This window comes from Pseudomonas sp. TH04 (genome assembly GCF_016651355.1).
GTDB classification, from domain to species: domain Bacteria; phylum Pseudomonadota; class Gammaproteobacteria; order Pseudomonadales; family Pseudomonadaceae; genus Aquipseudomonas; species Aquipseudomonas fluorescens.
The window spans coordinates 1,841,401-1,898,750 of sequence record NZ_JAEKEA010000001.1; the positions used below are offsets into that span (position 1 = coordinate 1,841,401).

Here is a 57,350-nt window from a genome sequence, read left to right on the forward strand (position 1 = left end):
GCCGAACGGCCCTGGTCATGCGCGGCACTGGCCAGGCTTGGCCAGCCGATCACGTCACCGGCGCCATAGATGTTGGTCACGCAGGTGCGGTAGTTCTCGTCCACTTCGATCTGGCCACGGCTGTTGACCTTGACCCCGATGTTTTCCATGCCCAGCTTGTCGGTATTGCCGGTACGGCCGTTGCACCACAGCAAGGCGTCGGCCTTGATCTTCTTGCCGGACTTGAGGTGCAGGATCACACCGTTGTCCAGGCCTTCGACCCGCTCGTACTCTTCGTTGTGGCGCACGGTGATGTTGTTGTTGCTGAAGTGGTAGCTCAACGCCTGGGAAATTTCCGAGTCGAGGAAGCTCAGCAACTGATCACGGTTATCGACCAGCTCGACCAGCACCCCCAGGCCGCTGAAGATCGAGGCGTATTCACAGCCGATCACGCCGGCGCCGTAGATGATCAGTTTGCGCGGGGTGTGGCCCAGGCTCAGGATGGTGTCGCTATCGTAGATACGCGGGTGGTGGAAATCGATATCGGCCGGGCGATACGGGCGCGAACCGGTGGCGATGATGATGTGCTTGGCCACCAGCTTCTCGACCACGCCATTGGCGCAGACCACTTCAACGGTCTGCTCATCGGCGAAGCTGCCGGTGCCGAAGAACAGGTCGACACGGTTACGGGCGTAGTAGCCGGTGCGCGACGCGACTTGTTTGGAGATGACTTTCTCGGCGCTTTTCAACACGTCCGGGAACGAGAACCAACGCGGCTCACCAATGGCCCGGAACATCGGGTTGGTGTTGAACTGCATGATCTGGCGCACCGAGTGACGCAAGGCCTTGGACGGGATGGTACCCAGGTGGGTGCAGTTACCGCCGACCTGGCGACGGCTATCGACCATCGCCACCTTGCGCCCAGCTTTGGCGGCGTTCATCGCCGCACCTTCTCCAGCCGGGCCGGAACCCAGTACCACCACGTCGTAGTTGTAGACAGCCATGCGTACTCCTCAGAACAGGCCAGGCGTACGGTTGGACGCCTGGCTAAATCATGCCGCGGCCAGCGGGCATGAAGGACAATTTGGCTCAAGTGTGTGAGCCGGGGCACAGTCTATATAAGGCTCAACGCCGCGAACATTAACCCTTGGTCGCGTCGTAGGCCAGTCTTGCCTTTACTACAGAACACGGAATTTGGAATTTGGAATTAGACTACTGACACTCACTTTCGCGGGACGAACCATTATGCGGTATGTCGTTTTCTGTTTAATGATGATTTTTTCGCTTGCAGTGCAGGCCAGTGAGGCGGATCGGCTCAAGCAAGCCGATTTTCCCAGGCAATCGCATGCGCTGGTCCTGAAAAACCAGGCAGTGCTGGTCTATCTGTGGGCCGATGTCTACGCGGCCGCGTTGTACGCCCCAGCCAACCTCGGCGCCAAACAGGCCCTCGACCAACAGCAGGACCTGCGCCTGGTGCTGTACTACTTTCGCGACATCGACCGCAACGATGTGATCAAGGCCGCCCTCACCACCCTCAAGCGCCAGCAAAGCAGCGCCACCCTCGCCCGCTTGAAGCCCGAACTGGATCAACTGCACGCCAGCTTTCGCAACATCCACAGCGGTGATCGTTACGCCCTGGATTTTCGCCCTGGCCGTGGGTTGAACCTGGAGATCAACGAGCAGGTGGTGTTCAGCAGTCGCGATGAAGAGCTGGCAAAAGCCTATCTGGGCATTTGGCTGGCACCGAAAGGCCTGTCGGACAGCCTGCGCAACAGCCTCCTCAACTGAACGCAACCCTCGAAAACAACGCAAAACCAATGTGGGAGCTGGCTTGCCTGCGATGGCGGTGGGTCGGCAACTCATTTGCTACCTGACACACCGCTATCGCAGGCAAGCCAGCTCCCACAGGGGTTTCCCACATTGACCTCTATTCGCCCTCGGCTCTTGCGGCAAGTCGTCAGCTTGCTATCAGTTTTTATTGCCTGTAATGGCCAATACACATATTGTTACAAAACTACAGCAGGGACGAATGATGACCAGGGATCACTAATAAGACAGCCAAAATGAGTGCATGACATGTCCACCACCACGGGCAAAGGCAAAGCGATTTTTCGCGTTGTCAGCGGCAACTTCCTAGAGATGTTCGACTTCATGGTCTATGGCTTCTATGCCACAGCCATTGCCAAAACCTTCTTTCCCAGCGACAGCGCGTTTGCCTCGTTGATGCTGTCCCTGGCGACCTTCGGCGCCGGGTTCCTGATGCGGCCACTGGGCGCAATCTTCCTCGGTGCCTACATCGACCGCCACGGCCGCAAGAAAGGCCTGGTGATCACCTTGGCCTTGATGGCCGCCGGCACCATCCTCATCGCCTGCGTGCCCGGCTATGCCACCCTGGGTGTGGCCGCGCCGCTGATCGTGCTGTTCGGTCGACTGCTTCAGGGTTTCTCTGCCGGCGTCGAGCTGGGCGGTGTGTCGGTGTACCTGGCAGAAATCGCCACACCCGGCCGCAAGGGCTTTTTCGTCAGTTGGCAGTCCGCCAGCCAGCAAGCCGCTGTGGTGTTCGCCGGCTTGCTGGGTGTGGGCCTCAACCACTGGCTCAGCCCGGAAGAGATGGGTGATTGGGGCTGGCGCGTGCCGTTCCTGATCGGCTGCCTGATCGTGCCGGTGATTTTCGTGATTCGCCGCTCGCTGGAAGAAACCCCTGAGTTCCAGGCGCGTAAACACCGCCCTACCCTGCAGGAAATCGTTCGTTCGATCGGTCAGAACTTTGGCATCGTCATCGCGGGTATGGCCCTGGTGGTAATGACCACCGTGTCGTTCTACCTGATCACCGCCTACACCCCGACCTTCGGCAAGGCCGAATTGCACCTCTCGGATTTCGATGCGCTGCTGGTGACGGTATGCGTGGGCATTTCCAACTTCATCTGGCTGCCGGTGATGGGCGCGGTGTCGGACAAGATCGGGCGCAAACCGCTGCTGCTGGGTGCGACGATTCTGGCGATCCTCACGGCTTACCCGGCGCTGTCCTGGCTGGTGGCCAACCCGAGCTTCAACCACTTGCTGATTGTGTTGTTGTGGTTGTCGTTCCTGTACGGCTCGTACAACGGTGCGATGGTGGTGGCGCTGACCGAGATCATGCCGGTGGAAGTGCGTACCACCGGCTTCTCCCTGGCCTACAGCCTGGCAACGGCGACCTTTGGTGGGTTTACGCCGGCGGCCTGCACCTACCTGATCCATGTGCTGGATAACAAGGCGGCGCCAGGGATCTGGCTCAGTGGGGCGGCGGTGCTGGGGTTGATTGCGACGTTGATCCTGTTCAAGGGCAATCGGCATGAGCTGCGCACGGCGCAGGCCTCAGTGGTTGGCGGCGCCTGATGGGTCGCCTTCGCGAGCAAGCCCGCTCCCACACTTAAGCGCGTATAGCCTGAAGAAACGCGGGGGGAATGTGGGAGCGGGCGTGCTCACGAAGAAGCCCTTCCAGCCACTACAAAACCCGCAGGCATAAAAAAGCCCCGAACCAGTCGGGGCTTTTTCATTGACCGCAAAGGCTTAGCGTGGGAACGCAGGCGGGTTAACCCCGGCCATGTCTTCCATCACACGAACCACCTGGCAGCTGTAGCCGAACTCGTTGTCGTACCAGACGTACAGTACAACGCGGTTGTCCTGGGTGATGGTCGCTTCAGCGTCCACCACACCGGCGTGGCGCGAGCCAACGAAGTCGGTGGAAACCACTTCCTGCGAATTAACGAAGTCGATCTGCTTATGCAGGTCGGAGTGCAGCGCCATGTAGCGCAGGTACTCGTTCATTTCTTCGCGGGTGGCGGCTTTCTCAAGGTTCAGGTTGAGAATGGCCATCGACACGTTTGGCGTCGGAACGCGGATCGCGTTACCGGTCAGCTTGCCGGCCAGCTCAGGCAGGGCCTTGGCAGCAGCGGTGGCAGCACCGGTCTCGGTGATCACCATGTTCAGCGCGGCGCTACGGCCACGGCGATCGCCTTTGTGGAAGTTGTCGATCAGGTTCTGGTCGTTGGTGTACGAGTGGACCGTTTCAACGTGACCGTTAACGATACCGAACTTGTCATTCACGGCCTTCAACACCGGCACGATGGCGTTGGTGGTGCAGGACGCAGCGGACACGATCTTGTCGTCGGCGGTGATTTCACCGTGGTTGATGCCGTGAACGATGTTCTTCAGCTTGCCTTTGCCAGGCGCCGTCAGCACCACGCGATCGATACCCGGGCAAGCCAGGTGCTGGCCCAGGCCTTCCGCGTCACGCCATACGCCGGTGTTGTCCACCAGCAGAGCGTCCTTGATGCCGTACTGGGTGTAATCCACCTCGGACGGGTTCTTCGCGTAGATGACCTGGATCAGGTTACCGTTGGCGGTGATGGTGTTGTTTTCTTCGTCGATGACGATGGTGCCGTTGAACGGACCGTGTACCGAGTCGCGACGCAGCAGGCTGGCGCGCTTGGTCAGGTCGTTCTCGGCGCCTTTACGCACCACGATGGCACGCAGGCGCAGGCCGTCGCCGCCACCGGTTTTTTCGATCAGGATGCGCGCCAGCAGGCGGCCGATACGGCCGAAGCCGTACAGCACGACGTCGGTGCCTTTGCGAGCAGTCGCGTTTTGCTGGCCAACCACATCGGCCATTTCTTCACGCACGAACTGCTCGGCGCTGCGGCCAGCACCTTCTTTGCGGAATTTGTAAGCCAACTTGCCCAGGTCTACCGAGGCCGCGCCGAGCTTGAGCTCGCTCATGGCTTTAAGCAGAGGGAATGTTTCGTGGACGGAGAGTTCGCTGTCGTCGGCAGAACGATGGCGAGCAAAGCGATGGGCTTTGAGAATCGCGATGACTGACTGGTTGATCAGGCTGCGGCCATAGATCGAGCTCACCACATTGTTATTGCGGTACAGCTGACCGATAAGCGGAATCATCGCTTCAGCGAGTGCTTCACGGTCGATCCATTCACCAAGACACTGGTCGGGCTTCTGAGTCACGGGAACCTTCCACATGTAGGGGCAGAAAAAAGGGGCTACATTATGCCGCCCGACCGGCCTCGGAGCAATGCGCGTCAGGCAACAAAAAGTGCTTGCGAAAAAATCACACCCCGCTGCAGCCCAGTAAATACGCGGGTTCCAGAAGGCCGCTGATTGAGCGCCAACCCCGACTTGTCCGTAACCCTCCGAAACATCCGCATAAAATGGCACTACATATTGAGTCAAAACCCGCCTTTGTTTGTCTTAGCCACTACATTTCCTACAAACCGTAATAGGCTCAGTCAGCAACTGACAGGCGGCACCTCGGGCCGTTACAATTACCGACTTTGTCGCAACGCTTGGAGCTCAACCTTCCGTGCCCGTTCTGCGTCTACCGCTTCTCCCTGCCGCGGCAGGTAAACAGCACTGGGGCAACCTGCCCGGTGCCGCCCTGAGCCTGGCCATTGCCGAGGCTGCCAGCGCAGCCAAGCGCTTTACCCTGCTGCTCACCGCCGACAGCCAAAGCGCCGAGCGGCTGGAGCAGGAGCTGAGCTTCTTCGCCCCCGATTTGCCGGTGCTGCACTTTCCCGACTGGGAAACCCTGCCCTACGATCTGTTCTCGCCGCACCAGGACATCATCTCCCAGCGCATCGCCAGCCTGTACCGCTTGCCGGAACTGGCCCACGGCGTGCTGGTAGTGCCGATCACCACGGCCCTGCACCGCCTGGCACCGACCAAGTTCCTGCTCGGCAGCAGCCTGGTGCTGGATGTCGGCCAGAAGCTCGATGTGGAGCAGATGCGCACGCGCCTTGAGGCCAGCGGCTACCGCTGTGTCGACACGGTGTACGAACACGGCGAGTTCGCCGTGCGCGGCGCGTTGATCGACCTGTTTCCGATGGGCAGCAAGTTGCCGTACCGCATCGACTTGTTCGATGACGAAATCGAAACCTTGCGCACCTTCGACCCGGACAACCAACGCTCCATTGATAAAGTCGACTCGATCAAGTTGCTGCCGGCGCGGGAATTCCCGCTGCAAAAAGACGCGGTCACGCGCTTCAAGGCACGCTTTCGTGAACGCTTCGACGTCGACTTCCGCCGCTGCCCGATTTTCCAGGACTTGAGCAGCGGGATTACACCGGCCGGTATCGAGTACTACCTGCCGCTGTTCTTTGACGAAACCTCCACCCTGTTCGATTACCTGCCCCAGGACACCCAGGTGTTCTCGCTGCCGGGCATCGAGCAGGCCGCAGAAAACTTCTGGAACGACGTGCGCAATCGCTATGAAGAGCGCCGCGTCGATCCGTCGCGTCCTTTGTTGCCGCCCGCCGAGCTGTTCCTGCCGGTGGAAGATTGCTTCGCCCGCCTGAAAAACTGGCCGCGCGTGGTTGCCAGTCAACAAGACGTGGACGCCGGCAGCGGCCGCGAACGCTTCCCGGCCGGAACACTGCCGGACCTGGCGATCCAGGCCAAAGCCACACAGCCGCTGGAGGCGCTGTCCAACTTCATCGGTGACTTCCCCGGCCGCGTGCTGTTTACCGCCGAATCCGCCGGCCGCCGCGAAGTGCTGCTGGAATTGCTCGAACGCCTGAAGCTGCGCCCGAAAACCGTCGACAGCTGGCCGGATTTTGTCGCGAGCAAAGAACGCCTGGCGATCACCATCGCGCCGCTGGATGAAGGTTTGTTGCTGGACGACCCGGCCCTGGCGCTGATCGCCGAAAGCCCACTGTTCGGCCAACGCGTGATGCAGCGCCGCCGGCGTGAAAAACGCGCGGACGCCAACAACGACGCGGTCATCAAAAACCTGACCGAGCTGCGCGAAGGTGCGCCGGTGGTGCATATCGACCACGGCGTGGGCCGCTACCTGGGCCTGCAGACCCTGGAGATCGACAACCAGGCCGCCGAATTCCTCACCATGGAATACGCCGAAGGCGCCAAGCTCTATGTGCCGGTGGCCAGCCTGCACCTGATCGCCCGCTACACCGGCAGCGACGATGCCCTGGCGCCGTTGCACCGCCTGGGCTCCGAGACCTGGCAGAAAGCCAAGCGCAAAGCCGCCGAACAAGTGCGCGATGTGGCCGCCGAATTGCTCGACATCTACGCCCGCCGTGCGGCCCGCGAAGGTTACGCCTTCGCCGACCCGAAAGCCGACTACGCCACCTTCAGCGCCGGCTTTGCCTTCGAAGAAACCCCGGACCAGCAAACCACCATCGAAGCCGTGCGCGCCGACATGCTCGCGCCCAAGCCGATGGACCGCCTGGTGTGTGGCGACGTGGGCTTCGGCAAGACCGAAGTGGCCATGCGCGCCGCCTTTATTGCCGTACACGGCGGTAAGCAGGTGGCGATTCTGGTGCCGACCACCCTGCTCGCCCAGCAGCACTACAACAGCTTCCGCGACCGCTTTGCCGACTGGCCGGTGACGGTGGAAGTGATGAGCCGCTTCAAGTCCGCCAAGGAAGTGAACGCGGCTATCGCCGATTTGGCGGAAGGCAAGATCGACATAGTGATCGGCACGCACAAGCTGCTGTCGGACGACGTGAAGATCAAGAACCTGGGCCTGGTGATCATCGACGAAGAACACCGCTTTGGTGTGCGCCAGAAAGAACAGCTCAAAGCCCTGCGCAGTGAAGTCGACATCCTTACGCTCACCGCCACGCCGATTCCGCGCACGCTGAACATGGCCGTGTCGGGCATGCGTGACCTGTCGATCATTGCTACGCCGCCGGCACGCCGCTTGTCGGTGCGCACGTTCGTGATGGAGCAGAACAAAAGCACGGTCAAGGAAGCGCTGCTGCGAGAGCTGTTGCGCGGCGGCCAGGTGTATTACCTGCACAACGACGTGAAGACCATCGAGAAGTGCGCCGCCGACCTCGCCGAGCTGGTGCCGGAAGCCCGCATCGCCATCGGCCACGGGCAGATGCGCGAACGCGAACTCGAACAGGTGATGAGCGACTTCTACCACAAGCGCTTCAACGTGCTGATCGCCTCGACCATCATCGAAACCGGCATCGACGTGCCGAGCGCCAACACCATCATCATCGAGCGCGCCGACAAGTTCGGCCTGGCGCAGCTGCATCAACTGCGCGGCCGCGTCGGGCGTAGCCACCACCAAGCGTATGCCTACTTGCTGACGCCACCGCGCCAGCAAATTACCGGCGACGCCGAAAAGCGTTTGGAAGCCATCGCCAACACCCAGGACCTCGGCGCCGGGTTTGTACTGGCCACCAACGACCTGGAAATCCGTGGCGCCGGCGAACTGTTGGGCGACGGCCAGAGCGGGCAGATCCAGGCCGTGGGCTTCACCCTGTATATGGAGATGCTCGAACGCGCGGTGAAAGCGATTCGCAAGGGCGAGCAACCGAACCTCGATCAACCCTTGGGCGGCGGCCCGGAAATCAACCTGCGCTTGCCGGCATTGATTCCGGAAGACTACCTGCCGGACGTACACGCGCGGCTGATCCTGTACAAGCGCATCGCCTCGGCCACTGACGAAGAAGGCCTCAAGGACCTGCAAGTGGAGATGATCGACCGCTTTGGACTGTTGCCCGAGCCGACCAAGAACCTGGTACGCCTGACCCTGCTCAAATTGCAGGCCGAGCAACTTGGAATCAAGAAGGTCGATGCCGGGCCACAAGGCGGGCGCATCGAGTTCGAAGCGCAAACGCCGGTGGACCCGCTGGTGCTGATCAAGCTGATTCAGGGCCAGCCCAACCGCTACAAGTTCGAAGGGGCTACGCTGTTCAAGTTCATGGTGCCGATGGAACGTGCAGAAGAACGCTTTAATACATTAGAGGCGCTGTTTGAGCGCCTCATCCCGAAATCTGCTTGAAGGACGCCCCAATGCGCCTGTTCCGCATTTTGAGCTTGTTGTTGGTGGTCGTTGCCCCTTCGGCGTTTGCCGACAGCCCGTACCTGGTGGAAATGATCCTGGTCCGCCAGAACGCCGAGCCGGCTATCAACAGCCGCGCGGCGCCGGAAAACTGGGACGCCGGCGCTGCTCGCCTGCCGGCGGACAACATCAGCCCGCCGCGGCTGAGCAACATCGTCGACAAACTCCGTGCCGACAGTCACTACACCGTGCTGCTCCATCGGGCCTGGGACCAGAACCTGGGCGAACAACCGGTGAAACTGGCCATCAGCGATGGCCAGGAGCAGTTCGGCCAGTTTCCCATCGAGGGCACGCTGAACCTGCAACTGGGGCGTTTTACCGACATCGACGCCGACTTCTGGATCAACCAGTTCGACGCCAACGGGAGTGTCATCGCCAGCGAACACCTGAGCCAGCAAGACGTGCGCACCAAAAACAACCAGCTCAACTACCTCGACGGCGGCCACCTCGCCCTGCTGATCAAGATCACTTCGCTGACCGCCAAACCACCCAGCGCACCACCGCCCGACATTCAGGACTGATCCAGCGCCATGCCCCTGACGTCGTCGTTGACCAAACCCCTGGCCCCTTCGTGGGCCAATCGCTTTAAAGAGCAAAGCCTTGAGCGCGGGCGGCGCTACGCCCTGGAGAACCGCGTGCGCATCGTCGAGTCCGGCGACAGCACCATCGTGGCCAGTTGCGAAGGCTCGGGCGGCAACGTTTATCGGCAGACCATTTCGCTGCGCGAATCGGCCAAAGGCACGTTGATCCTGGTGGACAGCCGCTGCACGTGCCCGGTGCACACCAACTGCAAACACATCGCGGCGGTGTTGCTCAAGGTCCAGGAAACCCTGGCCTACCCGGCGGCGGCGCAGGATGCCGAGCTGCTGGAAAAGCTCCAGGCCGTGCTGGATAACCGCGTGGTGTTGCCGCAAGTGGTGATGGAAGAGGTGCGCCCCGTGCCGCGCCTGTGGCTGGCCAGTGTTGAGTTCAGCGCGTTTGAACCGCGCAACGGCAAGATGCAGCGCTATATCCAGCACCGCGCCGCGTTGTCGTTCAATTACCTGGGTAACTATGTCAGCGGGCAGAAGAACGCCGATATCGTCGTGCGCCAGGACACCCAAAGCCTGCGCATCAAACGCCACCCGGAGCTGGAGCAGCCGTATCGCGAGCAACTGCGCGTGCTGGGTTTCAAGATCGCCACGCGCCAGAGCAAGGCGTTGCCGGAGAGTGCCGGTGAATTGTTTGAGATGGTCAACGACAGCGCCTGGCTGAACTTTACCCTTAACGCGTCGCCCGCCCTACGCGCCGAGGGTTGGGAACTGCAGATCGACGAGGATTTCGGCTTCGACCTGAGTGCCGTCGACGACTGGTACGCGACGGTCGACGAGGGCCCGGAGCGCGACTGGTTCGACCTGGAACTGGGCATCATCGTCAACGGTGAGCGGCTGAGCCTGTTGCCGATCCTGCTCAACCTGATGCGCTCCCACACCGAGATCCTCAACCCGGAAAAACTCGCGCGGCGCCGCGACGACGAACTGATCCTGGTGAATATTCCCGGCCTGCCCAACGGCCACGGCCCGCTGCAAGTGGCACTGCCCTACGGCCGATTGAAACCGGTGCTGGCCACCCTCGGCGAGTTTTACCTGCAAGAACCCGGCAACACCACGCTGCGCCTGGCCAAGGCCGATGCGATTCGCCTCAACCCGCTGGAAGACCTGCCGTTGCAATGGGAGGGCGGCGAGAAGATCCGCAATTTCGCCCAGCGCCTGCGCGACATCAAGGATTTCAGCTGTGTGGCGCCCGAGGGGTTGAACGCAACCTTGCGCCCTTATCAGTTGGAAGGCTTGAGCTGGATGCAGTCGCTGCGCCAACTTGAGGTGGGCGGGATTCTCGCGGACGACATGGGCCTGGGTAAAACCCTGCAGACCCTGGCGCATATTCTTACCGAGAAAGCCGCCGGGCGCCTCGACCGGCCGTGCATGGTGGTGATGCCCACCAGCCTGATCCCGAACTGGCTCGACGAAGCGGCGCATTTCACGCCGCAGCTCAAGGTACTGGCACTCTATGGCGCGACGCGCAAAAAGCACTTCGCCAACCTGCAGGACTATGACCTGCTGCTGACCACGTATGCCTTGCTGCCCAAGGACATCGAACCGCTCGCCGCCCTGCCCTTGCACATACTGATCCTTGATGAAGCCCAGTACATCAAGAACCCCACGAGCAAGGCCGCGCAGGCGGCGCGCGAACTGAATGCGCGCCAGCGCCTGTGCCTGAGTGGCACACCGCTGGAAAACCACCTGGGCGAGCTGTGGTCGCTGTTTCACTTCCTGCTGCCGGGCTGGCTGGGTGACGTCAAAAGCTTCAACCGCGATTACCGCGTGCCGATCGAAAAACGCGCCAGTGACGTGCGCTTGCAGCACCTCAACGGTCGGATAAAACCCTTCCTGCTGCGCCGTACCAAGGAACAGGTGGCAACGGAGTTGCCGCCCAAGACCGAGATCATCCATTGGGTTGACCTCAATGAGGCCCAGCGCGATGTGTACGAGACCATGCGTCTGGCCATGGATAAAAAAGTCCGCGATGAAATCACCCGTAAAGGCGTCGCGCGCAGCCAGATCATCATTCTTGAAGCGCTGCTCAAGCTGCGCCAGGTGTGCTGTGACCTGCGTCTGGTCAACGACGCCACCCTGCCCGCCCGAGGCAGTAGCTCGGGCAAGCTGGACAGCCTGATGGAAATGCTCGAAGAACTGTTTGCCGAAGGGCGCCGGATTCTGCTGTTCTCCCAGTTCACCTCGATGCTGAGCCTGATCGAGGCCGAACTGAAAAAGCGCGGCGTGGCCTACGCCCTGCTGACCGGCCAGACCCGCGACCGGCGCACGCCGGTGAAGGATTTCCAGAGCGGCAAGCTACAGATTTTTCTGATCAGCTTGAAGGCTGGCGGTGTGGGCTTGAACCTGACCGAAGCCGACACGGTCATTCACTACGACCCATGGTGGAACCCGGCCACGGAAAACCAGGCCACCGACCGCGCGTATCGCATCGGGCAGGAGAAGCCGGTGTTCGTCTACAAGATGATTGCCCGGGGCACGGTGGAGGAGAAAATCCAACACCTGCAGAAGGAAAAATCCGACCTGGCGGCAGGTGTGCTGGACGGACGCAAGACAGGCGATTGGCAGTTGGGCAACGAGGATATCGAGGCGTTGTTTGCGCCGTTGCCCCACAAGCAAGAGAAGCGCTGACTGACAGACCGCCTTCGCGAGCAAGCCCGCGCCCACATTTAATCGCGTACATCCTTTTGGAATGCGCTCGAATGCGGGCGCGGGCTTGCTCGCGAAGGGCGCTCCACGGTTATCAGTCGATCAACTGAGCATCCCGCAACGCTGTGAGCGCCACCAACCAACGCGGGTCCTGCTTATAGTCCGTAGAGGCAATCGCCTGCCCACGCATCCGCGCGATGCGGGCAGATGGGGTGACCTTCATGCGTTGCGCAGCGGTCAGCGCAAGCTCGGCAGCCGCGCGGTCATTACACACCAGGCCCATATCACAGCCGGCCGTCAGCGCCGCCTCAATTCGACTGGCCGCATCACCGACCACGTGCGCCCCCGCCATAGACAGGTCGTCGCTGAAAATAACCCCATCGAACTGCAACTCGCCACGCAAAATATCCTGCAACCAGCGACGCGAGAAACCGGCAGGCTGGGCGTCAACCTGTGGGTAGATGACGTGGGCAGGCATCACGGCCGCCAACTGCGTGCTCAGGCGCGCGAAAGGCACCAGGTCATTTGCGCGAATCTGTTCCAGGCTGCGTTCATCATTGGGGATGGCGACGTGGGAATCGGCCTCAGCCCAACCGTGGCCCGGGAAGTGTTTGCCGGTGGCGGCCATGCCGGCACTGTTCATGCCACGAATGAAGGCGCCTGCCAGCACAGCGGCGCGCTCAGGGTCGCCTTCGAACGAACGCGTGCCGACTACGGCGCTGCGTTGGTAGTCCAGGTCCAGCACCGGGGCGAAGCTCAGGTCGAGGCCGACCGCCAGCACTTCAGTTGCCATGATCCAGCCGCACTGTTCAGCCAAGTACTCGGCATTCGGCTTATCCGCCAGTAGCCGCATGGCCGGCAGGCGCACAAAGCCCTGGCGCAGGCGCTGCACACGCCCGCCTTCCTGGTCGACAGCCAGCAGCAGGTCCGGGCGCACCGCTCGGATCGCCGCGCTCAGCTCGCGCACCTGGCGTGGGTGCTCGATATTGCGCGCAAAAATGATCAGCCCGCCCACTTCAGGCTGGCGCAACAGGTGGCGATCCTCGGCCGTCAGCCAAGTACCGGCCACATCGACCATTAACGAACCTTGCAGGACAGCAGTCATAAACCTTCCTTAAATAACGCACACAACCCGTTGCCCTCACGTGGCGCCGTTAATGACGGGCGCGCGGTGAAAACAACGGGTTGCGAGTACATAGCTGAAATCGGCATGGCGGCTAGCTTAGCGGATGCAAGCGGCCGCGCACACCCAGGCCGGTCACGCCTTGGCGACGGCCGGGGTCGATTTGCTGCGTGGGCGCAATTGCGCGGCCGCCATGGCCTGGTCGGTCACGCCGGTTTCGGCGCGCATGCCGGCCGCGAGGAACGGCACCATCAGGCGCATCACTTGCTCGATGGACGTGTTCACACCGAAGTCGGTCTCGGCAATCGCGCGCAACGCCTTGATCCCGGACATGCTGAACGCGGCAGCGCCGAGCATGAAGTGCACGCGCCAGAACAGCTCAATCGGCGGAATACGCGGGGCAGCTTCGTTAACCAGCAACATATAGCGGCGGAAAACCTTGCCGTACATGTCTTCCAGGTAACGCCGCAGGTGACCCTGGCTCTGGCTGAACGCCAGGCCCAACAGACGCATGAAGATCGACAGGTCGTTGCCGCTGCGTGGTTGAACCACCAGCGCCTGCTCGACGAGGATTTCCAGCAGGTCTTCCAGGCTTGGCTTGTTTTCAGGCTTGGTCTGGCGGCGCTCCAGCTCACGGTCGAGGCTGGCGCAGAACGGCCCCAGGAAGCGTGAGAACACGGCCTGGATCAGGGCTTTTTTCGAGCCGAAATGGTAATTCACTGCGGCAAGGTTGACCCCAGCCTTGCTGGTGATCAGCCGCAATGAAGTTTCAGCAAATCCTTTCTCCGCGAACAATTGCTCGGCAGCATCGAGAATGCGTTCAACGGTTTCCGACTGGGCCATGGCTACTCCGCCTGACAAACACTTGTTTGAAACATACGTTTCAGTGTGTGTCTTGTCAAGCCTGTGAGTCCGTTTTCCGGCCGGGCAGTCATCTAATTCGCCGCTATTTAATCACATCCTTTCCGGTCTGTAGGCAGCGCTGTCTGTGCCTTGTAAGACGGATGACGAATGACCGTCCAGCGGAGTGCCAAAAAAGGATGATTGCCAAGCGCAGTTCACTGTATATAATCCCAGTCACTGTATAAAAAGACAGAGCGATCAACATGCTAAAACTGACGCCACGCCAAGCTGAGATTCTGGCTTTTATCAAGCGCTGCCTCGATGACAACGGCTACCCGCCGACACGAGCGGAAATTGCGCTGGAACTGGGGTTCAAATCCCCCAACGCTGCCGAAGAACACCTCAAGGCCCTCGCTCGCAAAGGCGCGATCGAGATGACCCCAGGGGCTTCCCGCGGCATTCGCATCCCTGGCTTCGAAGCCAAGGCCGACGAGTCGACGCTGCCGATTATCGGTCGCGTCGCCGCCGGTGCGCCGATCCTGGCGCAACAGCACGTCGAGGAATCCTGCAACATCAACCCGACCTTTTTCCATCCGCGTGCCGACTACCTGTTGCGTGTACACGGCATGAGCATGAAGGACGTGGGGATTTTCGACGGCGACCTGCTGGCCGTCCACACCACCCGCGAAGCCCGTAATGGCCAGATCGTCGTCGCGCGTATCGGCGATGAAGTTACCGTCAAACGCTTCAAGCGCGAAGGCAGCAAGGTCTGGCTGATGGCCGAGAACCCTGAGTTCGCCCCGATTGAAGTGAACCTGAAAGATCAGGACCTGGTGATCGAAGGCTTGAGCGTCGGCGTCATTCGCCGCTAAAGGAGGCACCATGCAGCTCGTGCACACCCCACAACACACACAACTGTCGCTGTTCGAGGCCTTTATGGCCCAACCCCTTGCGCCCATCCTCAAGGAAACGGTCGAGGCCCCGTGGGGCTCCGAACCCGAGGCGTTCAGTGAGCTGTCGTTGCGCGGTGCTGCCGGGAGCTGCCTGAGCCTGCTGGCGCCGATCCTTCGCGAATTGAGCGAAGAGCAGGACGCGCGCTGGCTGACGCTGATCGCCCCGCCCGCCAGCCTGACCCAGGCCTGGTTGCGCGACGCCGGCCTCAACCGTGAGCGCATCCTGCTGCTGCAACCGCGCGGCGCGCAAAGTGCCCAGCAGTTGACGTGTGAAGCTTTGCGCCTGGGCCGCAGCCACACGGTGGTGAGCTGGCTGAACCCGCTCAACGCTACCGCCAGGCAGCAGTTGATCAGCGCCGCGCGTACGGGCGAGGCACAGAGCTTGAATATTCGATTGGGGTAATCAGGCTAGTTGCTTGCCTATCTGGCAGGAGTACTTCTGTCGCAATGGAGCTTGCCTTGGCAAGCCAGCTCACAAAAACTCAGTGAAGCACTCGCGGGCCGTCATCTTTCTCCGGTTCGCCTTCTGCCAGGCGACCTGCCATCTGCACACCCACGCTCAACATGGCTTTCGCTACTTCCACGTGCTGGCCTTGCAGGAACGCTTTTGCGTCCTCGGAAAAATCCAAAATAACCAGAGAACCCTCGTCCTCAGCCCGGCGCAGCTCAATTCGGCCGTCAGGCAATTCAACAATTTCCAGAAAGGACGTTGGCATAAAAGTCTGTTCTCCACGAAAGGCCGGGATTATATCAGTCATCCACCCCGCCCCGCAGAGGATCTCAACAGGTTTCTTTACGGCTTGATGAATGGTGCTTTTTGAACGCTGCGAGCCCCGTGCAGGATTTTCTGCCTGACTCGGTTCAAATGTGTGAGCGGGCTTGCTCGCGAATGCGGCGGGTCAGTAATGCCGCTTTCACGAGCAAGCCCGCTCCCACAGCGGTGAGTGCACCTCAGCGAAAACCCTTCAGCACTCGTTCAAGCCTTCACGAAACCTGAGCGCCATCTTCTTCAGCGCTTGGCGCCAGCTTTCCAGCTCCTCACGGCTCAGCGGCTTGGGCTCATCTTCTTCCAGCGCCAGTGCCACGATCAGCGGCTGTGTCACATCGCCTTTGGGCACATGGGGAACACGTGGCGGCTGGAACATATCGGCGTGCGCTTTGAGCAAGCGAGCTACCCAGCTGTCGGGGCTCTGGGCCATTTCTACCAATTCGGCCAGCTCAGGGATCGCCATGCTCGCCAGCACGTCGTGGTTCATGATCATTTCTGCACGCGGCGAACCGGCCTGGGGCAGACGGTAGAACCCGGCAATCTCATGACACAACCCCAGCAGCGCGCCGTACAGGTGGAACAATGCTGCTTCACGCCCGGCCTGGACGAGCGCGATGGCATTCATCTCCTTCCCTTCCTCGGCGCGGCCAAGGGCTTCCAGGGACAAACCCGCGAAGTAAATTTTCTGATTGGTACGGGTATAGAGTTCGTTGGCCATGACGGCAATCTCCACAACGAATAAGCGTGATGCTGGCTGAACAGTGTCACGGATCAGCCGAACGGACTGCAAGCGCAAAAAAAGGCCGCCTTTACAGGCGGCCTTTGTCATTCCAAGCGGAGTCGATCAAGCGCCCTGGCGCTTGTCCTCGACCTTCCACTTGCCACCGTCATAGAACGCTTTCCAGCCAGTAGGCTTACCGTCCACTTCGGTCTGCACGTACTGCTCCTTGGTTTTACGGCTGTAACGGATCACAGCCGGGCGACCGTCGGGGTCCTTCTTCGGCGCTTCACACAGGAAGTGGTACTTCGGATCAATCTCGTCCTTGTGTGGCACGATTTCCAGTACCAACGGCGCACGGGTCTCGCGGTTTTTCGGGAACTGGCTGGCAGCCAGGAACAAGCCCGATGCGCCGTCACGCAGGATGTAGGTGTCGTTGACCTTCTCGCACTTGAGTTCGGGCATCTTCACCGGGTCCATCTTCGGCGGCGCCGCGTCACCACTTTTCAGCAGTTTGCGGGTGTTCTTGCAAGTCGGGTTGGTGCAACCGAAGAACTTGCCGAAACGGCCGGTCTTGAGCTGCATCTCGCTGCCGCACTTGTCGCACTCCAGGCTCGGGCCTTCGTAGCCCTTGATGCGGTAGCTGCCTTCTTCGATTTCGTAGCCGTCGCAATCCGGGTTGTTACCGCAGATGTGCAACTTGTGCTTCTCGTCGAGCAGGTAGGCATCCATGGCTGTGCTGCAGATCGGGCAACGGTGCTTGCCACGCAGGACCAGCGACTCGGATTCACCCTCGTCGTCTGCGGCGATTTCGTCACCCGGCACCAGATTCACGGTGGCCTTGCAGCGCTCTTTCGGCGGCAGGCTGTAGCCCGAGCAACCGAGGAACACACCGGTGGACGCCGTACGAATCTGCATTGGGCGGCCACAGGTCAGGCACGGAATGTCCGTCATTACCGGCTGGTTGGCACGCATGCCGCTCTCAGGGCTTTCGGCCACTTCGAGTTTCTTTTTGAAGTCGCCGTAGAACTCGTCGAGCACGTTTTTCCAGTCGCGCTCGCCCTGGGCCACGTCATCGAGGTTCTCTTCCATGCCGGCGGTGAAGCCGTAGTCCATCAGGTTGGAGAAACTCTCGGACAGACGCTCAGTGACGATGTCGCCCATCTTTTCCGAGTAGAAACGACGGTTGTGCAGGGCCACGTAGCCACGGTCCTGGATGGTCGAGATGATCGCCGCATAGGTCGAAGGACGACCGATACCGCGTTTTTCCATCTCTTTGACCAGGCTGGCTTCGGAGTAACGTGCCGGCGGCTTGGTGAAGTGCTGGGACGGGTCGAGCTTGATCAGCTTGAGCGTATCGCCCTGGGCCATGTCAGGCAGCACATCATCGTCGCCTGGCTTGGCAATTTGCGGCATCACGCGGGTGTAGCCGTCGAACTTGAGGATACGGCCCTTGGCACGCAGCTCGAAGTCGCCTGCGCCCACGCTGACGGTAGTAGACAGGTATTGCGCCGGCAGCATCTGGCACGCCAGGAATTGACGCCAGATCAGCTCGTAGAGGCGCTCAGCGTCGCGCTCCATGCCACTCAGCTTGCTTGGCTCGGTGTTGGCGTCGGAAGGACGAATCGCTTCGTGAGCCTCCTGGGCGCCTTCTTTGCTGCTGTAGACGTTCGGCTTCTCCGGCAGGTATTTCTTGCCGAATTCGCTTTCAATATAAGTACGCGCCATGGCCACCGCGTCTTGCGACAGGTTGGTGGAGTCGGTACGCATATACGTGATGTAGCCGGCTTCGTACAAACGCTGGGCCATCATCATGGTTTTCTTCACACCGAAACCCAGGCGGTTGCTCGCGGCCTGTTGCAGGGTGGAGGTGATGAACGGCGCCGACGGCTTGCTGCTGGTCGGTTTGTCTTCACGCTTGACGATGCTGTAGCTGGAAGCCTTGAGCTTCTCCAGCGCGGCCATGGCCTGGGCTTCGTTCAGCGGCTTGAACGCCTCGCCTTTCTCGCGGGCCACTTCAAAGCGCACGTTGGCGCCCTTGGCGGTGCCGAGGTCAGCGTGCACTTCCCAGTACTCTTCAGGGTTGAACGCACGAATCTCACGCTCACGCTCCACCACCAGCTTGACCGCGACCGATTGCACACGGCCGGCGGACAGGCCACGGGCGATCTTGGCCCACAGCAATGGCGAGACCATGTAGCCCACGACGCGGTCGAGGAAACGACGGGCCTGCTGGGCGTTCACACGGTCAATGTCCAGTTCGCCTGGCTTGGAGAAGGCTTCCTGGATGGCTTTCTTGGTGATTTCGTTGAACACGACACGCTTGTAGCGGCTGTCGTCACCGCCGATGGCTTCCCGCAGGTGCCAGGCAATGGCTTCCCCTTCGCGGTCCAAGTCCGTCGCGAGATAGATGGTGTCAGCATCTTTGGCGAGCCGGCGCAGCTCTTCGATGACCTTTTCCTTGCCGGGAAGGATTTCGTACTTGGCCTTCCAGCCATGTTCCGGGTCCACCCCCATGCGTGAGACCAGCTGCTTGCGCGCTTTCTCTTTGGGGGTGAGCACCGGACCTTCGCCCGCAGCCGCCTTGCCGCGCTTGGCGGCCGGCTCCTTGCTGGCGCTAGCCGAACCGCTGGTGGGCAGGTCTCGGATATGGCCGATACTCGACTTCACCACGTACTCGTTACCCAAGTACTTGTTGATGGTCTTGGCCTTAGCCGGGGATTCCACAATGACCAGCGATTTGCCCATGGATCGGAAAATTCCTGAATTCGAGAAGTGAAAGGCAGTTGGCGCCTGTCGCGGCAACGCTATATATAGTGGCAACAAGGTGAGGTCAAGCGCAGCATTCTGCGCGGCCTGCCGTTATTGCCCTGAAAAAAGACTGGGTTCGGCCTGGACCAAAGCAAAGCGCGGGACCTGCTCGCCGTCAACTTCGACGGTCTCGAGGAACATGCTCAAAGGGCGCACCCAAAAGCCGTAATCGCCATACAGTGCTTGGTAAAACACCACTTCCTCTTCGGTCTCGGAGTGCCGCGCCACATTAAAAACGCGGTACTGCGGCCCCTTATAATGTTGGTAGAGCCCGGGTTCTACTTTCATGCTCTGGCCCTCTGACAAAATTTATTGAAAAAAAATATTAAAAATTCCAAAAAACAAAAACCGGGGCACTGGGCCCCGGCTTCCGTCAACCCAACGCTTAGAGGCGTTCGAAGACGGTGGAAATGCCTTGGCCGAGACCAATGCACATGGTTGCAACCCCAAGGTTGCCGCCATTTTGCTTCATCACGTTAAGCAAAGTGCCGGAGATACGCGCACCGGAGCAACCGAATGGGTGGCCCAGGGCGATTGCACCGCCGTGCAGGTTAACCTTCTCGTTCATCTTGTCGAGTACTTTCAAATCTTTCAGCACTGGCAGGGCCTGTGCGGCGAAAGCTTCGTTGAGCTCGAAGAAGTCGATATCGGAGATGGTCAGGCCCGCGCGCTTCAAGGCTTTTTGTGTGGCCGGTACTGGACCATAGCCCATGATTGCCGGATCCACACCCGCCACGGCCATCGAACGAATCACGGCCATCGGCTGGATACCCAGGTCCTGGGCACGCTGCGCCGACATCACGATCATGCACGAAGCACCGTCGGTGATTTGCGACGAACTACCGGCTGTCACGGTGCCGCCCTTTGGATTGAAGGCCGGCTTGAGGGCCGCCAGGCTTTCCAGGGTGGTGTCCGGACGAATGGTTTCGTCGTAGTCGAACAGTTTCAGGAAGCCATTTTCGTCGTAGCCGTTCATCGGGATGATTTCATCCTTGAACTTGCCTTCCACGGTCGCCTTTTGGGCGAGTTGGTGGGAACGCAGGGCGAACGCGTCCTGGGCTTCGCGGGTAATGCCGTGCATTTTGCCGAGCATTTCTGCGGTGAGGCCCATCATGCCCGACGCTTTTGCCGCGTACAGCGACATGTGCGGGTTAGGGTCGACGCCGTGCATCATGCTGACGTGGCCCATGTGCTCCACGCCGCCGACGACGAAGACATCACCGTTACCGGTCATGATCGCTTGCGCAGCGGTGTGCAGCGCGCTCATCGACGAACCGCACAGGCGGCTCACGGTCTGACCGGCCGCTGTGTGCGGGATCTGCGTCATCAAGGAAGCCATGCGCGCGATGTTCCAGCCCTGTTCCAGGGTCTGGTTGACGCAGCCCCAGATCACGTCTTCGACTTCGTTCGGGTCGACCTTGACGTTGCGTTCCAGCAACTTGCTGATCAGGTGCGCCGACATGTCTTCGGCGCGGGTGTTGCGGTGCATGCCGCCCTTGGAGCGGCCCATTGGCGTGCGACCGAAGTCGACAATCACCACGTCTCTTGGATTCAAGCTCATAAATATTCTCGCTCTAGTCGTCTGGGCGCTTAACCGAAGAAGCTCTGGCCATTTTTGGCCATTTCACGCAGCTTCGCGGTCGGGTGGTACAGCGGGCCCAAATCAGCGTATTTGTCAGCCAGGGCAACGAACTCGGCCACACCGATCGAGTCGATGTAACGCAGCGCACCACCACGGAATGGAGGGAAACCAATACCGTACACCAGGCCCATATCGGCTTCGGCGGCGGTTTCAACGATGCCGTCTTCCAGGCAACGCACGGTTTCCAGGCACAGGGCGATCATCATCCAGTTGATGATGTCCTCGTCGGACACCTCACGCTGCTCGTAGATAACCGGCGCGAGCACTTCGTGAACCGACGGGTCGGCCACTTTCTTCTGCTTGCCCTTCTTGTCGGCCTCGTAGGCGTAGAAACCTTTGCCATTCTTCTGGCCCAGGCGCTTGGCCTCGTAGAGCGCGTCGATCGCCGAACGGCGGTCGTCTTTCATGCGGTCCGGGAAGCCTTCAGCCATTACGTCGCGACCGTGGTGGCCGGTGTCGATGCCGACCACGTCCATCAGGTACGCCGGGCCCATTGGCCAGCCGAATTTTTCCATGACCTTGTCGATGCGCACGAAATCCACACCGGCGCTGACCAGCTTGGCGAAACCGCCGAAGTACGGGAACAGTACGCGGTTGACCAGGAAGCCCGGGCAGTCGTTGACCACGATCGGGTTCTTGCCCATTTTCTTGGCGTAGGCAACGGTCGTAGCAACCGCCAGCTCGCTGGACTTCTCGCCACGGATCACTTCCACCAGCGGCATCATGTGCACCGGGTTGAAGAAGTGCATGCCGACGAAGTTTTCCGGACGCTTGAGGGCCTTGGCCAGCAAGCTGATGGAAATTGTCGAGGTGTTCGAAGCCAGGATGGTGTCGTCTTTAACCTGGGCTTCCACTTCGGCCAATACAGCCTGCTTGACCTTAGGGTTCTCGACAACGGCTTCGACCACCAGGTCGACGTGACCGAAATCACCATAGGACAGCGTAGGACGAATGCCGTTAAGCACTTCGGCCATTTTCGCAGCCGTCATACGGCCCTTGTCAACGCGGCCCACCAGCAGCTTGGCGGCTTCCGCCAGGCCCTGCTCGATACCGTGTTCGTTGATGTCTTTCATCAGGATCGGCGTGCCTTTGGACGCCGACTGATAGGCGATACCGCCGCCCATGATACCGGCGCCGAGTACGGCAGCCTGTTTCACGTCTTTGGCGATTTCGTCGTAGGCCTTGGCCTTTTTCTTCAGCTCCTGATCGTTCAGGAACAGACCGATCAGGCTCTGGGCAGCCGAGGTTTTCGCCAGTTTGACGAAGCCTGCCGCTTCCACTTCCAGGGCTTTGTCGCGACCGAAGTTCGCAGCTTTCTGGATGGTCTTGATCGCTTCAACCGGCGCCGGGTAGTTCGGGCCAGCCTGGCCAGCCACGAAACCTTTAGCGGTTTCGAACGACATCATTTGTTCGATGGCGTTGAGCTTGAGTTTTTCTAGTTTCGGCTGACGCTTGGCCTTGTAGTCAAATTCGCCGCTGATGGCGCCTTTGATCAGGTTCAGTGCGGCTTCGGCCAGTTTGTCCGGAGCAACCACGGCATCGACGGCGCCGACTTTCAGCGCGTCTTCAGCACGGTTTTCCTTGCCGGCGGCAATCCACTCGATGGCGTTGTCGGCACCGATCAGGCGCGGCAGGCGTACGGTGCCGCCAAAACCTGGGTAAATACCCAGTTTGACTTCAGGCAAGCCGATTTTGGCGGTAGCCGACATGACGCGGAAGTCTGCGGCCAGGCACATTTCCAGGCCGCCGCCCAACGCGATGCCATTGATCGCGGCAACGGTCGGCACGTTGAGGTCTTCAAAATCGCTGAAAATCTTGTTGGCTTCGAGGTTGCCAGCCACCAGCTCGGCATCGGGCAGCTTGAAGTTGTCGACGAATTCGGTGATGTCAGCGCCGACGATAAACACGTCCTTGCCGCTGGAGACGATCACGCCCTTGACCGAAGCATCTGCTTTGATGGTGTCTACGGCCTGACGCAATTCATTCAGGGTTAGACGGTTGAACTTGTTGACGGACTCACCCTTGAGGTCGAACTTCAATTCGACGATGCCACTTTCAAGAGCCTTAACCGTGATGGCTTTACCTTCGTAAATCATCAACTGATCTCCACGATATGGAAGCTGAACAGTACACATTGGACGCTGGCCTATGGTTGGACATTGATGATGACGTCAATGCTCACGCCCATCCGCCAGGCACACCCGCCAATGCGATAGTCGGGGTTATGTATGAGCCGTCTGACAGACAAACGCTCAATTCATACGCCCGTTTGATTTGGGTACGCCACCTTCATCCAATTCCGAGCAATTGTCAATCGCTCGAAAGGCTAGGAAAAGCGCGACTTTCCAGTCATTTCAGAACCCCACCCCGGAGCCCACGCCTAGCCAATACTTAACTATTCATGAGATCAATAATGTAAAAGATGTGGGAAAAGGCTGTACAGAACCGGATATGCCGCTAGGCTTGCGACAACCGTAACGCGTCTGGATGACCATCCGACGCAGGAAACACAGATTTACCGGCCTGCCTGGCCAACTCCAGCCCGATGATGATGTCGGGCTTTTTATTGCCTGCTGTTTTGTAACAGCGAGCTGAGCCCGCGCAACGTTACGCCAAGGCCTTGAGCAGCGTATCAATGTCCTTCAACACACTCGCCTCGCCCTTCTCGCCCCAATACAAGGCGATCATTTGCTTGTCGGCTTCGACCTTATAGACGTTGGCCGGCAGCGTCGCAAAATGTGGCAACAACTTTTCATCGACACACACCTCGCGCCACTGATTGACCCAGACCCCTGGCTCCATCTGCCAATAACTCCAGATCGCCGGCGCACTCCCGCGCCGTGGCCGGCAGTACTGCGCGCAAGGGCTCGGCGGCTCCTGCTTGAGCCAATACGGCCATTCCTGAGGTGCCAACTGCATGGCCAGACCAATGCGGCGCGCCTCCATCCGCAGGGCCATGCGCCCGCTCTGATGGCGCGACGGGCGCAGCCATGCCAGAGGGCTCAGAACCACCAGAAGGATTGACACCACTATCCAGACCGTCATATGTGTACTCCCGAATTTCTAGATGAGCGGGTTTGAGCTGACGCAACCCCATCCGCTTGAAACCAGCCATACTGAACTTATTGCAGTCTCCTGGAGGAACGCGCCATGCCCAACGAACATTCCTACAAACATATCCTGGTCGCTGTCGATCTGACCGAAGAGTGCGACCCGGTTATCAAGCGCGCGCAGGCTTCAGCAATCGCCAACGGTGCCAAGCTGTCACTCGTGCATATCGTCGAGCCCATGGCCATGGCCTTTGGTGGCGACGTACCCATGGACCTTTCCCAGTTGCAGCAACAGCAGTTTGACCAGGCCAAAGAGCGCCTGGATCGCTTGATCCTGAAGTACCCGGAAGTGACCAAGGAAAACTCCCATCTCACCTACGGCCAGCCGCGCCAGGAAATCCACCACTTGGCCAAAGAGCAGAACTGCGACCTGATCGTGGTCGGCAGCCATGGCCGCCACGGCCTGGCGTTGCTGCTGGGCTCTACCGCCAATGATGTGCTGCACGGCGCGCCGTGCGATGTGTTGGCCGTGAAGCTGGTAAAAAGCGCTTAAGAACCACGCTCACCCAGTGTGGGAGCGGGCTTACTCGCGAAAGCAGTCTGTCAGTTGACGCATCTGGCGACTGATGTACCGCTTTCGCGAGCAAGCCCGCTCCCACATTTCTAATCGAATTCCATATAAAAAGCCCGGCGTTCATACAAATGGGCGCCGGGCTTTTTTTAGTGCGCTTGAATCACTCAGGCATCCAGCTCGGCCCAACGCTCAACCAGCACTTCCAGCTCCTGATTCAACGTCTCCAGGGAGGCAATCACCTTGGCAGTTTCCGCCGCCGGACGCAGGTAGAAACCTGCGTCGGCCATTTCCGCTTCTACCGCAGCGATCTGCTGTTCCTTGGCGTCAATGTCACCCGGCAAGGCTTCCAGCTCGCGTTGCAGCTTGTAGCTGAGCTTCTTCTTGGCCGCCGGCGCAGCTTCCTGGGCCGGGGCCTCTGCGGCCACCGGGGCCACCACTGCGGAGGTCAGGTCGGCTTTGCCGGACTTGCTCTCGGTAACGCCCAGCAGGCGCGGTGAGCCACCCTGGCGCAGCCAGTCCTGATAACCACCGACGTATTCACGCACCTTGCCTTCACCTTCGAAGACCAGGGTACTGGTGACCACGTTGTCGAGGAATGCCCGGTCGTGGCTGACCATCAGCACGGTACCGTTGAAGGTCAGCAGGACCTCCTCCAGCAGTTCGAGGGTTTCCACGTCGAGGTCGTTGGTGGGTTCGTCGAGCACCAGCAGGTTGGCCGGTTTGCTGAACAGCTTGGCCAGCAGCAGGCGTGCACGCTCACCACCGGACAAGGCTTTCACTGGCGTACGCGCACGCTGCGGGCTGAACAGGAAGTCGCCGAGGTAGCTCAGCACGTGGCGGCTCTGGCCGTCGATGTCGATAAAGTCGCGGCCTTCGGCAACGTTGTCGATCACGGTTTTTTCCAGGTCCAACTGATGGCGCAACTGGTCGAAGTAGGCCACGTCGATCTTGGTGCCTTCCTCGACCGTGCCGCTGGTCGGTTGCAGGCCATTAAGCATCAGCTTGAGCAAAGTGGTCTTGCCGGTACCGTTTGCGCCCAGCAGGCCGATACGGTCGCCGCGCTGCAGGACCATGGAGAAGTCCTTGATCAGGAACGGGCCATCCGGGTGATGGAAGCTCACGTTCTCCAGCACCATGACCTGCTTGCCCGACTTGTCGGCGGTGTCGAGCTGAATATTCGCCTTGCCCGTGCGTTCGCGACGCTCGCTACGCTCATTGCGCAGCGCTTTGAGGGCACGTACGCGGCCTTCGTTACGGGTCCGGCGGGCCTTGATGCCCTGGCGGATCCAGACTTCTTCCTGGGCCAGTTTTTTATCGAACAGCGCGTTGGCGGTTTCCTCAGCGGACAGCACCGCCTCTTTGTGCACCAGGAAACTGGCGTAGTCGCCGTTCCAGTCGATCAGGCCGCCACGGTCCAGTTCAAGGATGCGCGTTGCCAGACTCTGCAGGAAGGCACGGTCGTGCGTGATAAACAGCACGGCGCCCTGGAAGTCCTTGATGGCTTCTTCCAGCCAGGCGATTGCGCCGATGTCCAGGTGGTTGGTCGGTTCGTCGAGCAGCAGCAGGTCCGGCTCGGACACCAATGCCTGGGCCAGCAGCACGCGACGACGCCAGCCGCCGGACAATTCGGCGAGGGTCTTGTCGGCCGGCAGTTGCAGGCGGCTCAAGGTGCTGTCGACGAGTTGCTGCAAGCGCCAGCCGTCACGGGCTTCGAGGTCTTGCTGGACGTGCATCAGCTTGTCCAGGTCTTCTTCGGTGACGCAGTTCTGCGCCAGGTGATGGTATTGCGCGAGCAACTCACCGACACCGTCGAGGCCTTCGGCAACCACGTCGAACACTGTCCGTCCGTCGGCCACCGGCAATTCTTGCGGCAATTCGCCGATCTTGAGGCCCGGGGCGCGCCAAACAGAGCCGTCATCGGGCTTCTGGTCGCCTTTTACCAGCTTCATCATGCTGGACTTGCCGGTGCCGTTGCGGCCGATGATGCACACCCGCTCACCACGGGCGATCTGCCAGGACACCTTGTCCAACAACGGCATAGCGCCGAAAGCAAGGGACACATCGCTGAATTTGAGCAGGGTCATACGCTTCTCCAAAAACTGGGCGCGCATTCTACCTGACTTGAGGGTGGGATGCGGCCGGCATTTTCACCATGGGCACGTTCTGCAGGACATTTCTGATCTACTTGAACCAACCGGCCGGCAAAGCTTTCGCCGGCCGCTGGCAAAAGGCTAAGCTAGGGGCAATCAGTGTCGGCGGTGCCGGTGCTAGTCGTGATTTCTCTGCACGGACGTCTCATGCGCAGTCGCCTTTTCAACTTTTTATCTTGTCTGCTTCTTTCCGCCACCGCCGTTCAATCTGCCCAGGCCGTGGACCTCACCACCCAACGTCAATATTACGATGAAGCCAAACGCGCCCTCGCCAAAGGCGACAGCGGCCCGTACATGCAATACAGCCAGGCCCTGGCCGACTACCCGCTCACGCCGTACCTGGCGTATGACGAGCTGACCGCCCGCCTGAAAACCGCGAGCAACGAGGAAATCGAACAATTCCTCGCCAAAAACGGCGACCTGCCCCAGGCCAACTGGATGAAGCTGCGCTGGTTGCGCTGGCTGGCCGAGCGTGGCGACTGGCAGACGTTTGAAAAGTACTACGACGCCAAGCTTAATTTCGTCGAACTGGACTGCCTGCATGGCCAGTACCAGCTCACCCATAATCTGAAAGCCGAAGGCTACAAGACCACCGAAAAACTCTGGCTGACCGGCAAATCGCAGCCGGCCGCCTGTGACGCCACCTTTGGCCAGTGGGCCGCCGATGGTCAGCTCACCGAACAGAAAATCTGGGACCGCGCCAAACTCGCCGCTGAGGCCCGCAACTACGCGCTGGCCAACAGCCTGGTGAAAACCCTGCCGACCCTCGGTGCCCAAGGCCGCCTGATGGTGGACGTGGCGCAAAAGCCCGACATGCTCGGTGACCCGTCCCGTTTCCTGCCGGCCAACGAGGCCATGTCTGACGCCGTGGGCCTGGGCCTGCGCCGTCTGGCACGCCAGGACCCGGACAAGGCCATGGCCCTGCTCGACGGTTACGCCAGCAGCATGCACTTCTCCCGTGACGAAAAAGTGTCGATCGCCCGCGAAATCGGCCTGACCCTGGCCCGTCGCTACGACCCGCGCGCCCTGGACGTGATGACCAAATACGACCCGGAGCTGCGTGACAACACCGTGTCCGAATGGCGCCTGCGCCTGCTGTTGCGCCTGGCCCGCTGGGAAGATGCCTACCAGCTCACCCGCAAACTCCCACAAGACCTGGCCACCACTAACCGCTGGCGTTACTGGCAGGCGCGCAGTCTTGAGCTGGCCGAGCCGAAAAACCCACAGCCGCTGGTGCTGTACAAGAACCTCTCGCAGGAGCGTGATTTCTACGGGTTCCTCGCCGCTGATCGGTCCAAGGCGCCGTATCAGTTAAAGAACAAACCCTTGGTGATGAGCCAGGCGCTGGTCAACAAGGTCCGCAACACCCCAGGCGTGCGCCGTGCACTGGAGTTCTACGCCCGCGGCCAAATCGTCGATGGCCGCCGCGAGTGGTACCACGTCAGCCGCCACTTCAACCGCGATGAAATGGTCGCCCAGGCCAAGCTGGCCTACGACATGAAGTGGTACTTCCCGGCGATTCGCACCATCAGCCAGGCGCAATATTGGGACGACCTGGATATCCGCTTCCCAATGGCCCACCGCGACACCCTGGTGCGCGAAGCCAAGGTGCGTGGGCTGCACTCGAGCTGGGTATTTGCCATTACTCGTCAGGAAAGCGCCTTCATGGATGACGCCCGCTCCGGCGTTGGCGCCAGTGGCCTGATGCAACTGATGCCCGGCACCGCCAAGGAAACCGCACGCAAATTCAGCATCCCGCTCGCTTCCCCGGCACAGGTGCTGGACCCGGACAAAAACATCCAGCTCGGCGCCGCCTACCTGAGCCAGGTGCACAGCCAGTTCAACGGCAACCGTGTACTCGCCTCCGCCGCCTACAACGCCGGGCCCGGTCGCGTGCGCCAATGGCTGCGTGGCGCTGATCACCTGAGTTTCGACGTGTGGGTGGAGAGCATCCCGTTCGACGAAACCCGCCAGTATGTGCAGAACGTGCTGTCTTATTCGGTGATCTACGGGCAGAAGCTCAACTCGCCGCAGCCGTTGGTGGATTGGCATGAGCGCTACTTTGATGACCAATAAGGTTTGAAGCAGAAATAAAAATGCCCGCATTGAGCAATGCGGGCATTTTTTATGGCGGGCGCTATTCAGTGTGCAGCGCTCTCCTCCACCCCATCACTGAACTGCAATGCCGCCAACCGCGCATACAGCGGATTGCTCGCAATCAACTGCTGATGCGTGCCGACCGCCACCAACTTGCCCTGGTCCATCACCGCGATCCGATCCGCGTTCTTTACCGTGGCCAAACGGTGCGCGATGACCAGGGTGGTGCGGCCCTGCATCAACTGCGGCAGCGCCTGCTGGATCAGGTGTTCACTCTGCGCATCGAGGGCACTGGTGGCTTCGTCCAGCAACAGGATCGGCGCGTCCACCAGCAACGCGCGGGCGATGGCCAGGCGTTGACGTTGGCCGCCGGAGAGGCCCATGCCGCCGTCGCCGAGGTGGGTCTGGTAGCCATTGGGCATTTGCAGGATGAAGTCATGGGCATGGGCGATGCGCGCGGCGGCCTCGACCTCGGCGGTCGTGGCGGACGGATTGCCATAGCGGATGTTTTCTTCGACGCTGCCGAAAAACAGCGCCGGGCTCTGGGACACCAGTGCGAAGTGCCGGCGCAGGTCCATGGGGTCGAGTTCCGTCAGCGCGTGGCCTTCGAGCAGGATGCGGCCGTGCTGGGGGTCGTAGAAACGCAGCAGCAGGTCGAATATCGTCGACTTACCCGCGCCGGACGGGCCGACGAGGGCCAGGGTTTCGCCGGGGTTGATGGTCAGGCTCAAGCCGTCGATGGCGTAGCTGTCCGGCCGCGAAGGGTAGGAAAAGCGCAGGTCTTGCAGTTCCATACGGCCGCTGACCCGCGCCGGCAACCGCACAGTGCCATCGGTGGGCGCGTGGATTTCATTATTCGATTGCAATAACTCGCCAATGCGCTCGGCAGCCCCCGCCGCGCGCTGCAGTTCGCCGAGCACTTCGCTCAACGTGCCGACAGCGCTGCCGACGATCAAGCTGTAAAACACGAACGCCGCCAGCTCACCGCCGGAAATCCGCCCGCCGATCACGTCCATCCCGCCCACCCACAGCATCACGCCCACGGCGCCCAGCACCAGCATGATCACCAGGGTAATCAGCCAGGCACGCTGCGCAATGCGCTTGCGCGCGGTGGCAAACGCTTCTTCCACGGTGACGGCGAAGCGTTGTTCGTCCTGGACCTGGTGATTGTAGGCTTGCACGGTCTTGATCTGGCCAAGGGTCTCGGACACGTAGCTGCCGACATCGGCAATCCGGTCCTGGCTCAGCCGCGACAGGCTGCGCACGCGCCGACCGAAGATCAGGATCGGCGCCAGCACCAGCGGCAGCGCAATGACCACGATACTGGTGAGCTTGGGGTTGGTGACAAACAGCAGGACGATACCGCCGATGACCATCAAGGCGTTGCGCAGGAACAGCGACAGCGACGAGCCGATCACCGATTGCAACAAGGTAGTGTCAGTGGTCAGCCGCGACTGGATTTCCGAGCTGCGGTTGTTTTCGTAAAAGCCTGGGTGCAGGTAGATCAGGTGGTTGAAGACTTGCCGACGGATGTCCGCCACCACCCGCTCGCCGATCCACGAGACCCAATAAAACCGTGCAAATGTACCCACCGCCAGGCCCAGCACCAGAATCATGAACAGGCCGATGGACCGGTTGAGCAGGTGCGGCGACTGGGTCATGAACCCCTGGTCCACCAGCAGGCGAATGCCCTGCCCCATGGACAAGGTGATGCCCGCAGTGACGATGAGTGCCAACAAAGCACCCAGTGCCTGCCAGCGGTACGGCGCAATAAAGCGGCTGGCCAGTCGAATGGCACGGCGTTGACGGACGGAGAACATGGCGGGCATCACCTGCGTGAGGGAGTTGGATAACTACATCCCAACATTGGGGGAACTTGGGGGAATAACAATGAGTCAGGTTAATTATGCCCGCCGACACTGATCCCTAGAGGCTTTCGGTCTAATGCCTGGCTGGAAATTTGTATCGGTTTCTGGTGGACTGGGTGTTCGAACCGCTGGCTTTGTAAGGAGTTGTAATAGCACGGTCACGCGGGGGAATTACAGTAGGTACACAACCTGATGAGGAGACAGGCCATGACCTTGCAAAACAGCAGCGATGCCAAGATTGAAGTGATCCGCCAACCGCAGCATCTGCCTTGCTCCGTCATCGACGCCCAAGGCCGCGAAGTGCAGATTACCGAAGAGATGATCCAGCAAGCCTGCCGCGAGCTGGAACAGCGACTGGTCAAGCCTGCCAAGCAAGGCTGAAGCGCCCACGCTCTTGCAGACCCGGCCTTGATGGCCGGGTTTTTTATGGGTGCTTAAAGCGCTACCGCACCCAGCGCCGACACGATGTTCGACAACTGCGCCGATTCGCCGTTGATGCGGACTTTCAAGCCATCAATCTCACGCCGCTCCGGGTAGTGCTTGCGCAGCAGGTCGAACGCCTTGCGTTGCTCTTCCACGGTGCCGACAAGGCTGCGCCGGAAATCCGCATCATCCCGGCGGGGGTCGTACACGCTGCGACACAAGGTCGCCAACGCCCAGGCCGGCTCGGTCGATGCATTCAGGTGGACCTCGGCCAGCCAAGGTTGCGGCAGCAGATCACTTAACTGAATGCTCGGTTCGTGGCCCAGGTGGGCGCAAAGGGCCTGGTAAATCTGCGCGGTACCACGCTGTTTGCCGTCGAGACTGTAGCCGGCGATATGGGGAGTAGCCAGCACGCACAGGTCGGCCAGGTCGACGTCCACTTGCGGCTCGCCTTCCCACACATCCAGCACGGCTTGCAGGTCTTCGCGTTGCAGCAACACCTCGCGCAGGGCGGCGTTGTCCACCACCGGGCCACGGCTGGCGTTGATCAGCCAGGTGCCGGGCTTGAGGCGGTTGAGCCGTTCGCGATCAAGCAGGTGCCAGGTGGAGCCGTTACCGGACTTGGTCAGCGGCGTGTGCAGGCTGATCACATCGCACTGCTCGATAATCTGCTGCAGGCTGACGTAATCACCGTCTTCGGCAATCTGGCGCGGCGGGTCACACACCAATACGTTCCAGCCCAGGCCCTTGAGTACCGTCACCAGGCGAGCGCCCACTTCACCGGCACCCACCACACCGTAGGTGCGCTGGTTAAGGTCGGCGCCTTCGATCTCGGCCAGGGTCTGCAAGCTACCCAGCACATAGTCCACCACGCCGCGCGCATTGCAGCCAGGGGCGCTGGACCAGGCGATACCGGCCTGCTTGAAGTAATCCAGGTCCAGGTGATCGGTGCCAATGGTGCAGGTGCCGACAAAGCGCACTTGCGTGCCTTCCAGCAAGGCGCGATTGACGTTGGTCACCGAGCGCACCAGCAGCACATCGGCCTGCTCGACCGTGGCACGGTCGATGGAACGGCCGGGCACTCGGCGAATTTCGCCAAACCCTTCAAAAAAGGCATCGAGCAGCGGGATATTTTCGTCGGCAACAATCAGCATGGCAGGCTCCTTTCGCGGACCAGCAGTGTACAGGGATGCGACCTGCGTTCCAGCGCAGATGCCAGGTGGGCAGTGCTTATGTGGGAGCTGGCTTGCCTGCAATGCAGGCGACTCATTCTGTCGCTCAACACCGAGATGAGGCCATCGCAGGCAAGCCAGCGCCCACAAGGGTTCGGTGCCAGCCGGAAGATCGCATTACAAATCGCTAACACAGGTTTTTTCCTGACCACTGCGTCAGCGCGTAGACTTCGCCGTCCTTTGCAACTCTTTTACTGGACACCCGCACGTGAACACCGCCACCGCCCCCTCTCCCGCCCCGCCCGCGTCAGTCGCGAGGTGCGCAGCCTGCTGACCCTGGCCCTGCCGATCATGATCGGCCAACTCGCCACCACTGCCATGGGCTTCGTCGATGCGGTGATGGCCGGGCGCGTGAGCCCGCGAGACCTGGCGGCCGTGGCCTTGGGCAACTCGATCTGGATTCCGGTGTACCTGCTGATGACCGGCACGCTGCTGGCCACCACGCCCAAAGTCGCTCAGCGCTTCGGCGCCGGTCACCACACCGAGATTGGCCCGCTGGTGCGCCAATCCCTGTGGCTGGCCGTGGTGGTGGGCATCACTGCCCTGCTGATGCTGATCAGCGCCGAGCCGATCCTACATGCGATGAATGTCGACCCCGAGCTGATCAAACCGTGCATGGCCTACCTGCACGGCATCGCATCGGGCATGCCCGCCATCGCCCTGTATTACGTGTTGCGTTGCTTCAGTGATGGCCTGGGCCGTACGCGCCCGAGCATGGTCATGGGCCTGTGCGGGCTGGCGTTGAACATTCCACTGAACTACGTGTTCATTTATGGCCACTTCGGTGTGCCGGCCATGGGCGGCGTGGGCTGTGGCTGGGCCACGGCGATTGTGATGTGGGTGATGATGCTCGGCCTCGCCGCCTGGACCCGCTGGGCACCGGCGTACCAGAGCAGCGAGTTGTTCAAGCGTTTCGACTGGCCGCAATGGGCCGTGATCAAGCGCGTGCTGGGCATCGGCCTGCCGATCGGGATCGCGGTGTTTGCCGAATCGAGCATCTTTGCGGTGATCGCCCTGCTGATCGGCAGCCTGGGCGCCAACGTGGTGGCCGGGCACCAGATCGCGCTGAACTTCAGCTCGCTGGTGTTCATGATCCCCTATTCGCTGAGCATGGCGGTCACGGTGCGGGTCGGCCAGGCATTGGGCCGTGGCGAGCCGCGCGAAGCACGCTTTGCCGCCGGGGTCGGCATGGGCACGGCACTGACCTACGCGTGCCTGTCCTGCAGCCTGATGCTGCTGTTTCGCGAACAGATTGCCACGATTTACACGCCTGACCCGCGGGTGATCCACGTGGCGTCGATGCTGATCGTGTTTGCGGCGCTGTTCCAGTTCTCCGACGCGATCCAGGTCACCGCTGCCGGCGCGCTGCGCGGCTACCAGGACACACGGGTGACCATGGTGCTGACCTTGTTTGCTTACTGGGGCGTGGGGTTGCCGGTGGGTTATGCCCTGGGGCTGACCGATTGGCTGGGCGCAGCGAGTGGGCCGAGCGGCCTGTGGCAAGGGCTGATCGTGGGCTTGAGCTGCGCCGCGGCGATGCTGGTGATCCGCCTGGCACGCAGCGCGCGCCGGCGGATTCGCCGGGTTTAAGCGGACTTCTTGCGAATCCAGTACAGGTACGTACCGGCGTGTTCCTGCTGATCCACCAGTTCGTGGTCCAGGAACACACAGAACTTGGGAATATCGCGGCGGGTCGACGGGTCGGTCGCGATCACCTTGAGCAGGCCGCCAGGCGGCAGGTCACGGATGTGCTGGTGCAGCATCATCACCGGTTCCGGGCAGTTGAGGCCCGTCGCATCGAGCACGGCGTCTACGGGCAAATCGAGAGGCTGATTCATACATCACTCCTGAAACAGACCCACTCTCCTGTGGGAGCGGGCTTGCCCGCGATAAGGGGCACATTCACTATAAATTTCGACTGTTATACCGCCATCGCAGGCAAGCCAGCTCCCACATTTTGAGCGGCGTGCGGCTCAACGTCAGCGCGACTTGGTCTTCTTCACATCCACCAGCCGACGCAGGTGGCAAGTCACTTCCTCACGGTCGTGGTACAGCTGCTTGCAGCCGATTTCCACGCGAATGCCCCGCGCCTTGAAACCGTCTTCAATACGCTCCAGCAAGCGTTTCACTTCAGCGTAACGCTGCTTCATCGGCAACTTCAGGTTCACCACCGCCTCGCGGCAATAGCCCTCGCCGATCCAGGTTTCCAGGAGGGCCGCGTTACGCGCCGGTTTCTCGACGATATCGCAGACCATCCAGTCTACCGGTTGCTTGGGCACGAAGGTAAAGCCGTCAGCCATCAAATGCTGCACCAGGCCAGTGTCCATCAGGCTTTCGGCCATCGGCCCGTTGTCGATGGCGGTCACCAGCATGCCGCGGTTGACCAACTGCCAGGTCCAACCGCCAGGGGCGGCGCCGAGGTCGACACCGGTCATGTCGCCGTGCAGGCGCTCGTCCCACTGGTCGCGGGGGATGAAGTGGTGCCAGGCTTCTTCCAGTTTCAGGGTCGAACGGCTTGGCGCCTCACGCGGGAATTTCAGGCGCGGGATGCCCATGGGCCACATCGCCGAGTTATTCGACTCAGCCAGGCCCATGAACACTTCGCGGCCGCTTTTGAAGGTCAGCAGCAGGCGCGGCTTGCTCGGGTCATCCACCAGCTTGCCGGCGTTCAACAAGGCTTTGCGCAAGTGCACTTCGAATTTCTTGCAGAAGTTGGAGAGTTCCTTGCCGTCGTTGGTGTCGACCATCTCCAGCCACAGGCTGCCGCACACCGGGAAGCCTTGCAGGTGGGCGAGGATCACGCTGATGCGGTCGGTTTCCGGCAGGTCGATGAATACCCCGCGCGCCCACTGCCTCGGGAAGATCAGCTCGGCAAAGCGCTGGCCGTGCATCAGGCGCTGGGCGCCGTCTTCTTCGGTGCAGACAAATTCGGCGCAGGCGCTGCCGGTCTTGGTCTTGGCATAGCCGGAAACGTTCAGGCGCGCGGCGTGTTCCGCGATCTCGGAACAGACTTCGCCTTCAAAACCCGGGCGGCAGTGCATAAAAAGGGTGTTCATCAACTCTCCTGGTGACTCAACCGGCATTGCTCTATCGCAATACCTGTCATGAAAACGCGCGCATGATAGCCGAGTTCGGAACCTTGGACTTAACGATAGAGTCCAGTTATTAGCCTGCTAATGAAAACAGGGCTAAGTTGAAAGCTCTGTTCGTCCCGTCAGGTCCGTAGCCGTGCGGACCATAAGGAGTCATGTAATGTCATCCGTTGATAGCCTGAGAACCCTTAAAACACTGGAAATAGACAGCAAGACCTACCACTACTTCAGTCTGCCCGAGGCGGCCAAGAGCCTGGGTGACCTGGACACGCTGCCGATGTCGCTCAAAGTGCTGCTGGAAAACCTGCTGCGCTGGGAAGACAACAAGACCGTCACCGGCGCCGACCTCAAGGCCATCGCTGCCTGGCTCAAAGAGCGCCAGTCCGACCGCGAAATCCAATACCGCCCCGCCCGCGTGCTGATGCAGGACTTTACCGGCGTGCCCGCCGTGGTCGACCTGGCCGCCATGCGCGCCGCCGTGGCCAAGGCCGGCGGCGACCCGCAGCGTATCAACCCGCTGTCCCCCGTGGACCTGGTGATCGACCACTCGGTGATGGTCGACAAGTTCGGCAGCGATAGCGCGTTTGAGCAGAACGTCGACATCGAAATGCAGCGCAACGGCGAACGCTACGCCTTCCTGCGCTGGGGCCAAAGCGCCTTCGACAACTTCAGCGTGGTGCCACCGGGCACCGGCATCTGCCACCAGGTCAACCTTGAATACCTCGGCCGCACCGTGTGGACCAAAGACGAAGACGGCCGTACCTACGCCTTCCCCGACACCCTCGTCGGCACCGACTCCCACACCACCATGATCAACGGGCTCGGCGTACTGGGCTGGGGCGTGGGCGGGATCGAAGCGGAAGCGGCGATGCTCGGCCAACCGGTGTCGATGCTGATCCCGGAAGTAATCGGCTTCAAGCTCACCGGCAAACTCAAAGAAGGCATCACGGCGACCGACCTGGTGCTGACCGTCACGCAGATGCTGCGTAAAAAAGGCGTGGTGGGTAAATTCGTCGAATTCTATGGTGATGGCTTGGCCGATTTGCCCCTGGCCGACCGTGCGACCATCGCCAACATGGCCCCGGAATACGGCGCCACCTGCGGCTTTTTCCCGGTGGATGACGTGACCCTGGACTACCTGCGCCTGTCAGGCCGCCCGGCAGAAACCGTGAAGCTGGTCGAGGCCTACACCAAGGCTCAGGGCCTGTGGCGCAATGCCGGCCAGGAGCCGGTGTTCACCGATACCCTGGCGTTGGACATGGGCAGTGTCGAAGCGAGCCTCGCCGGGCCGAAACGCCCGCAGGACCGTGTTTCGCTGCCGCATGTGGCACAAGCCTTCAGTGACTTCCTCGATCTGCAATTCAAACCCACCACCAAAGAAGAAGGCCGCCTGGAAAGTGAAGGCGGTGGTGGTGTCGCCGTGGGCAATGCCGACCTGGTCGGCGAAACCGACTACGAATACGAGGGCCACACCTATCGCCTGAAAAACGGCGCGGTGGTGATTGCAGCGATTACCTCGTGCACCAACACCTCCAACCCCAGTGTGATGATGGCCGCCGGCCTGGTGGCAAAAAAGGCCGTGGAGAAAGGCCTCACCAGCAAACCGTGGGTGAAAACCTCCCTGGCGCCCGGCTCCAAAGTGGTCACCGACTACTACAAGGCGGCGGGCCTTACCCACTACCTCGACAAGCTTGGCTTTGATCTGGTCGGCTACGGCTGCACCACGTGCATCGGCAACTCCGGCCCGTTGCCCGAGCCGATCGAAAAAGCCATCCAGAAAGCCGACCTCGCGGTCGCCTCGGTGCTGTCCGGCAACCGTAACTTTGAAGGCCGCGTGCACCCGCTGGTGAAAACCAACTGGCTGGCCTCGCCGCCGCTGGTGGTCGCCTACGCATTGGCCGGCACCGTGCGTATCGATATCAGCAGCGAGCCGCTGGGCGAAGGCAAGGACGGCCAGCCGGTGTACCTGAAAGACATCTGGCCAAGCAGCCAGGAAATCGCCGACGCCGTCGCCCAGGTCAGCACCGGCATGTTCCACAAGGAATACGCCGAAGTATTTGCCGGTGATGAGCAGTGGCAAGCCATTGAAGTGCCGCAGGCCGCGACTTACGTGTGGCAAAAGGACTCCACCTACATTCAGCACCCGCCGTTCTTCGATGACATTGCCGGGCCATTGCCGGTGATCAAAGACGTTAAAGGCGCGAATGTGCTGGCGCTGCTGGGCGACTCGGTGACCACCGACCACATCTCCCCTGCCGGCAACATCAAGACCGACAGCCCCGCCGGGCGCTACCTGCGCGAGCAAGGTGTCGAGCCGCGTGACTTCAACTCCTACGGCTCACGCCGGGGCAACCATGAAGTGATGATGCGCGGCACGTTTGCCAATATCCGCATCCGCAACGAGATGCTGGGCGGTGAGGAAGGCGGCAACACCCTGTACATCCCGACTGGCGAGAAAATGCCCATTTACGACGCTGCCATGAAATACCAGGCGTCGGGCACGCCGCTGGTGGTGATTGCCGGTCAGGAATACGGCACCGGTTCAAGCCGCGACTGGGCGGCCAAGGGCACCAACCTGCTGGGGGTGAAGGCGGTAATCGCCGAGAGCTTCGAGCGGATTCACCGCTCCAACCTGGTCGGCATGGGCGTACTGCCATTGCAGTTCAAGCTGGATCAGAACCGCAAGGCACTCAAACTGACCGGCAAGGAAAAGATCGACATTCTCGGGCTGACCGATGCCGAGATCGAGCCACGGATGAACCTGACGCTGGTGATTACGCGCGAGGATGGCAGCAGCGAGAAGGTCGAGGTGCTGTGCCGGATTGATACCCTCAATGAAGTCGAGTACTTCAAGGCGGGCGGGATTCTGCACTATGTACTTCGGCAGTTGATCGCGTCGTAAGCAACACTGCAAAACCAAAAGTGGGAGCGGGCTTGCTCGCGAATGCGCAGTGTCAGCCGATACATTCTTGACTGACCCACCGCTTTCGCGAGCAAGCCCGCTCCCACATTTTTAACCGCGTTTCAAATTAGCCGAACAACCACTTCCACAACAGCACCAGCACGACGACCGCCAGCACCGGCCGCGCACCTTTGAATGCTTGCGCTTCCACTGCGTGACGCCAGCTGATCGCGTCGTAAGCAACACTGCAAAACCAAAGGTGGGAGCGGGCTTGCTCGCGAATGCGGAGTGTCAGTCGATACATTCTTGACTGACCCACCGCTTTCGCGAGCAAGCCCGCTCCCACATTTTTAACCGCGTTTCAAATTAGCCGAACAACCACTTCCACAACAGCACCAGCACAACCACCGCCAGCACCGGCCGTGCAATGCGGTAGGCCTTTGGATGCTTGCGCTTCCACTGTTTGACGCCAGCTGATCGCGTCGTAAGCAACACTGCAAAACCCAATGTGGGAGCGGGCTTGCTCGCGAATGCGCAGTGTCAGTCGATACATTCTTGACCGACCCACCGCTTTCGCGAGCAAGCCCGCTCCCACATTTTTAACCGCGTTTCAAATTAGCCGAACAGCCACTTCCACAACAGCACCAGCACAACCACCGCCAGCACCGGCCGCGCAATGCGGTAGGCCTTCGGATGCTTGCGCTTCCACTGTTTGACGCCAGCTGATCGCGTCGTAAGCAACACTGCAAAACCCAATGTGGGAGCGGGCTTGCTCGCGAACGCGGTGGATCAGTCAATTAATCTATCGACTGACACTGCGCATTCGCGAGCAAGCCCGCTCCCACATTTTTAACCGCGTTTCAAATTAGCCGAACAGCCACTTCCACAACAGCACCAGCACGACGACCGCCAGCACCGGCCGCGCAATGCGGTAGGCCTTTGGATGCTTGCGCTTCCACTGCTTGACCACACCGCTGAACTTGTCGCTGAAGGCCTTGCTCCAGGCATAGGCCTGGTTGATCCCGCCCACACGCTCATCGTCGAGGTTTTGCGGCGCCGTGGCGCGGCCCAATTGCTTGCTGACCCAGCGGTTGATGCGCGTCATCACCCGGTTGCTCAGCGGGCGTTCGATGTCGCAGAACAGAATCACGCGGGTCTTTTCCGTCTCGTTCTTCACCCAGTGCACGTAGGTTTCATCGAACATCACGTCTTCACCATCGCGCCAGGCGTAGACCTGGCCATCGACGAAGATGCGGCAGTCGTCGGAGTTGGGCGTGGACAAGCCCAGGTGATAACGCAGCGAACCGGCAAACGGGTCGCGGTGCGGGTTGAGGTGGCTGCCACCCGGCAGCAGCGCAAACATTGCGCCCTTGACGTTGGGGATGCTGCTGACCAGCGCCACGGTCTTCGGGCACAGGGCCTCGGCCGATGGCAGCGGTTTGTCGTACCACTTGAGGTAGAAGCGCTTCCAGCCCTTCTTGAAAAACGAACCGAAACCGGCGTCGTTGTTCTTTTCGGCGGCGCGGATGTACCCCTCGTCGAACAGGTGCATCGCCTCTTCGCGAATCACTTCCCAGTTGTCCTTGAGCACATCCAGCTCGGGGAACTTGCTGCGGTCCAGGTACGGCTTGGACGGCACAGCCGAGAACAGATACATCAAAGCGTTATACGGGGCGAACAGCGCCGAATGGTTGACGAACTGGCGCAACATCGGCAAACGGGCCTTGCCGCGCAGGTGCACATACAGCGTGCTGCCGATAAACAACAGCAGCACCGACAGTTTGGCGGCCAAAGAAAAGGTCATGCAGCAACTCCTGGAAATAAGCGCCTGGCCAGCAACCTCCCGTCAACGGGAAACCAGACGTAGCAGCCGGCCATGATAAACAGTTGGGCCATTATGCAGAAGGCCTGGGCCGACCGGCTGACATAAATCAAAACCTTGTGGCGAGTCGAACCCTTATGGTGAGCGGGCTTGCCCTAATGCAGTTCCGTTAAGCGAACACGATGCTCAAAGCAGCGAAGATCAAATGTGGGAGCGGGCTTGCCCGCGAAGACGTCGGCCCCGCCCGCCACCGATAACCGATCAGGCCTGGTTGTCCTGCTCGGTAAACAAATCGCTGAACAACATGCTCGACAGGTAGCGCTCACCCGAGTCCGGTAGCACCACCACGATGGTCTTGCCCTGCATTTCCGGTTTCTCGGCCAGACGTACCGCCACCGCCATGGCGGCGCCGCAGGAGATTCCGCACAGAATCCCCTCTTCCTGCATCAAGCGCCGGGCCATGGCCTTGGATTCGTCGTCGGTCACCAGCTCCACACGGTCAACCATCGACAGATCGAGGTTTTTCGGCACGAAACCGGCGCCAATGCCCTGGATTTTATGCGGGCTGGGTTTGATCTCTTCACCGGCCAGCGCCTGGGTAATCACGGGCGAGGCGAAGGGTTCAACGGCCACCGACAGAATCGGCTTGCCGGCAATGTTCTTGATATAGCGCGACACACCGGTAATGGTGCCGCCGGTGCCCACCCCCGCTACCAGTACGTCCACGGCGCCATCAGTGTCGTTCCAGATCTCCGGGCCGGTGGTTTTCTCGTGGATCGCCGGGTTGGCCGGGTTTTCGAACTGGGCCGGCATAAAGTAGCTCGCCGGGTCGCTGGCGAGGATCTCGGCAGCCTTTTCGATTGCGCCCTTCATACCCTTGGCCGGTTCGGTCAGCACCAGCTCGGCGCCCAGGGCCTTGAGCACTTTGCGGCGCTCAATGCTCATGGACGACGGCATGGTCAGCAGCAGCTTGTAGCCACGGGCGGCGGCGACGAACGCGAGGCCAATGCCGGTGTTGCCGGAGGTCGGTTCTACAATGGTCATGCCGGGTTTGAGTTTGCCGGTGCTTTCGGCGTCCCAGATCATGTTTGCGCCAATGCGGCACTTCACCGAATAACCCGGGTTACGCCCTTCGATCTTGGCCAGGATGGTCACGCCACGCGGTGCGATGCGGTTGATCTGAACCAGGGGCGTGTTACCGATGGAGTGCGCGTTGTCTGCAAAGATGCGGCTCATGACGGGTCCTTAAGGCAATTTCAATAAGGCTCCAAGGGTATGCCTCAGGTAGGGAGGCGTCCAGTCAGAGGAACGTTGCGCCAATACACGCGGTCCACCGCCTATACCGATGGAGAACCTGAACATGAAACGTCGCTACAGTGGGCTGCTATGGATCGTCGCCATACTGGTGGTCGTACTGATCGCTCTGGATCTCGCCCTGCCCTACCTGGTGCGCAACTACCTGAACGACAAGCTCGCCGACATGGGCGATTACCGCGGCCAGGTCACGGACGTTGACGTGGCCCTGTGGCGCGGCGCCTACAAGATCAACGGCCTGCAGATCGTCAAGGTCGACGGCAAGGTGCCGGTACCGTTCGTCAAGGCGCCGGTGATCGACCTGTCGGTGAGCTGGCATTCGCTGTGGTACGACCACGCGGTGGTCGCCGAGGCGCAGTTCTTCCAGCCGGAGCTGAATTTCGTCGACGGCGGCAACCAACAGGCCTCCCAGACCGGTAAAGGCACCGACTGGCGCGAGCAATTGAGCAAATTGCTGCCGATTACCCTCAACGAAGTGCGCATTCAGGACGGCAAGATCGCCTTCCACAACTTCACGTCCAAGCCAGCTGTGAATATCTACGCCACCGAGGTCAACGCCAGCATCTATAACCTGACCAACGTCGTCGATGTGAAGGGCAAACGTGACGCCAGCTTCGAAGGCAAGGCGCTGCTGCTCGGGCAGGCCCCTCTGGAAGCCACGGCCGCCTTCGACCCACTGAGCAATTTCGAAGACTTCGAATTCCGCTTTCGCGCCAAAGACATCCAGCTCAAGCGCCTGAATGACTTCGCCTCGGCCTACGGCAAATTCGACTTCAAGGCCGGCACCGGCGCGCTGGTGGTCGAAGCCCAGGCGGACAACGGCCAGTTGAACGGTTACATCAAGCCGTTGCTGCGCGATGTAGAAGTGTTCGATTGGAAACAGGATGTAGAGAACAAGGACAAGAATATCTTTCGTTCGATCTGGGAAGCCGTGGTCGGCACCAGTGAGACGGTGCTGAAGAACCAGAACAAAAACCAGTTTGCCACCCGCGTAGAACTCAGCGGCAACGTGCACCAGCAAAATCTCAGCGCGTTCTCGGCAGTGTTGGCGATTTTGCGCAATGGGTTTATCCAGGCCTTCAATGCGGGCTATGAACAACCAAAGCCCAGTGCTGAGTGAACCACACGCCTGCAGGGCAACCATGGCGCAAGGCTGAGCCCTGGTTTATTGTGCCGCCGAGCAACGTTCAAACACTGGTAAGGACACTGAACATGCGCATCTGCGGCTGGATACTGACAATTCTTGGTTATCTCTGGGCCTTTTCCGGCTGTGTGCGAATAGGGCTATTCGCCATGCACGGCGGGCCGATGGCTGGCCAGATGATCCTCATCAGCCTCGGCACCCTGGTTTTAGCCGCACTCGCCCTCTGGGGCGGCAGCAAGCTCAGGGATAAAGCCGATGCGCGGGCATACGCATTGGAACAAAACCGTTAGCCGCCACGCGTGACCGTCCATTCAGAGACTGAATAACCCGTCTGCGTTCACAGTCGCCGGGGCTGCGCGGTATAGTCCGGGCATTGATGAATGCGAGGAATAACCGATGAAGTTCGAAGGCACCCAGGCCTACGTTGCCACCGATGACCTGAAACTGGCCGTGAACGCCGCTATCACCCTGGAACGGCCATTGCTGGTCAAGGGCGAGCCGGGCACCGGCAAGACCATGCTCGCCGAGCAACTGGCCGAATCCTTCGGCGCCAAGCTGATTACCTGGCACATCAAGTCCACCACCAAGGCACATCAGGGCCTCTACGAGTATGACGCGGTCAGCCGTCTGCGCGACTCGCAGCTGGGCGTGGACAAAGTGCACGACGTGCGCAACTACCTGAAAAAGGGCAAGCTCTGGGAAGCCTTCGAGTCCGAGGAGCGGGTGATTCTGCTGATCGATGAAATCGACAAGGCTGACATCGAGTTCCCCAACGACCTGTTGCAAGAACTCGACAAGATGGAGTTCTACGTCTACGAAATCGACGAGACCATCAAGGCCAAGAAACGCCCGATCATCATCATCACCTCCAACAACGAAAAAGAGCTGCCGGACGCATTCCTGCGCCGCTGCTTCTTCCATTACATCGCCTTCCCCGACCGTACGACCCTGCAAAAGATCGTCGACGTGCACTACCCCGACATCAAGAAAGACCTGGTCAGCGAAGCGCTGGACGTGTTTTTCGACGTGCGCAAAGTGCCAGGCCTGAAGAAAAAGCCGTCCACCTCCGAACTGGTCGACTGGCTCAAGTTGCTGATGGCCGACAATATCGGTGAAGCCGTGCTGCGCGAACGCGACCCCACCAAAGCCATCCCGCCGCTGGCCGGGGCCTTGGTGAAGAACGAGCAAGACGTGCAATTGCTGGAGCGTCTGGCGTTCATGAGCCGTCGCGGTAATCGATAATGTTGCTCAACCTGTTCAATGAGATGCGTGCCGCCAAGGTGCCGGTGTCGGTGCGCGAGCTGCTCGACTTGATCAATGCGCTGAAACAGCGCGTGGTCTTCGCCGACATGGACGAGTTTTACTACTTGGCCCGGGCAATCCTGGTGAAGGACGAGCGGCATTTCGACAAGTTCGACCGGGCATTCGGCGCCTATTTCAACGGCCTGGAAAAGCTCGACGACCACCTGCAGGCGCTGATCCCCGAAGACTGGCTGCGCAAGGAGTTCGAACGTACGCTGAGCGCTGAGGAGCGCGCGCAAATCCAGTCCCTCGGCGGCCTGGACAAGCTGATCGAAGAATTCAAGAAGCGCCTGGAAGAACAGAAAGAACGCCATGCCGGCGGCAACAAGTGGATCGGCACCGGTGGCACCAGCCCGTTCGGCTCCGGCGGCTACAACCCGGAAGGCATTCGCGTCGGCGACGCCGGCAAGCGCCAGGGCAAGGCGGTGAAAGTCTGGGACCAGCGTGAGTACAAGAACCTCGACGACCAAGTGGAGCTGGGCACGCGCAACATCAAGATCGCCCTGCGCCGCCTGCGCAAATTCGCGCGCCAGGGTGCGGCCGAAGAGCTGGATATCGACGGCACTATCGACCACACCGCCCGCGATGCCGGCTTGCTGAATATCCAGATGCGCCCGGAGCGGCGTAACACCATCAAGCTGTTGCTGCTGTTCGACATCGGCGGCTCGATGGACGCCCATGTGAAGATCTGCGAAGAGCTGTTCTCGGCCTGCAAGACCGAGTTCAAGCACTTGGAGTACTTCTACTTTCACAACTTCGTGTACGAATCGGTGTGGAAGAACAACCAGCGCCGCACGTCGGAGCGCACCTCCACCCAGGATTTGCTGCACAAGTATGGCGCTGACTACAAAGTGATTTTTATCGGCGATGCGTCGATGGCGCCGTATGAAATCACCCAGGCCGGCGGCAGCGTCGAGCACTGGAATGAAGAGCCTGGGTATGTGTGGATGCAGCGCTTCATGGCCAAGTACAAGAAGCTGATCTGGATAAACCCGTACCCGAAGGACACGTGGGGGTATACGGCCTCGACAGGGATCGTGCGGGAGTTGGTCGAGGATCAGATGTATCCGCTGACCTTGCGCGGCTTGGAAGAAGGGATGCGCTTTCTCTCCAAGTAAACGCTAAGGCAAATGTGGGAGCGGGCTTGCTCGCGAAAGCGGTGGGTCAGTTATTGATGGACTGACTGACACCCTGCATTCGCGAGCAAGCCCGCTCCCACATGTTGGGTTACGGTGATCTTTAGCCCGCGGTGAAGCGCTGCAAAAACTCCACATGCTGCCGATGCGCCGTCTCCTGGACCACCGGCACCAAGCGCACCTTATCCCCCGGCAGGCACTGCGCCAGCCGCGCCAGCGCCAACGGCGTCAACGCGCCCAATCGCGGGTAGCCACCAATGGTCTGCCGGTCATTGAGCAACACAATCGGCTGCCCATCCGGCGGCACCTGGATGGCTCCGAGTGGAATCCCTTCAGAGATCAACGACGGCCCCTGGTACTGCAACGGCGTGCCCAACAGGCGCATGCCCATGCGATCCGCGCGGCTGTCGAGGGCCCACTCGGTATTGAACGCATCGAACAAACTTTGCCCGCTGAACTGGCCGATCTGCGCGCCGACTATCACCTCCAGTGGCGCCTTGGCGGGCAAATCAGGCGCACTCAGCACGTTCATCGCGCCGCCCGCGCCGGAATACGTCAAGCGCCCGCCCACGGCCAACGCCGTGCCGAAACCGTCCACCCCGCCCAACGCTTCACGTACCACCGTGGAGCGACTGCCCAGCACAGCCGGCGCATCAAACCCGCCCGGTGCCGCCAGATAAGCGCGCGCACCGTTGAACGGCTGGGTAAAGCGCAAACGCTGACCCTTTTGCAGGATAAAACTGCGCCCCGGGCTGATCGCACGCTCATCGATATACGCGCCCAGATCCGCACCGGCCAAGGCCAGCAAGCAATACGCCTCGGCCTGCACGGTAAACCCGCCCAAGGTAATTTCCACCACGGGCTTATCCAGGGCATTCCCCAGCAGCCAATTGGCCCAGGTCATCGACACCCAATCCAGCGCGCCGCCCTGCGTCACGCCCAGATGCCGCACGCCAAAACGGCCGGCGTCCTGCAACAGACACAGCGGCGTGCTGGCCTCGATCAACAAGCGGCTCATGCCTGCGCCTCCAATGGCGTGTCATCGCCACCCAGGTTGATGAATTCGGCGTGGCTGACCGCTTCGAAGCGCACCGTATCGCCGGGTTGCATCAGGCTGTAGCCATCGCGTGCACGGTCGAACAGCTTGGCCGGGGTGCGGCCGATCAGGTTCCAGCCACCGGGGGACACCACCGGGTAGGCAGCAGTTTGCCGTTCGGCAATGCCCACGCTGCCGGCGGCCACGCGTTTACGTGGGGTGTTCAGCCGTGGCGTGGCAAGGATCTCGTCCACCAGGCCCATAAAGGCAAACCCAGGCGCAAAGCCGAGGGCAAACACTTGGTATTCGTGAGCGCTGTGGCGACGGATGACCTCCTCTACCGCCAGGCCACTGCGCTGGCTGAGCAGGTTCAGTTCGGGGCCGACACTCAGGTCGTACCACACCGGCAACACGTGGCACTGGCCGCTGCCCTGGGCCTGGGGTTGCAGGTCGGTCAGCGCCTGGCCAATCAGCGCCCGTGCCTGGGCCGGGCTCAACGCAGTGAGGTCGTAATGCACCATCAGCGTGGTGTAGGACGGCACCAGATCCACCAGTGCCGCGCCGAACCCGTCGCGCAGGCGCTGGGTGGCGGCCAGCATCCACGGCATATTGGCTTCGGCAATCACATCGAACAGACGCACCATCAGGCAGTCGATCGCCACCACTTCAATGCGTGGCTTCATGCTGGCTTCAACGCCTCGCGAATGCGCTGCACTGCGGCGACCGAACTGGCGTTATCGCCGTGCACACACAGGGTATTGGCCTGCAACACCAAGGCGCTGCCATCGCTGGCGGTCAGGGCTTCACCACGGGAAATCGTCAGGGCTTGCTGCACGATGGTGGTTGAGTCGTGGTGCACGGCACCCGGCAACTGGCGGGAAACCAGGTGCCCCTTGTGGTCGTAGGCACGGTCGGCGAAGGCTTCAAACCACAGGGTCACGCCGTATTCGTCGCCCACTGCCTGGGCTGCGCGGTTGTCGCGGGTGGCCAGCAGCATCAGCGGCAAGTCGCCATAGGCGGCCACGGCCTGGATCACCGCGCGCAATTGCGCCGGGTTGGCCATCATGTCGTTGTACATCGCGCCATGGGGTTTGACGTAGCTGACCCGCCCACCTTGCGCCCGGCAGATGCCGTCGAGGGCACCGATCTGGTAGTGCAACAGGTCCTGGATTTCCTCGGTGCTATAGGCCATCGAGCGCCGACCGAAACCTTGCAGGTCCTGGTACGCCGGGTGCGCCCCTACTTGCACGCCGTGCTTGAGGGCCAGGCTGACGGTCTTGCGCATGATGCTCGGGTCGCCGGCATGGAAGCCGCAGGCCACGTTGGCACAATCAATAAACGGCATGACCTCGGCGTCCAGACCCATGGTCCAGTTGCCAAAGCTTTCGCCGATGTCGCAATTCAGTAGCAGACGGCTCACGGTGGGTGCTCCTGTAGGCTTTATCGTTTTTGTAGTGTGGGATTCTTTACGCAGAACTCGCAACTTGTCCTGACACCCCCACGACGCTTATCGTGGAATAGCTCGATTTTTGGCGTTTGCCCGGTGCGGCGTCCAACTAATAAAAACCGATCCATGCATAAGAAAAGTTGATCCCATGAATTTGAAGTTCCTCGAAACCTTCGTCTGGGTGGCCAAGCTCAAGAGCTTTCGCCTGACTGCCGAGAAGCTGTTCACCACCCAGGCCTCGATCTCCAGCCGCATCGCCGTGCTCGAAAGCGAGCTGGGCGTGAAGCTGTTTCTGCGCGACTCGCGCGGCGTGAGCCTGACCCCGGACGGCTTGAAGGTGCTCGATTACGCCGAGCAGATGATGGTAACCATGCAGGGCCTCAAGCAGTCCCTGGAAACCACCAGCAGCAAGGTCGGGCGGATTCGGATCGGCGCGATGGACACGGTTATCCACACTTGGCTGAGCCCGCTGGTTGCTGAATTGATGGACCACTTCCCCCTGGTGGAAATCGAATTAGTCGCCGATACCGCACTCAATCTCAGCGATCAGCTGCAAAAAGGCTTCCTCGACCTGATCCTGCAAACCGACTTGCTGCGCCTCGAAACGGTGCGCAGCCTGGAACTGGCCAGCCACCCCATGGCCTGGATCGTCGCCAGCCACTCCCTGTACAACCGCGACTACGCCTCCCTCGCCGAACTGGCCCAGGAGCGCATCATCACCTATTCGAAAAACTCCCACCCGCACCAGGACGTGCTGAGCCTGATGCAGGCCAACGGCGTCGCCGCCCCTCGCATGAACTGTGTGAACTCGGTATCGGCCATCACCCGCTTGCTGCGCGATGGTTTCGGGATTGGCGCGTTGCCGCCGGTGCTGGTCAGCGAGGAGCTGGCGCGCGGCGAGTTGGTGATGTTGCCGATGACGCAAACGCTGCCGAACTTGCAGGTCGTGGTGTCGTGGCGTGTTGGGGTGGAGTTGGTGGAGGAGATAGTCGGGCTGTGCCAGAAGGTCGTGGCCAGGTATGCCGAGGAGGTGGGTGAACAGCACATGGTGCTAAGCCACTGAAGAAACCGGATACAAATGTGGGAGCGGGCTTGCTCGCGAAAGCGGTGTATCAGTCAACACATGAATTAACTGACAGACCGCATTCGCGAGCAAGCCCGCTCCCACAGTTAGATTTGCGACAGTCTTTAGAGGCCTTTGAGGTCACGCTCTTCAATCGGCCGGCTCTGGCGCAGGCGCTTGCCGCCCAACACCACCCAGTCGATCAGGCGGAACAGGCACTCGATGCCGAATGACAACAACATCGCCCCGCCCAGGCCCCAGCCCATGGCTTGCGGCGTGAGCAGGATCTGGTAGCTGTAGCCGTTCCAGGTTTCCAGGCGAATCGCCGGGTCGGCAGCCACCGCCACTTGCAGGGCACGGATGTACCACGGGCCTTGCATGGCCTGGAATTGCTTGTCCAACGCCACTTGGCGATCGAGCATCGTGCCCAGGCTGTTGGCATCGCTCTGGAACACCGGGTCGTCACTGGCACGGTAATGCGCCACCAACGCCTTCAAGTCACCATTGAAAAACTGCCGTGCGGTGCTTTCAAACCCGCTGAGGCCAGTCTGCGCCTCGATCAGGTGGGCCTCGACGCGTTTGGCATAGTCGTTGATAAACCCCGGCACCTGCACGCCGACCAACAAGCCAATGGCAAACAGCACCAACCGCAGATAACTCAGCAACATGGTCGATATCCTTACTCGGTGATGCCCTGGCTGACGCATTCACCGCGTCGCCACAGGCTCCATTGGCCCGGTTCGTAGCGGGTCCAGTTTTCATTGTCGGTCAACGGCTCGGTCGCGATCACCGTCACTACATCATTGGGCGTGGTTTCGGCCTGAAAATCGACGATCACGTCGACATCTTTCAAACGCGCCGGGCCAAAGGGTGCGCGCCGGGTAATCTGCGCCAATTTGGTCGAGCAGTAGCAAAACAGCCAGTCGCCGTCGCTGAGCAGGCAGTTGAACACGCCTTTGCTGCGGTAGTCGGCGCAGGCAGCGATCAAGTCCGGCAGCACTTGTTCGATGTCCACCGGTTCCGGGAAGGCTTCGCGCACGCGGTTGAGCAGGTCACAGAAGGCCGCTTCGCTGTCGGTATCACCCACCGGGCGGTAGAACGTGGCGCGCGGGTTGAAGTCGGCCAATTGGCCGTTATGGGCGAAGCACCAATTGCGCCCCCACAGCTCGCGCACGAACGGATGAGTATTGGACAGGCACACCTTGCCCACATTGGCCTGGCGGATATGGCCAATCACCACCTCACTTTTGATCGGGTAACGCTGCACCAGCAGCGCGACTTCCGACTCGCTGCTGGCGGCCGGGTCCTGGAACAGACGCAGGCCACGGCCTTCGTAAAAGGCGATGCCCCAACCGTCGCGGTGGGGGCCGGTACGCCCGCCCCGCTGCATCAGCCCGGTAAAGCTGAACACGATATCGGTGGGGACGTTGGCACTCATGCCCAATAATTCACACATGCCAGGGCTCTCGCTGCAGGGCGTACAACGTTAAAGGCGCGGTTCGACCCGCATACCGCTGACCGGCGCCGGGCGACGGTAAGGCTCGTCGTCTTCGTCCACCGGCTCGGCGGCCAGGGCCGCATCGGCAGCGGCCTTGCGCTCACGTCGGGCGTTGGCGGCGCGCTCGATGGGCCAGCGGATCAACACAAAGATGATATACACGCCCAACGCGATCAGCGTGTACATGAACAGGTCGGAGATGGCGCGCCAGGCGTTATTGCCCACATGCAGCACCAAATCAAGGGCGGTGATCGCCACTGCGGGTGCAAACTGGGTCTTGACCGGGTCGACGATGGTCGGGCTCAACAGCAGCACCGCCATCAGCAACTGCAGCGGCTCGCGCAGCCAGCGCCAGATCCAGCGGGTCATGCGCCACCATACCAACAGGCAGCCCAAAGCGGCGAAGGCGTAAAGGCCCCAAGCGGTCAGATAGTCGTTCTCGGTCATGGTGTCCATGGCAAGGTAGGCAAACAGGCGGCTATGATAACGGCTTTTGCGTGTCTCGGCTGCAATGCCTGCCACCATCTGCCAGACAGAGAGTAGTCCATGCCTTCATCGTCCCCCCTCACTGCCGCCCCGATTGCCCGCAAGGCCGAAGGCCAGGACCCGTACGCCTGGCTGCAAGCGCGTGACACGGCGCCAGTCCTCGATTACCTCAAGGCCGAAAACACCTGGCAGGAAGCACAGCTCGCCGACCAGGCAGCCCTGCGCGAAACCCTGTTCGAAGAGATCAAGGGCCGCATTCTCGAAACCGACTTGTCCCTGCCCTCACCGTGGGGGCCGTACCTGTATTACACGCGCACCACGGCGGGTGACGAATATGCCCGCCACTACCGTTGCCGCCGTCCGACGGATGACAGCAATGGGGTGGACGAAAACAGCGAAGAACTGCTGCTCGACCCCAACGCCCTGGCCAATGGCGGCTTTTTCTCCCTCGGCGCGTTCAGCATCAGCCCCGACCACCAGCGCCTGGCCTACAGCCTCGACACCAGTGGTGAAGAGATTTACACCCTGTACGTGAAGGAATTGGCCAGCGGCAAAGTCAGCGAACTGGAGTTTGAAGACTGCGACGGCAGCATGACCTGGGCCAATGACAGCCTGACCCTGTTCTTCGGCGAGTTGGACGACACCCACCGCCCGCACAAACTGTATCGCTACCGCCTGGACGGTACCGCGGCGCAGGAAGTGTTCCACGAGCCTGACGGACGCTTCTTCCTGCATTGCTACCGCTCCAGCTCCGAGCGCCAGTTGTTGCTGGCCCTGGGCAGCAAGACCACCAGCGAAATCTGGGCCCTGGACGCTGACCAGCCGCACCTGGACTTCACCTGCCTGGCGCCACGGGTCGAGGACCATGAATACGATGTCGACCACGGCATGCGCGACGGCGAATGGACCTGGTTTATCCGCAGCAACCGCGACGGCATCAACTATGCGCTGTTCGTCGCCGCCGACACCGGCGGTGTACCGACCGAAGACCAATGGCAAAACCTGATCCCCCACAGCGATGATGTGATGCTCGATGGCGTGACCCTCAACGCCAGCGCGATGACCTCGAGCCTGCGCATCGGCGGCCTGCCGGTGATCGAAGTGCACCCACAGGGCTTGCCGACCTATCGGGTGGAATTGCCTGACGCCGCCTACAGCCTTTACGTGCAGAACAGCCTGGAATTCCCGAGCGACAAGATCCGCCTGCGTTATGAAGCCCTGAACCGTCCGGCCCAGGTGCGCCAGCTGGAATTGGCGAGCGGTGCGCAAGTCGTGCTCAAGGAAACCCGGGTGCTTGGCGTGTTCAACGCCGACGACTACGTGAGCCAGCGTCTGTGGGCCACCTCGGCCGACGGCACCCAGGTGCCGATCAGCCTGGTGGTCAAGCGCGACCAACTGGGCCAGCCGACGCCGCTGTACCTGTACGGCTACGGCGCCTACGGCCAAAGCCTTGACCCGTGGTTCTCGCATGCGCGCCTGAGCCTGCTGGACCGAGGCGTGGCGTTTGCCATTGCGCATGTACGCGGTGGCGGCGAGTTGGGTGAAGCCTGGTACCGCAACGGCAAGCAGGAACACAAACAGAACACCTTCAGCGACTTTATCGCCTGCGCCGAGCACTTGATCGGCGCGGGGCTGACCACCTCCAAGCAACTGGCCATCAGCGGCGGCAGTGCCGGCGGCCTGTTGATCGGCGCGGTGCTCAATCAGCGTCCGGCGCTGTTCCAGGCGGCCATCGCCGAAGTGCCGTTCGTCGATGTGCTCAACACCATGCTCGACCCGGAGCTGCCGCTGACCATCACCGAGTACGACGAGTGGGGCAACCCCGAAGAAGCTGAGGTGTATGCGCGCATCAAGGCCTACGCGCCTTATGAAAACGTCAGCGCCCAGGCCTATCCGGCCCTGCTCGTGATCGCCGGTTACAACGACAGCCGCGTGCAGTACTGGGAAGCGGCCAAGTGGGTGGCCAAGTTGCGTGACACCAAGACGGACGACAACCTGCTGCTGCTCAAGACCGAATTGGGCGCCGGCCACGGCGGCATGAGCGGCCGTTACCAGGGATTACGTGACGTAGCACTCGAATATGCCTTTGTGTTCAAGGCGCTGGGGTTGATTTAGGAACTTCGCGCGGCGGTCCTGTCTGAACACAGGACCGCCTACTCGATTGATGGATCAAGATTAGTCATGCCCCAACCCACACTACTCAACAATGAAATCCGCGACATGCTGATGGACTGCGGCCTGTTCGACCCCTTGTTGCCGGAAGATTTCCACGTGGCGGCGGGCTACTTCAATATCAGCAACATTGCCCAGGGCGAGGTGATTTTCCTTGAGGGCGATGCCGGCACCTTCATGTGCATCCTCCACAGTGGGCAGGTGGCCGTGCAGAAAACCAACCACGAAGGCCAGCGCGTGACCATCGCCACCCTGCGCAGTGGCCGGGCGTTTGGCGAGATGGCGGTGCTCGATGGCGAACGGCGTTCTGCCAGTTGCCTCGCGGCAAGTGACAGCGTGCTGCTGAACCTGGGCAAGGATTCCCTGGAAAAAATGCTCAACGAAGCCCCCAGGGTGGCGGCCAAGATCATCCGCGCGATTGCCATCGCCTTGTCCAAGCGCCTGCGCATGGCCGACGGGCAATTACTGTCTCAACAGTTTTAACCGCCGGGGGTCTTGGGTTTGCTGTCGTTTTGCAGCAGGCCGGGCACCGTCTGATCTTTTGGCGGTGTCGGTAACACGATCGGCACCAACGCAGGTGAACCGTTCGCCGTGGCTTTAGGCGCGACAGGCGGGGTGACTTGCGGATACAGCGTCGGTGTTGGTGTGCCCGGCGCACCGGGGGTTGGCGCGGGTGCGACCGGCACGGTTTGCACCTCTTGCGCCTGCGCCACACCCAATGTGAGCGCGCTCAACACAATGACCGTTAGAATGCTGCACTTCATCGATGGCTCCATGGCCTGACCGGAATGTCCTAAGGCTACTCCCAACCGCGCAAGAATGCCCTTCCCAATGAGATTTCCATGAAACGTTTCGTTCTGCTGGACACCACTCCGATCCCCGACAACGGCGGTGCCTTGTGCCTGTTCGAATACGGCGAGGATTTTGTCATCAAGATCCAGGGCGGCGATGGCGGCCAGTTGATGAATACGCGCATGCACGGCTCCGAAGACGCGCTGGCGGAGATCCCCTGCCGTAAAGTCGCCGGGCGCCCGGGTTCGCGGGTATTGATCGGCGGGTTGGGCATGGGTTTTACCCTGGCCTCGGCCCTCAAACACTTGGGCAAGAGCGCCGAAGTGGTGGTCGCCGAATTGGTGCCCGGCGTGGTGGAATGGAACCGTGGGCCGCTGGGAGAAAAGTCCGGCCGCCCGCTGCTCGACCCGCGCACGGTGATCCGCATGGAAGACGTGGCCAACGTGCTGCAGGCCGAGCCGCAGGGCTTTGACGCAATCATGCTCGACGTCGACAACGGCCCCGAAGGCCTCACGCAAAAGGCCAACAGCTGGCTGTACTCCGCCGGTGGACTGGCCGCCTGCGCCAAGGCCTTACGCCCCAAAGGCGTGCTGGCGGTATGGTCGGCCAGCGCCGACAAGCTGTTCAGCGACAAACTGCGCAAGGCCGGCTTCAAGGCCGAGGAAGTGCAGGTGTTTGCCCATGGCAACAAGGGCACCCGGCATACCATCTGGATTGCCGAAAAGCTCAAGGGCTGATCAACACAACCGCTAAAACAGCACAGATCCAAGGTGGGCACGGGCTCGCTCGCGAAGGCGGAGTGTCAGCCTCTGCGTCTGAGCCTGAATGAGCGGATTCGCGAGCTCGCCAGCCTGCACATTTTGAATCCCCGTCAGTTGCGGGCTTTGCGGTAATCGATCACGTACGGGACTTTTTTGTCGAAGGTTTTTTCCAGCTCTCGTTGGTCAAGCGTGGTCATGCCGCCCAATTGATGGGCGGTAAAGCCACTGTCACCGACCAGTGAGCCGGGTGCCAGGCTGACCATGCGCTTGGCCACGGCTTCAATGGCGTCCTTGTAACCGCCCTTCTTGTTCAGGTTGAAGGCGCTCAGGTCAATCTGCGTGCGCAGCCAGTTGCCCCAGTAGAACTCCAGGAATTCCGGTGCAATCGCGCCATCGTCCGGCTTGCCGTAAGCGGCCTTGCGCGTGAAATACACCAGGCTGCGGAAAGTGTCGTCCTGCAAGCTCTTGAAGCCCAAATGCGCCGGCAACTGTGAAGGTGGCAGGCTGTGGCCCTGGTTGTCCTTGAGCCAGACTTTGCGGGCAGCCTCCATGCGCTGCCAGAACGTAGCCAGGTCAGGGCTGTTGCTGAAATCGTCGGTGACCTTGACCCACATTTTCAACTGAGGGCCACCACCGGGCACTTCCCACAACGTGGTGAAGCTGTGGTGACCGTCAGTCAGGTACAGCTGGCCTGCGGGGCCGACCACCACGGTTTTCATGTCCTCGGGATGCGTGCCCACCGGGTCCTTGCAGGTGAAGCTCGCCGGCTGCTGCAAGTCGGCCTTTTTCGGCACGTTATCGGCGGCGCCCTGCCCGTTGGTTTCACAGTATTCGTCGAAGACCTTGGCGGGCTTGTCGGCGAACAGCCCGAGGCTGTAATAAATCTGATCGAACCCCACCACGGCTTGAGTCGGGTGCAGTTGCTCAAGGGACACTTCGATCACCTGGCCGGGTTTGGGGGTGGAGAATGCATGGGCTTGAGCCGTCAAGGCGCAGAGCAGGAGTGCAACGGTCCATGTGTGCAGACGCATAGGTTTCAGATCCCAGTGGATGGCGTGAGCCGATACTACAAACGATTGCCGCTGCCAGGCTGTACCGTTGCTGAAAAAGCCAGCGGTGTTTTCCAGCGCGAGCGGCTAGAATCAAGGGTATCCGTGACCCACCAAATAGCCAGGAGCCATGATGAGCTCGACCAACCCGCCCTCCCACACCGCCAAACTGGACCGCATCCTCGCCGATGCCCAGCGCGACCGGGAAATGGGCTACCGCGACAAAGCCTTGAAAATGTACCCGCACGTGTGCGGCCGCTGCGCCCGTGAATTCGCCGGCAAGCGTCTGAGCGAACTGACCGTGCACCACCGCAACCACAATCATGATGACAACCCGCAGGACGGTTCCAACTGGGAACTGCTGTGCCTGTACTGCCACGATAACGAACACTCGCGCTACACCGACCAGCAGTATTTCGGCGAAGGCTCCACCAGCAGCCCGACCATCGCCAAGGCCACGCACAACCCGTTTGCGGCGTTGGCGGGGTTGATGAAGAAAGACGACTGACGTTCGTCGCTGCCTGCCCGGCCGCCATCGCAGGCAAGCCAGCGCCCACAGGGGATGGCATTCCCATTGTGGCAGCTGGCGTGCCTGCGATAGCGATGGCCCAAGCACCACCTCACTCCCAGGCCGTATAATCGGCGTTTTTCTGCAAGGCACCCTTCCCCGTGGGCAATAAACGCTACAGCTGCATCGGTCTGTATAACCCCAAATCCCCCGAAAACGTCGGTTCGGTCATGCGCGCCGCCGGTTGCTACGGCGTGGCCTCGGTGTTCTACACCGGCGTGCGTTACGAGCGCGCCCGGGATTTCATCACCGACACCAAGAAGGTCCACCACGACATTCCGCTGATCGGCATCGATGACCTGAAAAAAATCCTCCCGCTGGGCTGTATACCGGTGGCTGTAGAACTGGTCGAAGGCGCCCGCCCACTGCCGGAATACACCCACCCCGACCGCGCGCTGTATATCTTCGGCCCTGAAGACGGCTCCCTCGACAAAGAGATCCGCGACTGGTGTGAAGACGTGGTGTACATCCCGACGACCGGCTGCATGAACCTCGCCGCCACCGTCAATGTGGTGCTCTATGACCGACTGGCCAAGGGCAACAACACCCGCTCGGGCCCCAAGTACTGATTTTTTGGGAACATCCGGCGCCTGCAAACAGTCAGCTACTAACACTTGCCCTTGTTGGAGACAGATCATGAGCGACAGCAAAATCCTGCGACCTATCATTGAACACGCACCCTTTGACAGCCAGCCGACTCAAAACGTGCATGGCTGGGAACGTATCGGCTCGGTGGCCGGCGGCGTGATGATGCTCGGCAAAGGCCTGCGTCGTGGCGGGATCTTCGGCTTGATCCAAGTGGCGATTGGCGGCGTGGCCCTGGTGCGCGGCGTCACCGGGCACAGCTCGTTCAAGGACAAGCTGGAGCAAGGCCGCCAGGAAATGAACAGCGTGCGCACAAAGATTGAGCGCGCTGGAGAAGAATTGAAGAACCTCAAGACCAAAGCGGAAGTAGCGGCTGAGAAGGCCACTAAAACGGCCGACTAGTACACCTCTGCGATCAGTTGGAGATCCAAATGTGGGAGCGGGCTTGCTCGCGAAAGCGGTGTATCAGTCAGTACATATTTAACTGACAGACCGCATTCGCGAGCAAGCCCGCTCCCACATTTTTGACGTGTGTATGGCTTAAGCTCAGCGCAATAACTGGGTGTCCAGCACCACCGACGACTCGCCGATCACGCTTTCAGCCAGCTGCACAAACTCTGCGGTGGTGATGCTGTTTGCGCGCATCACCGCCTGTGCAAGGTCGTCCAGCGAGCGCTTGTTGTGGGTTTTCACGCGGATCTCGCGATCCAACTCCTGCAACACCCGCACTGCCCGCGCCACTGTCGCACTGTTGACGTGGTCGCCGCGCAAGGTGGTTACGCCCTTGCCTTCCTTGCCCAACCGCGCCTGGATCGCCGCGTAACGCTCGTCGGTAATCCCACCGGCC

The 57,350-nt window shown here is 60.7% G+C and carries 50 protein-coding genes and 3 pseudogenes (2 of these 53 only partly in view); 23 read left to right on the top strand and 30 right to left on the bottom strand.

The window, feature by feature from the left end; translation table 11 throughout:
* Nucleotides 1–983: the 5' portion of a Si-specific NAD(P)(+) transhydrogenase gene (sthA, locus tag JFT85_RS08180; RefSeq protein WP_012722857.1), read on the bottom strand. Its footprint begins 412 nt before the window's first position; the window shows 983 of its 1,395 coding nt (coding positions 1–983); the start codon lies at nt 981–983; the stop codon falls past the left edge of the window.
* Nucleotides 984–1,224: 241 nt separating this feature from the next.
* Here sthA and JFT85_RS08185 point away from each other — a divergent pair, with 241 nt between their 5' ends.
* The gene (locus JFT85_RS08185) at nt 1,225–1,767 is read left to right on the top strand and encodes a chalcone isomerase family protein (protein ID WP_078827891.1); all 543 of its coding nucleotides are present in this window, start codon (nt 1,225–1,227) and stop codon (nt 1,765–1,767) included.
* Between the two features lie 288 nt (nt 1,768–2,055).
* Complete coding sequence (tcuC, locus tag JFT85_RS08190; RefSeq protein ID WP_053255049.1) at nt 2,056–3,354, top strand: MFS transporter; 1,299 nt, start codon at nt 2,056–2,058, stop codon at nt 3,352–3,354.
* Between the two features lie 174 nt (nt 3,355–3,528).
* Here tcuC and JFT85_RS08195 read toward each other — a convergent pair whose 3' ends face one another.
* Complete coding sequence (locus JFT85_RS08195) at nt 3,529–4,992, bottom strand: glyceraldehyde-3-phosphate dehydrogenase (protein WP_053255048.1); 1,464 nt, start codon at nt 4,990–4,992, stop codon at nt 3,529–3,531.
* 340 nt (nt 4,993–5,332) lie between these two features.
* Here JFT85_RS08195 and mfd point away from each other — a divergent pair, with 340 nt between their 5' ends.
* From mfd to JFT85_RS08210, 3 genes are read left to right on the top strand one after another with little or no spacing between them, the layout of a single operon-like run.
* Nucleotides 5,333–8,782, top strand: a complete 3,450-nt coding sequence (gene mfd, locus JFT85_RS08200) for a transcription-repair coupling factor (RefSeq protein WP_053255047.1) — start codon at nt 5,333–5,335, stop codon at nt 8,780–8,782.
* 11 nt (nt 8,783–8,793) lie between these two features.
* Nucleotides 8,794–9,363 (top strand): CsiV family protein, encoded by a 570-nt coding sequence (locus JFT85_RS08205; protein WP_053255046.1) that lies wholly within the window; start codon nt 8,794–8,796, stop codon nt 9,361–9,363.
* Nucleotides 9,364–9,372: 9 nt separating this feature from the next.
* Nucleotides 9,373–12,063: a DEAD/DEAH box helicase gene (locus JFT85_RS08210; protein WP_053255045.1), complete on the top strand. Its 2,691-nt coding sequence runs from the start codon at nt 9,373–9,375 to the stop codon at nt 12,061–12,063.
* Between the two features lie 112 nt (nt 12,064–12,175).
* Here JFT85_RS08210 and nagZ read toward each other — a convergent pair whose 3' ends face one another.
* Entirely contained in the window at nt 12,176–13,186 is a 1,011-nt protein-coding gene (nagZ, locus tag JFT85_RS08215) for a beta-N-acetylhexosaminidase (protein ID WP_053255044.1), read from the bottom strand.
* 153 nt (nt 13,187–13,339) lie between these two features.
* Entirely contained in the window at nt 13,340–14,047 is a 708-nt protein-coding gene (locus JFT85_RS08220; protein ID WP_053255043.1) for a TetR/AcrR family transcriptional regulator, read from the bottom strand.
* 263 nt (nt 14,048–14,310) lie between these two features.
* Between JFT85_RS08220 and lexA the strand changes: the two genes are divergently transcribed.
* A complete protein-coding gene (gene lexA / locus JFT85_RS08225) occupies nt 14,311–14,919 on the top strand; it encodes a transcriptional repressor LexA (protein WP_017137423.1) in 609 nt (202 codons plus the stop codon).
* A gap of 10 nt (nt 14,920–14,929) precedes the next feature.
* The gene (gene sulA / locus JFT85_RS08230; protein ID WP_053255042.1) at nt 14,930–15,403 is read left to right on the top strand and encodes an SOS-induced cell division inhibitor SulA; all 474 of its coding nucleotides are present in this window, start codon (nt 14,930–14,932) and stop codon (nt 15,401–15,403) included.
* A gap of 79 nt (nt 15,404–15,482) precedes the next feature.
* On the opposite strand, the gene JFT85_RS08235 is transcribed toward sulA, so the two are convergent.
* The 7 genes from JFT85_RS08235 to JFT85_RS08265 form a co-directional block, all read right to left on the bottom strand.
* Nucleotides 15,483–15,716, bottom strand: a complete 234-nt coding sequence (locus JFT85_RS08235; protein ID WP_053255041.1) for a hypothetical protein — start codon at nt 15,714–15,716, stop codon at nt 15,483–15,485.
* Between the two features lie 249 nt (nt 15,717–15,965).
* Complete coding sequence (locus tag JFT85_RS08240) at nt 15,966–16,487, bottom strand: DUF6586 family protein (protein ID WP_053255040.1); 522 nt, start codon at nt 16,485–16,487, stop codon at nt 15,966–15,968.
* Between the two features lie 126 nt (nt 16,488–16,613).
* Nucleotides 16,614–19,235, bottom strand: coding sequence for a type I DNA topoisomerase (gene topA / locus JFT85_RS08245; protein ID WP_053255039.1), 2,622 nt, complete (start codon nt 19,233–19,235; stop codon nt 16,614–16,616).
* A gap of 114 nt (nt 19,236–19,349) precedes the next feature.
* Nucleotides 19,350–19,586: a DUF1653 domain-containing protein gene (locus JFT85_RS08250; RefSeq protein WP_021490990.1), complete on the bottom strand. Its 237-nt coding sequence runs from the start codon at nt 19,584–19,586 to the stop codon at nt 19,350–19,352.
* A gap of 97 nt (nt 19,587–19,683) precedes the next feature.
* Nucleotides 19,684–20,859, bottom strand: a complete 1,176-nt coding sequence (fadA, locus tag JFT85_RS08255) for an acetyl-CoA C-acyltransferase FadA (RefSeq protein WP_053255037.1) — start codon at nt 20,857–20,859, stop codon at nt 19,684–19,686.
* Nucleotides 20,860–20,888: 29 nt separating this feature from the next.
* Entirely contained in the window at nt 20,889–23,036 is a 2,148-nt protein-coding gene (fadB, locus tag JFT85_RS08260) for a fatty acid oxidation complex subunit alpha FadB (protein WP_053255036.1), read from the bottom strand.
* A gap of 511 nt (nt 23,037–23,547) precedes the next feature.
* Nucleotides 23,548–23,985: a hypothetical protein gene (locus JFT85_RS08265; protein WP_069552662.1), complete on the bottom strand. Its 438-nt coding sequence runs from the start codon at nt 23,983–23,985 to the stop codon at nt 23,548–23,550.
* A 105-nt stretch (nt 23,986–24,090) separates the two neighbouring features.
* Between JFT85_RS08265 and JFT85_RS08270 the strand changes: the two genes are divergently transcribed.
* Nucleotides 24,091–24,543 carry a universal stress protein gene (locus tag JFT85_RS08270; RefSeq protein WP_053255034.1) on the top strand — a complete coding sequence of 151 codons (453 nt, stop codon included), beginning with the start codon at nt 24,091–24,093 and terminating at the stop codon, nt 24,541–24,543.
* 185 nt (nt 24,544–24,728) lie between these two features.
* Here JFT85_RS08270 and JFT85_RS08275 read toward each other — a convergent pair whose 3' ends face one another.
* A complete protein-coding gene (locus JFT85_RS08275; protein WP_053255033.1) occupies nt 24,729–26,648 on the bottom strand; it encodes an ATP-binding cassette domain-containing protein in 1,920 nt (639 codons plus the stop codon).
* 213 nt (nt 26,649–26,861) lie between these two features.
* Between JFT85_RS08275 and JFT85_RS08280 the strand changes: the two genes are divergently transcribed.
* Nucleotides 26,862–28,790, top strand: coding sequence for a transglycosylase SLT domain-containing protein (locus JFT85_RS08280; protein ID WP_053255032.1), 1,929 nt, complete (start codon nt 26,862–26,864; stop codon nt 28,788–28,790).
* 65 nt (nt 28,791–28,855) lie between these two features.
* On the opposite strand, the gene JFT85_RS08285 is transcribed toward JFT85_RS08280, so the two are convergent.
* The gene (locus JFT85_RS08285) at nt 28,856–30,640 is read right to left on the bottom strand and encodes an ABC transporter transmembrane domain-containing protein (RefSeq protein ID WP_162232017.1); all 1,785 of its coding nucleotides are present in this window, start codon (nt 30,638–30,640) and stop codon (nt 28,856–28,858) included.
* Nucleotides 30,641–30,886: 246 nt separating this feature from the next.
* On the opposite strand from JFT85_RS08285, the gene JFT85_RS08290 reads away from it, so the two are divergent.
* Nucleotides 30,887–31,060, top strand: coding sequence for a PA1571 family protein (locus JFT85_RS08290; protein ID WP_053255030.1), 174 nt, complete (start codon nt 30,887–30,889; stop codon nt 31,058–31,060).
* A gap of 53 nt (nt 31,061–31,113) precedes the next feature.
* On the opposite strand, the gene pdxB is transcribed toward JFT85_RS08290, so the two are convergent.
* Nucleotides 31,114–32,256, bottom strand: a complete 1,143-nt coding sequence (gene pdxB / locus JFT85_RS08295) for a 4-phosphoerythronate dehydrogenase PdxB (protein WP_069552660.1) — start codon at nt 32,254–32,256, stop codon at nt 31,114–31,116.
* Nucleotides 32,257–32,542: 286 nt separating this feature from the next.
* On the opposite strand from pdxB, the pseudogene JFT85_RS08300 reads away from it, so the two are divergent.
* A pseudogene (locus JFT85_RS08300) lies at nt 32,543–33,924 on the top strand (MATE family efflux transporter).
* Here JFT85_RS08300 and tusA read toward each other — a convergent pair.
* Together tusA and rlmM are read right to left on the bottom strand one after the other, a co-directional pair.
* Nucleotides 33,921–34,172: a sulfurtransferase TusA gene (gene tusA / locus JFT85_RS08305; RefSeq protein ID WP_053255027.1), complete on the bottom strand. Its 252-nt coding sequence runs from the start codon at nt 34,170–34,172 to the stop codon at nt 33,921–33,923. The pseudogene JFT85_RS08300 and the gene tusA sit on opposite strands and share 4 nt — an antisense overlap.
* 141 nt (nt 34,173–34,313) lie before the next feature.
* Nucleotides 34,314–35,390: a 23S rRNA (cytidine(2498)-2'-O)-methyltransferase RlmM gene (gene rlmM / locus JFT85_RS08310; protein ID WP_053255026.1), complete on the bottom strand. Its 1,077-nt coding sequence runs from the start codon at nt 35,388–35,390 to the stop codon at nt 34,314–34,316.
* A gap of 196 nt (nt 35,391–35,586) precedes the next feature.
* Between rlmM and acnA the strand changes: the two genes are divergently transcribed.
* Nucleotides 35,587–38,328 (top strand): aconitate hydratase AcnA, encoded by a 2,742-nt coding sequence (gene acnA / locus JFT85_RS08315; protein WP_169875782.1) that lies wholly within the window; start codon nt 35,587–35,589, stop codon nt 38,326–38,328.
* Nucleotides 38,329–38,455: 127 nt separating this feature from the next.
* Here acnA and JFT85_RS28450 read toward each other — a convergent pair whose 3' ends face one another.
* From JFT85_RS28450 to cysK, 5 genes and pseudogenes are all read right to left on the bottom strand, one after another.
* A complete protein-coding gene (locus tag JFT85_RS28450; protein ID WP_242486525.1) occupies nt 38,456–38,632 on the bottom strand; it encodes a hypothetical protein in 177 nt (58 codons plus the stop codon).
* 62 nt (nt 38,633–38,694) lie between these two features.
* Nucleotides 38,695–38,805, bottom strand: a pseudogene (locus JFT85_RS08325) (aspartyl beta-hydroxylase); the annotation flags it as partial.
* A 138-nt stretch (nt 38,806–38,943) separates the two neighbouring features.
* Nucleotides 38,944–39,054, bottom strand: a pseudogene (locus tag JFT85_RS08330) (aspartyl beta-hydroxylase); the annotation flags it as partial.
* Nucleotides 39,055–39,193: 139 nt separating this feature from the next.
* A complete protein-coding gene (locus JFT85_RS08335; protein WP_053255024.1) occupies nt 39,194–40,132 on the bottom strand; it encodes an aspartyl/asparaginyl beta-hydroxylase domain-containing protein in 939 nt (312 codons plus the stop codon).
* A 279-nt stretch (nt 40,133–40,411) separates the two neighbouring features.
* Complete coding sequence (cysK, locus tag JFT85_RS08340) at nt 40,412–41,386, bottom strand: cysteine synthase A (protein ID WP_073637154.1); 975 nt, start codon at nt 41,384–41,386, stop codon at nt 40,412–40,414.
* Between the two features lie 124 nt (nt 41,387–41,510).
* Between cysK and JFT85_RS08345 the strand changes: the two genes are divergently transcribed.
* The 4 genes from JFT85_RS08345 to JFT85_RS08360 all read left to right on the top strand — a co-directional run bounded on the left by JFT85_RS08345 (nt 41,511) and on the right by JFT85_RS08360 (nt 45,028).
* Entirely contained in the window at nt 41,511–42,584 is a 1,074-nt protein-coding gene (locus tag JFT85_RS08345) for a DUF748 domain-containing protein (protein ID WP_073637155.1), read from the top strand.
* A gap of 92 nt (nt 42,585–42,676) precedes the next feature.
* Nucleotides 42,677–42,898: a hypothetical protein gene (locus tag JFT85_RS08350; protein ID WP_053255021.1), complete on the top strand. Its 222-nt coding sequence runs from the start codon at nt 42,677–42,679 to the stop codon at nt 42,896–42,898.
* A 106-nt stretch (nt 42,899–43,004) separates the two neighbouring features.
* Nucleotides 43,005–43,850 (top strand): AAA family ATPase, encoded by an 846-nt coding sequence (locus JFT85_RS08355; RefSeq protein ID WP_003210690.1) that lies wholly within the window; start codon nt 43,005–43,007, stop codon nt 43,848–43,850.
* Nucleotides 43,850–45,028 carry a vWA domain-containing protein gene (locus JFT85_RS08360; RefSeq protein WP_073637157.1) on the top strand — a complete coding sequence of 393 codons (1,179 nt, stop codon included), beginning with the start codon at nt 43,850–43,852 and terminating at the stop codon, nt 45,026–45,028. The genes JFT85_RS08355 and JFT85_RS08360 overlap by 1 nt, the downstream gene beginning before the upstream one ends.
* Before the next feature lie 121 nt (nt 45,029–45,149).
* Here the strand turns inward: JFT85_RS08360 and JFT85_RS08365 are convergent, their stop codons facing one another.
* Genes JFT85_RS08365 through JFT85_RS08375 form a run of 3 tightly spaced genes read right to left on the bottom strand, consistent with a single transcriptional unit; the run spans nt 45,150 to nt 47,502 of the window.
* Nucleotides 45,150–46,064: a 5-oxoprolinase subunit C family protein gene (locus JFT85_RS08365; RefSeq protein ID WP_053255019.1), complete on the bottom strand. Its 915-nt coding sequence runs from the start codon at nt 46,062–46,064 to the stop codon at nt 45,150–45,152.
* Complete coding sequence (locus JFT85_RS08370) at nt 46,061–46,765, bottom strand: 5-oxoprolinase subunit B family protein (protein WP_073637158.1); 705 nt, start codon at nt 46,763–46,765, stop codon at nt 46,061–46,063. Before JFT85_RS08370 ends, JFT85_RS08365 begins: the two co-directional genes overlap by 4 nt.
* Nucleotides 46,762–47,502 carry a 5-oxoprolinase subunit PxpA gene (locus tag JFT85_RS08375; RefSeq protein WP_073637159.1) on the bottom strand — a complete coding sequence of 247 codons (741 nt, stop codon included), beginning with the start codon at nt 47,500–47,502 and terminating at the stop codon, nt 46,762–46,764. The genes JFT85_RS08370 and JFT85_RS08375 overlap by 4 nt, the downstream gene beginning before the upstream one ends.
* Before the next feature lie 175 nt (nt 47,503–47,677).
* Between JFT85_RS08375 and JFT85_RS08380 the strand changes: the two genes are divergently transcribed.
* Complete coding sequence (locus tag JFT85_RS08380) at nt 47,678–48,592, top strand: LysR family transcriptional regulator (RefSeq protein ID WP_053255016.1); 915 nt, start codon at nt 47,678–47,680, stop codon at nt 48,590–48,592.
* A gap of 125 nt (nt 48,593–48,717) precedes the next feature.
* Here JFT85_RS08380 and JFT85_RS08385 read toward each other — a convergent pair whose 3' ends face one another.
* The 3 genes from JFT85_RS08385 to JFT85_RS08395 are packed head-to-tail and all read right to left on the bottom strand — an operon-like array spanning nt 48,718 to nt 50,615.
* Nucleotides 48,718–49,260 carry a DUF2937 family protein gene (locus JFT85_RS08385; protein WP_053255015.1) on the bottom strand — a complete coding sequence of 181 codons (543 nt, stop codon included), beginning with the start codon at nt 49,258–49,260 and terminating at the stop codon, nt 48,718–48,720.
* An 11-nt stretch (nt 49,261–49,271) separates the two neighbouring features.
* Entirely contained in the window at nt 49,272–50,048 is a 777-nt protein-coding gene (locus JFT85_RS08390; RefSeq protein ID WP_053255014.1) for a class II glutamine amidotransferase, read from the bottom strand.
* A gap of 30 nt (nt 50,049–50,078) precedes the next feature.
* The gene (locus tag JFT85_RS08395; protein WP_069553789.1) at nt 50,079–50,615 is read right to left on the bottom strand and encodes an MFS transporter; all 537 of its coding nucleotides are present in this window, start codon (nt 50,613–50,615) and stop codon (nt 50,079–50,081) included.
* Between the two features lie 21 nt (nt 50,616–50,636).
* On the opposite strand from JFT85_RS08395, the gene JFT85_RS08400 reads away from it, so the two are divergent.
* Both JFT85_RS08400 and JFT85_RS08405 read left to right on the top strand, forming a co-directional pair.
* Nucleotides 50,637–52,691 (top strand): S9 family peptidase, encoded by a 2,055-nt coding sequence (locus JFT85_RS08400; RefSeq protein ID WP_201229654.1) that lies wholly within the window; start codon nt 50,637–50,639, stop codon nt 52,689–52,691.
* A 66-nt stretch (nt 52,692–52,757) separates the two neighbouring features.
* Entirely contained in the window at nt 52,758–53,231 is a 474-nt protein-coding gene (locus JFT85_RS08405) for a cyclic nucleotide-binding domain-containing protein (RefSeq protein WP_053255011.1), read from the top strand.
* Here JFT85_RS08405 and JFT85_RS08410 read toward each other — a convergent pair.
* Nucleotides 53,228–53,512, bottom strand: coding sequence for a hypothetical protein (locus JFT85_RS08410; RefSeq protein ID WP_078827881.1), 285 nt, complete (start codon nt 53,510–53,512; stop codon nt 53,228–53,230). The genes JFT85_RS08405 and JFT85_RS08410 overlap by 4 nt on opposite strands.
* Nucleotides 53,513–53,590: 78 nt before the next feature.
* Between JFT85_RS08410 and JFT85_RS08415 the strand changes: the two genes are divergently transcribed.
* Complete coding sequence (locus JFT85_RS08415; RefSeq protein ID WP_053255009.1) at nt 53,591–54,277, top strand: spermidine synthase; 687 nt, start codon at nt 53,591–53,593, stop codon at nt 54,275–54,277.
* Nucleotides 54,278–54,411: 134 nt separating this feature from the next.
* On the opposite strand, the gene JFT85_RS08420 is transcribed toward JFT85_RS08415, so the two are convergent.
* Nucleotides 54,412–55,332 (bottom strand): ParB/Srx family N-terminal domain-containing protein, encoded by a 921-nt coding sequence (locus tag JFT85_RS08420; protein ID WP_053255008.1) that lies wholly within the window; start codon nt 55,330–55,332, stop codon nt 54,412–54,414.
* A 151-nt stretch (nt 55,333–55,483) separates the two neighbouring features.
* Here JFT85_RS08420 and JFT85_RS08425 point away from each other — a divergent pair, with 151 nt between their 5' ends.
* From JFT85_RS08425 to JFT85_RS08435, 3 genes are all read left to right on the top strand, one after another.
* A complete protein-coding gene (locus JFT85_RS08425) occupies nt 55,484–55,858 on the top strand; it encodes a YajD family HNH nuclease (protein ID WP_003210675.1) in 375 nt (124 codons plus the stop codon).
* A gap of 161 nt (nt 55,859–56,019) precedes the next feature.
* Nucleotides 56,020–56,487, top strand: a complete 468-nt coding sequence (locus JFT85_RS08430) for an RNA methyltransferase (protein WP_003189607.1) — start codon at nt 56,020–56,022, stop codon at nt 56,485–56,487.
* Between the two features lie 67 nt (nt 56,488–56,554).
* Nucleotides 56,555–56,905, top strand: a complete 351-nt coding sequence (locus JFT85_RS08435) for a YgaP family membrane protein (protein WP_053255007.1) — start codon at nt 56,555–56,557, stop codon at nt 56,903–56,905.
* 144 nt (nt 56,906–57,049) lie between these two features.
* Here JFT85_RS08435 and JFT85_RS08440 read toward each other — a convergent pair whose 3' ends face one another.
* On the bottom strand, nt 57,050–57,350 hold the 3' portion of the coding sequence (locus JFT85_RS08440; protein ID WP_201229655.1) for a hypothetical protein. Its footprint extends 920 nt past the window's final position; the window shows 301 of its 1,221 coding nt (coding positions 921–1,221); its start codon lies beyond the right edge, outside the window — the gene reads right to left on this strand; its stop codon occupies nt 57,050–57,052.

Coding starts and splice junctions, on each gene's coding strand:
- JFT85_RS08185 (WP_078827891.1), top strand. CDS start 1,225: ATGCGGTATGTCGTTTTCTGTTTAATGATGATTTTTTCGCTTGCAGTG.
- tcuC (WP_053255049.1), top strand. CDS start 2,056: ATGTCCACCACCACGGGCAAAGGCAAAGCGATTTTTCGCGTTGTCAGC.
- JFT85_RS08195 (WP_053255048.1), bottom strand. CDS start 4,992: ATGTGGAAGGTTCCCGTGACTCAGAAGCCCGACCAGTGTCTTGGTGAA.
- JFT85_RS08205 (WP_053255046.1), top strand. CDS start 8,794: ATGCGCCTGTTCCGCATTTTGAGCTTGTTGTTGGTGGTCGTTGCCCCT.
- JFT85_RS08210 (WP_053255045.1), top strand. CDS start 9,373: ATGCCCCTGACGTCGTCGTTGACCAAACCCCTGGCCCCTTCGTGGGCC.
- nagZ (WP_053255044.1), bottom strand. CDS start 13,186: ATGACTGCTGTCCTGCAAGGTTCGTTAATGGTCGATGTGGCCGGTACT.
- JFT85_RS08220 (WP_053255043.1), bottom strand. CDS start 14,047: ATGGCCCAGTCGGAAACCGTTGAACGCATTCTCGATGCTGCCGAGCAA.
- lexA (WP_017137423.1), top strand. CDS start 14,311: ATGCTAAAACTGACGCCACGCCAAGCTGAGATTCTGGCTTTTATCAAG.
- sulA (WP_053255042.1), top strand. CDS start 14,930: ATGCAGCTCGTGCACACCCCACAACACACACAACTGTCGCTGTTCGAG.
- JFT85_RS08235 (WP_053255041.1), bottom strand. CDS start 15,716: ATGCCAACGTCCTTTCTGGAAATTGTTGAATTGCCTGACGGCCGAATT.
- JFT85_RS08240 (WP_053255040.1), bottom strand. CDS start 16,487: ATGGCCAACGAACTCTATACCCGTACCAATCAGAAAATTTACTTCGCG.
- topA (WP_053255039.1), bottom strand. CDS start 19,235: ATGGGCAAATCGCTGGTCATTGTGGAATCCCCGGCTAAGGCCAAGACC.
- JFT85_RS08250 (WP_021490990.1), bottom strand. CDS start 19,586: ATGAAAGTAGAACCCGGGCTCTACCAACATTATAAGGGGCCGCAGTAC.
- fadA (WP_053255037.1), bottom strand. CDS start 20,859: ATGAGCTTGAATCCAAGAGACGTGGTGATTGTCGACTTCGGTCGCACG.
- fadB (WP_053255036.1), bottom strand. CDS start 23,036: ATGATTTACGAAGGTAAAGCCATCACGGTTAAGGCTCTTGAAAGTGGC.
- JFT85_RS08265 (WP_069552662.1), bottom strand. CDS start 23,985: ATGACGGTCTGGATAGTGGTGTCAATCCTTCTGGTGGTTCTGAGCCCT.
- JFT85_RS08270 (WP_053255034.1), top strand. CDS start 24,091: ATGCCCAACGAACATTCCTACAAACATATCCTGGTCGCTGTCGATCTG.
- JFT85_RS08275 (WP_053255033.1), bottom strand. CDS start 26,648: ATGACCCTGCTCAAATTCAGCGATGTGTCCCTTGCTTTCGGCGCTATG.
- JFT85_RS08280 (WP_053255032.1), top strand. CDS start 26,862: ATGCGCAGTCGCCTTTTCAACTTTTTATCTTGTCTGCTTCTTTCCGCC.
- JFT85_RS08285 (WP_162232017.1), bottom strand. CDS start 30,640: ATGCCCGCCATGTTCTCCGTCCGTCAACGCCGTGCCATTCGACTGGCC.
- JFT85_RS08290 (WP_053255030.1), top strand. CDS start 30,887: ATGACCTTGCAAAACAGCAGCGATGCCAAGATTGAAGTGATCCGCCAA.
- pdxB (WP_069552660.1), bottom strand. CDS start 32,256: ATGCTGATTGTTGCCGACGAAAATATCCCGCTGCTCGATGCCTTTTTT.
- tusA (WP_053255027.1), bottom strand. CDS start 34,172: ATGAATCAGCCTCTCGATTTGCCCGTAGACGCCGTGCTCGATGCGACG.
- rlmM (WP_053255026.1), bottom strand. CDS start 35,390: ATGAACACCCTTTTTATGCACTGCCGCCCGGGTTTTGAAGGCGAAGTC.
- acnA (WP_169875782.1), top strand. CDS start 35,587: ATGTCATCCGTTGATAGCCTGAGAACCCTTAAAACACTGGAAATAGAC.
- JFT85_RS28450 (WP_242486525.1), bottom strand. CDS start 38,632: ATGTATCGACTGACACTCCGCATTCGCGAGCAAGCCCGCTCCCACCTT.
- JFT85_RS08335 (WP_053255024.1), bottom strand. CDS start 40,132: ATGACCTTTTCTTTGGCCGCCAAACTGTCGGTGCTGCTGTTGTTTATC.
- cysK (WP_073637154.1), bottom strand. CDS start 41,386: ATGAGCCGCATCTTTGCAGACAACGCGCACTCCATCGGTAACACGCCC.
- JFT85_RS08345 (WP_073637155.1), top strand. CDS start 41,511: ATGAAACGTCGCTACAGTGGGCTGCTATGGATCGTCGCCATACTGGTG.
- JFT85_RS08350 (WP_053255021.1), top strand. CDS start 42,677: ATGCGCATCTGCGGCTGGATACTGACAATTCTTGGTTATCTCTGGGCC.
- JFT85_RS08355 (WP_003210690.1), top strand. CDS start 43,005: ATGAAGTTCGAAGGCACCCAGGCCTACGTTGCCACCGATGACCTGAAA.
- JFT85_RS08360 (WP_073637157.1), top strand. CDS start 43,850: ATGTTGCTCAACCTGTTCAATGAGATGCGTGCCGCCAAGGTGCCGGTG.
- JFT85_RS08365 (WP_053255019.1), bottom strand. CDS start 46,064: ATGAGCCGCTTGTTGATCGAGGCCAGCACGCCGCTGTGTCTGTTGCAG.
- JFT85_RS08370 (WP_073637158.1), bottom strand. CDS start 46,765: ATGAAGCCACGCATTGAAGTGGTGGCGATCGACTGCCTGATGGTGCGT.
- JFT85_RS08380 (WP_053255016.1), top strand. CDS start 47,678: ATGAATTTGAAGTTCCTCGAAACCTTCGTCTGGGTGGCCAAGCTCAAG.
- JFT85_RS08385 (WP_053255015.1), bottom strand. CDS start 49,260: ATGTTGCTGAGTTATCTGCGGTTGGTGCTGTTTGCCATTGGCTTGTTG.
- JFT85_RS08390 (WP_053255014.1), bottom strand. CDS start 50,048: ATGTGTGAATTATTGGGCATGAGTGCCAACGTCCCCACCGATATCGTG.
- JFT85_RS08395 (WP_069553789.1), bottom strand. CDS start 50,615: ATGGTGGCAGGCATTGCAGCCGAGACACGCAAAAGCCGTTATCATAGC.
- JFT85_RS08400 (WP_201229654.1), top strand. CDS start 50,637: ATGCCTTCATCGTCCCCCCTCACTGCCGCCCCGATTGCCCGCAAGGCC.
- JFT85_RS08405 (WP_053255011.1), top strand. CDS start 52,758: ATGCCCCAACCCACACTACTCAACAATGAAATCCGCGACATGCTGATG.
- JFT85_RS08410 (WP_078827881.1), bottom strand. CDS start 53,512: ATGAAGTGCAGCATTCTAACGGTCATTGTGTTGAGCGCGCTCACATTG.
- JFT85_RS08415 (WP_053255009.1), top strand. CDS start 53,591: ATGAAACGTTTCGTTCTGCTGGACACCACTCCGATCCCCGACAACGGC.
- JFT85_RS08420 (WP_053255008.1), bottom strand. CDS start 55,332: ATGCGTCTGCACACATGGACCGTTGCACTCCTGCTCTGCGCCTTGACG.
- JFT85_RS08425 (WP_003210675.1), top strand. CDS start 55,484: ATGAGCTCGACCAACCCGCCCTCCCACACCGCCAAACTGGACCGCATC.
- JFT85_RS08435 (WP_053255007.1), top strand. CDS start 56,555: ATGAGCGACAGCAAAATCCTGCGACCTATCATTGAACACGCACCCTTT.